The organism is Microbacterium sp. NPDC055442 (genome assembly GCF_053644215.1).
In genome coordinates this window covers 169657-225352 of record NZ_JBSHLF010000002.1, presented here as the reverse complement: position 1 = coordinate 225352, position 55696 = coordinate 169657, and the positions used below count along the sequence as shown (strand labels likewise).

The 55696-nt window shown below is 69.6% G+C and carries 53 protein-coding genes and 1 tRNA gene (2 of these 54 running past the window's edge); 22 read left to right on the top strand and 32 right to left on the bottom strand.

What is annotated here, in order from left to right; genetic code table 11:
- On the bottom strand, nt 1-346 hold the 5' portion of the coding sequence (locus tag ACWIBS_RS05540; protein ID WP_376126051.1) for a hotdog fold thioesterase. The gene continues 92 nt to the left of window position 1, outside the view; only the first 346 of its 438 coding nucleotides appear in the window; it begins with the start codon at nt 344-346; the stop codon falls past the left edge of the window.
- Nucleotides 347-393: 47 nt separating this feature from the next.
- On the opposite strand from ACWIBS_RS05540, the gene polA reads away from it, so the two are divergent.
- Nucleotides 394-3027 (top strand): DNA polymerase I, encoded by a 2634-nt coding sequence (gene polA, locus ACWIBS_RS05535; RefSeq protein ID WP_376126054.1) that lies wholly within the window; start codon nt 394-396, stop codon nt 3025-3027.
- Between the two features lie 1235 nt (nt 3028-4262).
- Nucleotides 4263-5936, top strand: a complete 1674-nt coding sequence (locus ACWIBS_RS05530) for a DUF885 domain-containing protein (protein ID WP_376126057.1) — start codon at nt 4263-4265, stop codon at nt 5934-5936.
- Here the strand turns inward: ACWIBS_RS05530 and ACWIBS_RS05525 are convergent.
- A complete protein-coding gene (locus ACWIBS_RS05525; RefSeq protein ID WP_376126060.1) occupies nt 5926-6564 on the bottom strand; it encodes a phosphoribosyltransferase in 639 nt (212 codons plus the stop codon). The genes ACWIBS_RS05530 and ACWIBS_RS05525 overlap by 11 nt on opposite strands.
- A 74-nt stretch (nt 6565-6638) precedes the next feature.
- Between ACWIBS_RS05525 and ACWIBS_RS05520 the strand changes: the two genes are divergently transcribed.
- The 3 genes from ACWIBS_RS05520 to ACWIBS_RS05510 are packed head-to-tail and all read left to right on the top strand — an operon-like array spanning nt 6639 to nt 9815.
- Entirely contained in the window at nt 6639-7670 is a 1032-nt protein-coding gene (locus ACWIBS_RS05520; protein ID WP_376126063.1) for an LLM class flavin-dependent oxidoreductase, read from the top strand.
- A gap of 29 nt (nt 7671-7699) precedes the next feature.
- Nucleotides 7700-9034, top strand: coding sequence for an MFS transporter (locus ACWIBS_RS05515; protein WP_376126065.1), 1335 nt, complete (start codon nt 7700-7702; stop codon nt 9032-9034).
- 19 nt (nt 9035-9053) lie between these two features.
- Entirely contained in the window at nt 9054-9815 is a 762-nt protein-coding gene (locus ACWIBS_RS05510; RefSeq protein ID WP_376126068.1) for an SGNH/GDSL hydrolase family protein, read from the top strand.
- A gap of 3 nt (nt 9816-9818) precedes the next feature.
- Here the strand turns inward: ACWIBS_RS05510 and ACWIBS_RS05505 are convergent, their stop codons facing one another.
- A complete protein-coding gene (locus ACWIBS_RS05505; RefSeq protein ID WP_376126071.1) occupies nt 9819-10403 on the bottom strand; it encodes a dihydrofolate reductase family protein in 585 nt (194 codons plus the stop codon).
- A 144-nt stretch (nt 10404-10547) separates the two neighbouring features.
- On the opposite strand from ACWIBS_RS05505, the gene ACWIBS_RS05500 reads away from it, so the two are divergent.
- Nucleotides 10548-10805, top strand: a complete 258-nt coding sequence (locus tag ACWIBS_RS05500) for a DUF6458 family protein (protein ID WP_376126073.1) — start codon at nt 10548-10550, stop codon at nt 10803-10805.
- An 8-nt stretch (nt 10806-10813) separates the two neighbouring features.
- Here ACWIBS_RS05500 and ACWIBS_RS05495 read toward each other — a convergent pair whose 3' ends face one another.
- The 3 genes from ACWIBS_RS05495 to ACWIBS_RS05485 form a co-directional block, all read right to left on the bottom strand.
- Nucleotides 10814-11569: a hypothetical protein gene (locus ACWIBS_RS05495; protein ID WP_376126076.1), complete on the bottom strand. Its 756-nt coding sequence runs from the start codon at nt 11567-11569 to the stop codon at nt 10814-10816.
- Nucleotides 11570-11636: 67 nt separating this feature from the next.
- Nucleotides 11637-12074 (bottom strand): alternative ribosome rescue aminoacyl-tRNA hydrolase ArfB, encoded by a 438-nt coding sequence (gene arfB, locus ACWIBS_RS05490; protein WP_376126078.1) that lies wholly within the window; start codon nt 12072-12074, stop codon nt 11637-11639.
- 89 nt (nt 12075-12163) lie between these two features.
- On the bottom strand, nt 12164-14233 hold the full coding sequence (locus tag ACWIBS_RS05485) for a M14 family zinc carboxypeptidase (protein ID WP_376126081.1): 2070 nt from the start codon (nt 14231-14233) through the stop codon (nt 12164-12166).
- A 240-nt stretch (nt 14234-14473) separates the two neighbouring features.
- Between ACWIBS_RS05485 and ACWIBS_RS05480 the strand changes: the two genes are divergently transcribed.
- Nucleotides 14474-15019 (top strand): dihydrofolate reductase family protein, encoded by a 546-nt coding sequence (locus ACWIBS_RS05480; protein WP_376126084.1) that lies wholly within the window; start codon nt 14474-14476, stop codon nt 15017-15019.
- Nucleotides 15020-15082: 63 nt separating this feature from the next.
- Here the strand turns inward: ACWIBS_RS05480 and ACWIBS_RS05475 are convergent, their stop codons facing one another.
- A complete protein-coding gene (locus ACWIBS_RS05475; protein ID WP_376126087.1) occupies nt 15083-15631 on the bottom strand; it encodes an OsmC family protein in 549 nt (182 codons plus the stop codon).
- 216 nt (nt 15632-15847) lie between these two features.
- Nucleotides 15848-16042 carry a type II toxin-antitoxin system VapC family toxin gene (locus tag ACWIBS_RS05470; protein WP_376126089.1) on the bottom strand — a complete coding sequence of 65 codons (195 nt, stop codon included), beginning with the start codon at nt 16040-16042 and terminating at the stop codon, nt 15848-15850.
- A gap of 90 nt (nt 16043-16132) precedes the next feature.
- Here ACWIBS_RS05470 and ACWIBS_RS05465 point away from each other — a divergent pair, with 90 nt between their 5' ends.
- Together ACWIBS_RS05465 and ACWIBS_RS05460 are read left to right on the top strand one after the other, a co-directional pair.
- Nucleotides 16133-17053 (top strand): AEC family transporter, encoded by a 921-nt coding sequence (locus tag ACWIBS_RS05465; protein ID WP_376126091.1) that lies wholly within the window; start codon nt 16133-16135, stop codon nt 17051-17053.
- Between the two features lie 109 nt (nt 17054-17162).
- Entirely contained in the window at nt 17163-17720 is a 558-nt protein-coding gene (locus ACWIBS_RS05460) for an HdeD family acid-resistance protein (protein ID WP_376126094.1), read from the top strand.
- A 51-nt stretch (nt 17721-17771) separates the two neighbouring features.
- On the opposite strand, the gene ACWIBS_RS05455 is transcribed toward ACWIBS_RS05460, so the two are convergent.
- Together ACWIBS_RS05455 and ACWIBS_RS05450 are read right to left on the bottom strand one after the other, a co-directional pair.
- The gene (locus ACWIBS_RS05455) at nt 17772-19751 is read right to left on the bottom strand and encodes a S9 family peptidase (protein WP_376126097.1); all 1980 of its coding nucleotides are present in this window, start codon (nt 19749-19751) and stop codon (nt 17772-17774) included.
- 2 nt (nt 19752-19753) lie between these two features.
- Nucleotides 19754-20518 carry an SDR family oxidoreductase gene (locus ACWIBS_RS05450; protein ID WP_376126100.1) on the bottom strand — a complete coding sequence of 255 codons (765 nt, stop codon included), beginning with the start codon at nt 20516-20518 and terminating at the stop codon, nt 19754-19756.
- Nucleotides 20519-20640: 122 nt separating this feature from the next.
- Here ACWIBS_RS05450 and ACWIBS_RS05445 point away from each other — a divergent pair, with 122 nt between their 5' ends.
- The 4 genes from ACWIBS_RS05445 (at nt 20641) to ACWIBS_RS05430 (ending at nt 23465) form a co-directional block, all read left to right on the top strand.
- Complete coding sequence (locus ACWIBS_RS05445; RefSeq protein WP_376126103.1) at nt 20641-21135, top strand: NfeD family protein; 495 nt, start codon at nt 20641-20643, stop codon at nt 21133-21135.
- Nucleotides 21128-22192, top strand: coding sequence for an SPFH domain-containing protein (locus ACWIBS_RS05440; protein WP_376126106.1), 1065 nt, complete (start codon nt 21128-21130; stop codon nt 22190-22192). The genes ACWIBS_RS05445 and ACWIBS_RS05440 overlap by 8 nt, the downstream gene beginning before the upstream one ends.
- 1 nt (nt 22193) lies before the next feature.
- A complete protein-coding gene (locus tag ACWIBS_RS05435) occupies nt 22194-22976 on the top strand; it encodes a glycerophosphodiester phosphodiesterase family protein (protein WP_376126109.1) in 783 nt (260 codons plus the stop codon).
- 117 nt (nt 22977-23093) lie between these two features.
- The gene (locus tag ACWIBS_RS05430) at nt 23094-23465 is read left to right on the top strand and encodes an RNA polymerase-binding protein RbpA (RefSeq protein WP_376126112.1); all 372 of its coding nucleotides are present in this window, start codon (nt 23094-23096) and stop codon (nt 23463-23465) included.
- A gap of 5 nt (nt 23466-23470) precedes the next feature.
- Here ACWIBS_RS05430 and lnt read toward each other — a convergent pair whose 3' ends face one another.
- The 9 genes from lnt to ACWIBS_RS05385 all read right to left on the bottom strand — a co-directional run bounded on the left by lnt (nt 23471) and on the right by ACWIBS_RS05385 (nt 33319).
- Nucleotides 23471-25045 (bottom strand): apolipoprotein N-acyltransferase, encoded by a 1575-nt coding sequence (gene lnt / locus ACWIBS_RS05425; protein ID WP_454136591.1) that lies wholly within the window; start codon nt 25043-25045, stop codon nt 23471-23473.
- A gap of 8 nt (nt 25046-25053) precedes the next feature.
- Nucleotides 25054-27489 carry a DEAD/DEAH box helicase gene (locus ACWIBS_RS05420; RefSeq protein ID WP_376126512.1) on the bottom strand — a complete coding sequence of 812 codons (2436 nt, stop codon included), beginning with the start codon at nt 27487-27489 and terminating at the stop codon, nt 25054-25056.
- A complete protein-coding gene (tatC, locus tag ACWIBS_RS05415; RefSeq protein ID WP_376126509.1) occupies nt 27486-28247 on the bottom strand; it encodes a twin-arginine translocase subunit TatC in 762 nt (253 codons plus the stop codon). The genes ACWIBS_RS05420 and tatC overlap by 4 nt, the downstream gene beginning before the upstream one ends.
- 66 nt (nt 28248-28313) lie before the next feature.
- Nucleotides 28314-28574, bottom strand: coding sequence for a Sec-independent protein translocase subunit TatA (gene tatA, locus ACWIBS_RS05410; RefSeq protein ID WP_376126507.1), 261 nt, complete (start codon nt 28572-28574; stop codon nt 28314-28316).
- Between the two features lie 88 nt (nt 28575-28662).
- Nucleotides 28663-29625 (bottom strand): helix-turn-helix transcriptional regulator, encoded by a 963-nt coding sequence (locus ACWIBS_RS05405; protein ID WP_376126504.1) that lies wholly within the window; start codon nt 29623-29625, stop codon nt 28663-28665.
- Nucleotides 29622-30617: a helix-turn-helix transcriptional regulator gene (locus ACWIBS_RS05400; RefSeq protein WP_376126501.1), complete on the bottom strand. Its 996-nt coding sequence runs from the start codon at nt 30615-30617 to the stop codon at nt 29622-29624. Before ACWIBS_RS05400 ends, ACWIBS_RS05405 begins: the two co-directional genes overlap by 4 nt.
- Nucleotides 30618-30662: 45 nt before the next feature.
- Nucleotides 30663-31616, bottom strand: coding sequence for an FKBP-type peptidyl-prolyl cis-trans isomerase (locus tag ACWIBS_RS05395; RefSeq protein WP_376126498.1), 954 nt, complete (start codon nt 31614-31616; stop codon nt 30663-30665).
- A gap of 9 nt (nt 31617-31625) precedes the next feature.
- Entirely contained in the window at nt 31626-32639 is a 1014-nt protein-coding gene (locus tag ACWIBS_RS05390) for a tRNA (adenine-N1)-methyltransferase (RefSeq protein ID WP_376126495.1), read from the bottom strand.
- Nucleotides 32636-33319 (bottom strand): HAD family hydrolase, encoded by a 684-nt coding sequence (locus ACWIBS_RS05385; protein WP_376126492.1) that lies wholly within the window; start codon nt 33317-33319, stop codon nt 32636-32638. Before ACWIBS_RS05385 ends, ACWIBS_RS05390 begins: the two co-directional genes overlap by 4 nt.
- Nucleotides 33320-33412: 93 nt before the next feature.
- On the opposite strand from ACWIBS_RS05385, the gene ACWIBS_RS05380 reads away from it, so the two are divergent.
- The gene (locus ACWIBS_RS05380; protein ID WP_376126489.1) at nt 33413-34276 is read left to right on the top strand and encodes a PAC2 family protein; all 864 of its coding nucleotides are present in this window, start codon (nt 33413-33415) and stop codon (nt 34274-34276) included.
- A 10-nt stretch (nt 34277-34286) separates the two neighbouring features.
- Here the strand turns inward: ACWIBS_RS05380 and ACWIBS_RS05375 are convergent, their stop codons facing one another.
- Together ACWIBS_RS05375 and ACWIBS_RS05370 are read right to left on the bottom strand one after the other, a co-directional pair.
- Complete coding sequence (locus ACWIBS_RS05375) at nt 34287-35114, bottom strand: undecaprenyl-diphosphate phosphatase (RefSeq protein WP_376126486.1); 828 nt, start codon at nt 35112-35114, stop codon at nt 34287-34289.
- Nucleotides 35115-35123: 9 nt separating this feature from the next.
- Nucleotides 35124-36425 carry a M20/M25/M40 family metallo-hydrolase gene (locus ACWIBS_RS05370; RefSeq protein ID WP_376126483.1) on the bottom strand — a complete coding sequence of 434 codons (1302 nt, stop codon included), beginning with the start codon at nt 36423-36425 and terminating at the stop codon, nt 35124-35126.
- Between the two features lie 89 nt (nt 36426-36514).
- On the opposite strand from ACWIBS_RS05370, the gene ACWIBS_RS05365 reads away from it, so the two are divergent.
- The 3 genes from ACWIBS_RS05365 to ACWIBS_RS05355 all read left to right on the top strand — a co-directional run bounded on the left by ACWIBS_RS05365 (nt 36515) and on the right by ACWIBS_RS05355 (nt 38603).
- Nucleotides 36515-36599: transfer RNA gene (locus tag ACWIBS_RS05365), tRNA-Leu, on the top strand.
- A 119-nt stretch (nt 36600-36718) separates the two neighbouring features.
- Nucleotides 36719-37750: a helix-turn-helix domain-containing protein gene (locus ACWIBS_RS05360; protein ID WP_376126480.1), complete on the top strand. Its 1032-nt coding sequence runs from the start codon at nt 36719-36721 to the stop codon at nt 37748-37750.
- Between the two features lie 52 nt (nt 37751-37802).
- Nucleotides 37803-38603 (top strand): AraC family transcriptional regulator, encoded by an 801-nt coding sequence (locus ACWIBS_RS05355; protein WP_376126477.1) that lies wholly within the window; start codon nt 37803-37805, stop codon nt 38601-38603.
- On the opposite strand, the gene ACWIBS_RS05350 is transcribed toward ACWIBS_RS05355, so the two are convergent.
- Nucleotides 38590-39669: a VIT1/CCC1 transporter family protein gene (locus ACWIBS_RS05350; RefSeq protein ID WP_376126474.1), complete on the bottom strand. Its 1080-nt coding sequence runs from the start codon at nt 39667-39669 to the stop codon at nt 38590-38592. The genes ACWIBS_RS05355 and ACWIBS_RS05350 overlap by 14 nt on opposite strands.
- Nucleotides 39670-39776: 107 nt before the next feature.
- Complete coding sequence (locus ACWIBS_RS05345; RefSeq protein WP_376126472.1) at nt 39777-41630, bottom strand: DEAD/DEAH box helicase; 1854 nt, start codon at nt 41628-41630, stop codon at nt 39777-39779.
- 127 nt (nt 41631-41757) lie between these two features.
- On the opposite strand from ACWIBS_RS05345, the gene ACWIBS_RS05340 reads away from it, so the two are divergent.
- Entirely contained in the window at nt 41758-42615 is an 858-nt protein-coding gene (locus ACWIBS_RS05340) for an SGNH/GDSL hydrolase family protein (protein ID WP_376126469.1), read from the top strand.
- Here ACWIBS_RS05340 and ACWIBS_RS05335 read toward each other — a convergent pair.
- Nucleotides 42606-43412, bottom strand: coding sequence for a TrmH family RNA methyltransferase (locus tag ACWIBS_RS05335; protein WP_376126527.1), 807 nt, complete (start codon nt 43410-43412; stop codon nt 42606-42608). The genes ACWIBS_RS05340 and ACWIBS_RS05335 overlap by 10 nt on opposite strands.
- A gap of 137 nt (nt 43413-43549) precedes the next feature.
- Here ACWIBS_RS05335 and ACWIBS_RS05330 point away from each other — a divergent pair, with 137 nt between their 5' ends.
- Both ACWIBS_RS05330 and ACWIBS_RS05325 read left to right on the top strand, forming a co-directional pair.
- Nucleotides 43550-44374, top strand: a complete 825-nt coding sequence (locus tag ACWIBS_RS05330; protein ID WP_376126466.1) for a Sir2 family NAD-dependent protein deacetylase — start codon at nt 43550-43552, stop codon at nt 44372-44374.
- Nucleotides 44375-44393: 19 nt separating this feature from the next.
- Complete coding sequence (locus ACWIBS_RS05325; protein ID WP_376126464.1) at nt 44394-44999, top strand: histidine phosphatase family protein; 606 nt, start codon at nt 44394-44396, stop codon at nt 44997-44999.
- A 95-nt stretch (nt 45000-45094) separates the two neighbouring features.
- Here ACWIBS_RS05325 and ACWIBS_RS05320 read toward each other — a convergent pair whose 3' ends face one another.
- The 5 genes from ACWIBS_RS05320 to ACWIBS_RS05300 are packed head-to-tail and all read right to left on the bottom strand — an operon-like array spanning nt 45095 to nt 51192.
- Entirely contained in the window at nt 45095-45910 is an 816-nt protein-coding gene (locus tag ACWIBS_RS05320) for an HpcH/HpaI aldolase/citrate lyase family protein (protein ID WP_376126461.1), read from the bottom strand.
- A complete protein-coding gene (locus tag ACWIBS_RS05315; RefSeq protein ID WP_376126458.1) occupies nt 45907-46383 on the bottom strand; it encodes a MaoC family dehydratase in 477 nt (158 codons plus the stop codon). The genes ACWIBS_RS05320 and ACWIBS_RS05315 overlap by 4 nt, the downstream gene beginning before the upstream one ends.
- A 4-nt stretch (nt 46384-46387) precedes the next feature.
- A complete protein-coding gene (locus tag ACWIBS_RS05310) occupies nt 46388-47539 on the bottom strand; it encodes an acyl-CoA dehydrogenase family protein (protein ID WP_376126455.1) in 1152 nt (383 codons plus the stop codon).
- A gap of 9 nt (nt 47540-47548) precedes the next feature.
- Nucleotides 47549-49585 (bottom strand): acetyl/propionyl/methylcrotonyl-CoA carboxylase subunit alpha, encoded by a 2037-nt coding sequence (locus ACWIBS_RS05305; RefSeq protein WP_376126452.1) that lies wholly within the window; start codon nt 49583-49585, stop codon nt 47549-47551.
- A 2-nt stretch (nt 49586-49587) separates the two neighbouring features.
- Nucleotides 49588-51192, bottom strand: a complete 1605-nt coding sequence (locus ACWIBS_RS05300; RefSeq protein ID WP_376126449.1) for a carboxyl transferase domain-containing protein — start codon at nt 51190-51192, stop codon at nt 49588-49590.
- A gap of 105 nt (nt 51193-51297) precedes the next feature.
- Between ACWIBS_RS05300 and ACWIBS_RS05295 the strand changes: the two genes are divergently transcribed.
- Nucleotides 51298-51894 (top strand): SACE_7040 family transcriptional regulator, encoded by a 597-nt coding sequence (locus ACWIBS_RS05295; protein WP_376126446.1) that lies wholly within the window; start codon nt 51298-51300, stop codon nt 51892-51894.
- Between the two features lie 50 nt (nt 51895-51944).
- Here ACWIBS_RS05295 and ACWIBS_RS05290 read toward each other — a convergent pair whose 3' ends face one another.
- Genes ACWIBS_RS05290 through pdhA form a run of 3 tightly spaced genes read right to left on the bottom strand, consistent with a single transcriptional unit; the run spans nt 51945 to nt 55452 of the window.
- Nucleotides 51945-53318: a dihydrolipoamide acetyltransferase family protein gene (locus ACWIBS_RS05290; protein ID WP_376126443.1), complete on the bottom strand. Its 1374-nt coding sequence runs from the start codon at nt 53316-53318 to the stop codon at nt 51945-51947.
- Nucleotides 53315-54325 (bottom strand): alpha-ketoacid dehydrogenase subunit beta, encoded by a 1011-nt coding sequence (locus tag ACWIBS_RS05285; RefSeq protein WP_376126440.1) that lies wholly within the window; start codon nt 54323-54325, stop codon nt 53315-53317. Before ACWIBS_RS05285 ends, ACWIBS_RS05290 begins: the two co-directional genes overlap by 4 nt.
- Nucleotides 54322-55452 (bottom strand): pyruvate dehydrogenase (acetyl-transferring) E1 component subunit alpha, encoded by a 1131-nt coding sequence (gene pdhA, locus ACWIBS_RS05280; protein WP_376126437.1) that lies wholly within the window; start codon nt 55450-55452, stop codon nt 54322-54324. Before pdhA ends, ACWIBS_RS05285 begins: the two co-directional genes overlap by 4 nt.
- 161 nt (nt 55453-55613) lie before the next feature.
- On the opposite strand from pdhA, the gene ACWIBS_RS05275 reads away from it, so the two are divergent.
- On the top strand, nt 55614-55696 hold the 5' end (the start) of the coding sequence (locus ACWIBS_RS05275) for an Lrp/AsnC family transcriptional regulator (RefSeq protein WP_376126434.1). It continues 391 nt past the right edge of the window; the window shows 83 of its 474 coding nt (coding positions 1-83); its start codon is at nt 55614-55616; the stop codon falls past the right edge of the window.

The window sequence follows — 55696 nt, the reverse complement described above, 5'->3', positions numbered from 1 at the left end:
TCATCGACCGGCCGAGGTGGATCGGCGTGCACACGCCCGTGACGACTCCGCTCGTCGCCGCGCGCGTGTGGGTCGCGTTGACATCGATGCCCAGGGCGAGACGGCCGGGGCCGGCGTGCAGATTCGCCGCCATCGAGCCGAGCGATTCGCCGAGAACGACATAGGCGCCGCCGTGCATGAGCCCGACGGGTTGCGTGTTGCCCTCGACCGGCATCGTGGCCACGCAGCGCTGCACCGAGAACTCGGTGAACTCCATGCCCATCTTCTCGGCGAGGGCGCCGCCCCCGTGTGCGGTGAGCCACTCGTGCGCGTCGACAGCGGCGGGGGAGGAGACGGGCTCTGGCATGGGTCTCGCTTTCGGACGCTGTCGCACCTCGCGTCTACGCTGGGAGGGTGACGGACTCCGCAAAGCCTACTCTTCTCGTCGTCGACGGCCATTCGCTCGCGTACCGGGCGTTCTTCGCTCTTCCGGTCGACAACTTCACGACGAAGGACGGCCAGCACACCAACGGGATCTACGGGTTCCTGGCGATGCTGGTCAACCTCATCAAGGCTGAGAAGCCGACGCACCTCGCGGTCGCGTTCGACACGTCGCGCCAATCGTTCCGCACCCGCGAGTACGCGGAGTACAAGGCGAACCGGTCCGAGAGCCCGGCCGAGTTCAAGGGCCAGATCCCCCTGCTGCAGGACTGCCTCGCGGCGATGCGCATCCCCGTGCTCTTCCAGGAAGACATCGAGGCCGACGACATTCTCGCGACGCTCGCGACGCAGGGCGCTGAAGCGGGCTTCTCGGTGCTCGTGTGCTCGGGCGACCGCGACACGATCCAGCTCGTCACCGACGACGTCACGCTGCTCTATCCCAACGTGCAGGGCGTCTCGCAGCTCAAGCGCTACGACCGTGACGCCGTCATCGAGCGCTACGGCGTGCCTCCCGAGCAGTACCCCGACGTCGCGGCCCTCGTCGGTGAGACGAGCGACAACCTGCCCGGCGTACCCAAGGTGGGCGAGAAGACGGCGGTGAAGTGGCTCACGCAGTTCGGCTCGCTCGATGCGCTGCTCGACGGAGCCGACACGATCAAGGGGGTCGTCGGCGGCAACCTGCGCGACAACATCGACGCCGTGCGCCGCAACCGCGCGCTCAACCGGCTGCTGCGCGACGTCGAGCTCCCCGTCGGCCCCGCTGATCTCGAAGTGCAGCCGATCGACGCCCAGGCCGTGCGTGACATCTTCGCGAGGCTCGAGTTCCGCACGCTCCTGCCGCGCGTCTTCGAGGCAGCAGGTGAGCAGGCCACGGCATCCGCAACGACCCCGGCACCCGAGATGCCGCCCGTGCGCGAGCTGTCCGCTGCAGACCTGGCGGCGTGGCTGGCAGACAAAGAAGGCGCCGTCGGTGTGACCGTCACGACCGAGGGCGGGCTGCCGCATCGCATCGGGCTCGCGCGCGCCGACGAGGTCGTCGAGGTGTCGTGGTCTCCCGACGTCGCCGCGGCGGTCGCGCCGTGGCTGGCCGATGCCGACGACGCCGTCTACGCCGACGCGAAGCCGCAGGTCAAGGCGCTGCGCCGCGCGGGTCTTGCCGTCGGCAATCTCGCCTTCGACGTCATCCTCGCCGGATGGCTGCTGCGCCCCAGCTTTCCCGACAAGAAGCTCGCCGATCTCGTCGACCGCTACCTCGGCGAGAAGCTTCCCGAGGCCGACCCCACCCAGCTCGTCCCCGAGACCGAGGGGGCCACGCCCGGGCAGCTGTCGTGGTTCATCCTGCGTGTCGCCGAGGCGCTGCGGGCCGAGCTTCCCGCGCCGGTCACCCGCGTGCTCGACGAGATCGAATTGCCGACGCTGCTGACCCTCGCCGACATGGAACTCGCCGGCGTCGCCGTGTCGCACGACAACCTCTCCTCGTTCTCCGCCGAACTGGCCGCACGCGCCGACGCGATCGCGCAGGAGGCGTATGCGACGATCGGCCGCGAAGTGAACCTCGGTTCACCCAAGCAGCTGCAGGAGGTGCTCTTCGAAGAGCTGCAGCTGCCGAAGACCCGCAAGACGAAGACCGGCTATTCGACGGATGCCGCTGTGCTGGCCGATCTGCAGGAGAGCAATCCGCACCCCTTCCTCGGTCAACTGCTGCAGCACCGCGAAGCGACGAAGCTGCGACAGATCATCGAATCGCTCGACGCCGCCATCGGCGACGACGGGCGGATCCGCACGACGTATCTGCAGACCGGCAGCCAGACGGGGCGTCTGTCGAGCACCGACCCTAACCTGCAGAACATTCCGATCCGCACCGAAGAGAGCCGGCGCATCCGTTCGGCGTTCCAGGTCGGCACCGGCTACGACACCCTGCTGACGGCGGACTACTCGCAGATCGAGATGCGCATCATGGCGCACCTGTCCGAAGATCCCGGGCTCATCGAGGCGTTCAATTCGGGGGAGGACCTGCACCGCTTCGTCGGCGCACGCGTCTTCTCGGTCGACCCCGCCGACGTGACACCTCAGATGCGCACGAAGGTCAAGGCCATGTCGTACGGACTCGTCTACGGTCTGTCGGCGTTCGGCCTGTCGAAGCAGCTGAGGATCGATCAGTCCGAGGCGAAGCAGCTCATGATGGAGTACTTCGCCCGCTTCGGCGCCGTGCGCGACTATCTGCGCTCGTCGGTCGAGCAGGCGCGCATCGACGGCTACACCGAGACGATCTTCGGCCGCCGTCGACCGTTCCCCGACCTGGCGAGCCCCAACCGGGTGTTGCGCGAGAACGCCGAACGCGCCGCGCTCAATGCACCGATTCAGGGCAGCGCCGCCGACATCATGAAGGTCGCACTGTTCCGCATCCACGAAGAGTTCCATGCCGAGGGTCTGACCTCGCGCGTGCTGCTGCAGATCCACGACGAGCTCGTCGTCGAGGTCGCCCCGGGGGAGTGGGATGCCGCTGAACGCGTCGTCCGCGAGCGTATGGGGGATGCTGCGCAGCTGTCCGTGCCCCTCGATGTGCAGATCGGCCGGGGCGGGGACTGGAACGAGGCCGGCCACTAGCACGACCGCTCGCTCAACGACAGATCTGCCCTTCATTGCGAGCGTCATTGCGGAGGGCATCCACCTCTTGCTCCTCCCCTCGAAACCATCACGAAGGCTGCGCACGGGACGCGCCCATCGTTCACCCTGTTCGCAGCAGTTCCCATTTTGATCTTGCTCGCCAATTGTGGAGGTCGCTAGTCTCAACCGCATCGCCCAGTCAGCTACGCCGAACGGGAATCTGATGCGAAAACTCATTCTCGCGGGGGTTGGCATGGCACTTGGAGGATTCGTCATTGGCACTCTGGCCGTGAGTGCGGTGACCGAGCCCACAGTGGATCACGTGCCAAAGCCCCATAGAACCTCGGCGTCGCAACCGATCGACCGCACATATGACGCTCCCACGCCTGCCGTGAGCGCAATCCCAGGAGCGATCGGCACCAACGAAGGTGGACAATCGTATGGGCAGTGAGGCGAGGCTGAGGGACTCGTTCTTGTTGAAGCGATCGCAACCAACGGACAGATCGGGTACGTCTACACAGCTGACCTCGCTGCACCTCGGATGGACGAGGAACTAACCCCCGAGGAGGCCGCAAAACTGCAGCCAACGACCCGCATGATCCCCGTCTATTTGACAGATGGCGTCACGCAAGTAGGCGAGTTCAAGGTCGGTGGCGCGATCGTGGGCGAGGGAGAATCCGATGAGAAGTGACCGCACCATGAATGATCGTGCCAGACGACGAGTGGGCGTCGGGCTTGGAGTGACTCTGCTTGCCGGACTGATAGTCGGGTTGGGAAGTGGCGCCGCCCACGCCATTACATACTCCAGTTGGCAAACGTTCGGTAGCCCCACTTCGTATCAGGCAAGGGCCTACACCACTAACACAGGAAGCACAGCATACGGGGGAGTGCACGTCAAGCGTACGACGGGCGCATCGTCCCCGACAGGACAACTGGGTGCGGATGCCGGGCTGGTGCGAGGGACAGCGCTGTGCTCCTTCACCAACGCTGTCTACAACGGGTCACCCGTCATTTTGCATATTGTGACGGTTAGTGGGAACTGCGGCGCTGGCAACTACCGCACGTCGGGGACGGGACTCGGCTATCAAGCTTCGGGCTCATACTCGCTCAAGGCTATTCCCTGGACTCCTTACCAGACGGTTCCGTAGAATAGGCGTCCAGCGTGCCGACTGGCGGAGTCGGGCAATACCCTGGCGCCAAAGACCAAGGATTGCGCCCGCACTAGGCTCGATGCCATGACCGACACTGCACGCACCCCCACCCCGATCGACGAGATCGCCGACGCGTGGGTGGACGCCTACGCCGAGCTCGACCCGTCGGTCGCGACCTACATCGGCCGGTTCGAACACAACGGCCGACTCGCCGACTTCTCACCCGCCGGCCACGAGGCCCGTGTCGAGGCGACGCGGGCAACGCTCGCGGAACTGCGCCGCACCGAGCCGTCCGACGAGATCGACGCCGTCACGAAAGAAGACCTCGCGCGCGAGCTCGAACTCGACCTCGAGCTGCACGAGGCGCGGCAGCACCTGCGCGACGTCAACGTCATCGCCTCGCCCGTGCAGGACATCCGCTCGACGTTCGACCTCATGCCGACCGAGACGACCGAGGACTGGGCGACGATCGCGACGCGGCTCGGCGCCGTGCCCGCCGCGATCGACGGGTACATCGAGACGCTGCGCACCGGCATCGCCGAGGGGGTCGTGCCCGCGCGTCGCCAGGTCGTCGAGTGCGTGACCCAGATCGCGCGCTACACGGCCGACAACGGGTTCTTCGCGGAGTTCGCCGCCGAGGCGGCCCCGGCGGACGGGCAGCTTCCCGCGTCGCTCGCGCGCGAGATCGCCGACGGGGCGGGCGCCGCGCGCGTCGCCTACGATGCCCTCGCCCACTTCTTCTCGACCGAGCTCGCGCCGGCCGCGACCGAGAAGGACGCCGTGGGTCGCGAGCTCTACGCCCTCAACTCGCGTCGGTTCCTCGGGGCGACGATCGATCTCGACGAGACCTACGAGTGGGGGATTCAAGAGCTCGCCCGCATGGTGGCCGAGCAGACCGCGATCGCGAACGAGATCGCCCCCGGTGCATCCGTCGAAGAGGCCGTCGCCCTGCTCGAGCAGGACCCGTCGCGCAAGCTCTACGGCACCGAGGCGCTGCAGACCTGGATGCAACAGACGAGCGACCGCGCCGTCGACGAGCTCGGGCGCACGCATTTCGACATCGCCGAGCCGATCCGCCGTCTCGAGTGCATGATCGCACCGACGAAGGAAGGCGGGATCTACTACACGGGTCCGACCGATGACTTCTCGCGCCCCGGCCGCATGTGGTGGTCGGTGCCCGAGGGCGTCACCGAGTTCGACACGTGGCGCGAGCTGACGACGGTCTATCACGAGGGCGTTCCCGGCCACCACCTGCAGATCGCGCAGGCGGTCTACAACCGTGCGCAGCTCAACTCGTGGCGCCGCCTGCTCGCGGGCACGAGCGGCCACGCCGAGGGCTGGGCACTGTACGCCGAGCGCCTCATGCAGGAGCTCGGCTATCTCGACGACCCCGCCGACCGGCTCGGCATGCTCGACGGCCAGCGCATGCGCGCCGCCCGCGTCGTGCTCGACATCGGCGTGCACCTCGAGAAGCCGCGGCTCGACGGGCAGCGCACATGGGACCACGACTACGCGCTCGACTTCATGCGCAGCAACGTCAACATGCCCGACGAGTTCGTGCAGTTCGAGGTCAACCGCTATCTGGGCTGGCCCGGGCAGGCACCGTCGTACAAGGTCGGTCAGCGCATCTGGGAGCAGCTGCGCGACGACGTGCGCACCCGCCAAGGCGACGCGTTCGACATCAAGGCGTTCCACAAGCGCGCCCTCGACGTCGGCGGTGTGGGGCTGGACACGCTGCGTTCGGCGCTCAGTCGCTGACCATGCCGGACGGATCGTCTCGCAGCAGCCGGATGACCTCGTCGTCGCTCGTCTGGGTGAAGTCGTCGTAGAACGGTCCGACAGCCCAGAACTCGCTCTCGCGATGCGGGCAGACGAACTCGTCGGCGGCAGCATCCGGTCGCCACGTGCGCGGCGCCACGGGAACCGCCACGACGACGTGCGCCGCGCCGCGGGCCTTCGCCGACCGGCAGGCGGCGTTCATCGTCGCTCCCGTCGCGACGCCGTCGTCGACGATGAGCACGGTGCGGTCGGTGAGGTCGAGCGGCGCCGCCCCGAACGCCCGGCTCCGTCGATCGAGCTCGATCCGCTCGCGCGCTTCGACGCTCGCGAGCTGCTCGTCAGTCACGTTTCCGTCCCGCAGGACGTCGTCGTGGACGATGCGAACGCCCTCGGCGATCGCGCCGACGGCGTATTCCTCGCGGTCGGGAGCACCGAGCTTGCGCACGACCGCGACATCGAGGGGGAGCTGGAGTCGCCGCGCGACGACAGCGGCCACGACGACGCCGCCACGCGGGATGCCGAGCACGACCGCATCCGTCCGCGCCCACGTGGTGAGCGCGTCGCTCAGCTGCTCGCCGGCATCGACCCGATCCGCGAAGATGGCCACGCGCCCACTCTACGCCGCGGGAATGCGCCGGCAAGGGGATCGGTTTGCATTCATGTGAATGAAGGAGTGCACGCATGACCACGGATATCCAGTTCGGACTCGACACGTTCGGCGACATCACGACGGATGAGACCGGCGCGCCCGTGTCGGACGCGGAGACGATCCGGCAGGTCGTCGCCCAGGCGGTCCGCGCCGACGAGGTCGGGCTGTCGTTCTTCGGCGTGGGGGAGCACCACCGTCCTGAGTTCGCCGTATCGAGTCCCGAGATCGTGCTCGCGGCGGCAGCATCCGTCACGTCCTCGATCCATCTCGGAACCGCGGTGACGGTGCTCTCGAGCGACGATCCCGTGCGCGTGTACGAGCGGTTCGCGACGCTCGACGCCGTCTCGAACGGACGCGCCGAGGTCATCCTCGGTCGCGGATCGTTCATCGAGTCGTTCCCGCTGTTCGGCTACGACCTGAGCGATTACGAGGTGCTCTTCGACGAGAAGCTCGACCTCTTCTCGCAGCTCATGACCGAAAAGCCGGTGACCTGGAACGGCACGACCCGCGCGGCGCTGCAGGACGCAGACGTCTACCCCAAGACCGAGAACGGCCTCAAGGCATGGGTCGGGGTGGGCGGATCACCCGAGTCCGTCGTTCGCACGGCGCGATACGGCTACGGGCTCATGCTCGCCATCATCGGCGGACCGGCGGGACGCTTCCGCCCGTTCGTCGACCTGTACCACCGCTCGCTCGCATCGTTCGGCCGCGAGACGCTGCCGATCGGCGTGCACTCGCCGGGACACGTCGCCGAAACCGACCAGCAGGCGTGGGACGAGGCCTACCCGGGCTTCGAATCCCTCAACAACACCATCGGGCGCGAGCGCGGGTGGCCCGCCTACAACCGACTGCGATTCCAGCACGACGTCGGACCGGAGGGCGCCGTGTACGCCGGCTCACCCGAGACGGTGGCGCGGAAGATCGCCGACACGGTGCGCACGCTCGGCGTGCAGCGCTTCGACATGAAGTTCTCGACGGGAACGCTGTCGCACGAGAAGATGATGCGCTCGATCGAGCTGTACGGATCGAAAGTCGTCCCGCTCGTGCGCGACATGCTGTCGTGAGGCGTGCGCGGCATCCGTAGCATGACGATATGACCGATGCCGCCACGATCCCCGAGCGTCTCGACGCACTGCCGTTCACGAAGCGTCACCTGCGCGTGCTCACCGGGTCGGGGCTCGGCTGGGCGCTGGATGCGATGGACGTCGGCCTCATCTCGTTCGTCATCGCGGCGTTGGCCGCGCAGTGGTCGCTGCAGCCGGGCGAGACGGCGTGGATCGCGTCGGTGGGTTTCATCGGCATGGCGATCGGGGCGAGTGTCGGCGGCCTGCTCGCCGATCGATTCGGGCGCCGCCAGGTCTTCGCCGCGACGCTGCTCGTCTACGGCCTCGCGACGGGGGCGAGCGCGCTCGTCGGGGGTCTGGCCGCGCTGCTCGTGCTGCGATTCCTCGTCGGACTCGGACTCGGCGCGGAGCTGCCCGTCGCATCGACCTACGTGAGCGAGTTCGCCCCGGCGCGCATGCGCGGGCGGCTCATCGTGATCCTCGAGGCGTTCTGGGCCGTGGGGTGGACTGCGGCGGCGCTCATCGGCTTCCTCGTGATCCCCGGCTCGGATGACGGCTGGCGCTGGGCGTTCGCGCTCGGCGCCATCCCCGCGGCCTACGCCATCATCGTGCGGTGGGGGCTCCCTGAGTCGGCGCGGTGGCTCAACCGGCGCGGAAAGCACGCGCGTGCGGAGGAGATCGTGCGCTCCTTCGAGCGCTCCGCCGGCGTCGCCTCACCGACCGTCACCCTCAGCGTCGTGGACGCCCCTGTCGCGACCTCGCTCTCGTCGCGTCTCGGGGCGCTCTGGGCGCGGGAGTTCCGCGTGCGGACCCTCAGCCTGTGGGTCGTGTGGTTCTGCGTGAACTTCTCGTACTACGGCGCCTTCATCTGGATTCCGTCGATCCTCGTCTCGCAGGGCTACGACCTCGTGCGCTCGTTCGGGTTCACCCTCATCATCACGCTCGCGCAGCTGCCCGGCTATGCCGTGGCCGCGTGGCTCATCGAGGTGTGGGGTCGCCGGGCGACCCTGTCGGTGTTCCTCGTGGGCTCGGCCACCGCGGCGGTCTTCTTCGGCACGGCGACGACCGAGGGTGCCGTGATCGCGGCGGGCATGGCGCTGTCGTTCTTCAACCTCGGCGCGTGGGGAGCGCTCTACGCCGTGACACCCGAGATGTACCCGACGTCGCTGCGCGCGACCGGATCGGGATGGGCCGCCGGCGTCGGGCGAATCGCGTCGATCATCGCGCCGCTGAGCGTGCCGCCGCTGCTCCTCGCGGGCGGGGCGCCGCTGCTCTTCGTGCTGTTCGCGGTGTTCTTCATCGTGGCGGCCGCCGCCGCGTGGGGTCTCGTCGATCGGCGCGGACGCGCACTCGATGACCGGTGAGCGGCCGTACGCTGGTGCGGTGACCTCCGTTCGCTACGTCGCCATCGGCGACTCGTTCACCGAAGGCGTGGGCGACGACCTTCCCGACGGTCGTGTTCGGGGCTGGGCCGACCTCGCAGCTCAAGGGTGGGCGGATGCCGCGGGCCGGCCGATCTCCTACGCCAATCTCGCGATCCGGGGCAAGCTCGTGTGGCCCATCGTCGACGAGCAGCTCGAACCCGCACTCGCCCTGAAGCCGACGCACCTGTCGTTCAACGGCGGAGGCAACGACATGCTGCGCCCGCGCACGAGCATGGCGCACGTGCTGTCGGCCTTCGACAGGGTCATCCGCCGGTGCGACGAGGAGGGCGTGCGGCTGATCCTGCTGTCGGGCGCGAACCCGTCCGGACAGCTGCCGCTGCGGCGGGTCATCCAGCGGCGCGGTGATGTGCTGTCGGCCGCTGTCGTCGCGCACATCGCCGATCGACGCGACATCGTCCGGGCCCTCAACTGGCCCGACCTCGAGCTGTCCACGGCGCCGTACTGGTCGGAGGACCGGCTGCACATGAATTCGCGCGGGCACCACCGGGTCGCCGCGCGCGTGCTCACGGCGCTCGGCTTCGAGCCGCCCCAGGAGTGGTGGTCGCTGCCCACCGCCGCGGCGACGGGGGCACGCGGCGCGGCCTATTATCGCGAGCACGTCGGCCCGTGGCTGCGGCGCCGCCTCTCGGGCACCTCGTCGGGCGACGGCCGCGAGCCGAAGTTCGGCGCCTGGACCGAGGTCGCCCCGTCGCCGGGCTGAGGGTCATCGAGGTTCCTCCGTGGGGCGCACCCGCCGCACGGAGTAGGTGAGTTCGGCGAACGCACCGGCCTGACGGACGGCGACGAGCTCGAGCACGTCGGCGCCCAGGGCACGCGGCAGCAGCGGCTTGCCCGACCGCAGCGTCGCAGGAGCGACCGAGAGCCGGACCTCATCGAGCAACCCGGCGTCGGCGAACTGCCCCGCGAGGTCGCCGCCCCCGACGATCCAGACGTCGCGGTCGCCCGCCGACTCGACGATCGCCGGCCAGGATTCCCGCACATCGCCGGACGCGAAGCGCACATCAGCCCCGGGAATCGACGGCAGATCGCGAGTCGTGAACACCCAAGTCGGTCTCGTGCCGTAATATGCGGGCCACTTCTCGGGGTGCGCGACCAGATCTTCGTGCTGCACGACCCACTCGTAGGTCGATGACCCCTGCACGAGCACGCCGATGCCGTCGAGGAACCACTGGAAATCGGCATCGCCGCCCTCGCCGCCGGGCGCCGCGAAGAGCCAGTCGAGCGAGTCGTCGTCGGTGGCGATGAAGCCGTTGAGCGTGGTCGCGGTGGAGAAGATGGCGCGTGTCATGGCGGACACGTTAGCGCCCGCCGCCGACACGAGACCGCGCCCTAATCGACCGGCGGACGGCCTGTCAAGCGGTTGGCGTGAGGTGCGGCATCCCGGACGATCGGTCGAGAACGGAACACGTCACGCGTTCCGGGAGGGAGAATCATGAGCATCGGTGCCGGAGTACTGCTGTTCGTCGTCGGCGCGATCCTCGCGTTCGCCGTCAACGTCGAGGTGGAGTGGGTGAATCTCGACCTCATCGGCTACATCCTGATGGGAGCGGGCGCGCTCGTGTTCATCATCGGGCTGATTCTGCTGGCCCGTCGCCGGCAGACCGACTCCGTGACCCGCACCTCGGTCGATCCCACCGTGGGCGAGCAGGTCACGCGTCGGACGACGCGGGCCGACGACGACGTGATCTGACCCGCCGTTCATCCGGCGTCGGAGAAGACGACGACACGGTCGCCGTCGAGGACGAACTGCAGGGCGCTGCCCTCGGGAAACCGCTCCCGCAGTTCGTCGGGCAGGCCCGCATCTACCGGGAACTGCAGCGTCGCGGGAAAGGCGCCCGTGCCGCAGCCCGAGAACATGCCGCCCTGCGGGTACTCGGCGCCCGTCTCGATGTCCTCGGTGAACACCACGAGCAGGCATTCCTGCTCGACGCCGCCGGCGAAGTACCCGCCCCTGGGGCGCAGCGGGGTGAGGCCGTAGAAGTCGTCGTAGCCGGCTGAGCCCGTACCGGCGACCCCGACGAACTCGGGCCAGTCGAAATCGTCGATCGCGTGCAGCGTCGCGACCTGCCGCACGCTGCCGCCGCCGAGGGCCGAGATGCCGGAGACCCCGACCGTCGCCGCGACGCCCACCAGCAGCGCGACGACGACGGAGGCGATCCACAGCGCGAGCGTGCGCCGGGGGAGTGACGGCCGGGGAGGGATGTCGTCACCGGGTGCGGACGGCAGGGAGCTCTCCGCAGCAGCCGGTACGACCTCGACGACCGGCGCGTCTTCTCGCGAGGGATCCGTCGTGTCGACGTGCTCGTCCGTATCGGTCCGCCGCTGCGTCGGTCGCGCGAGGCGCTCGAGCTCTTCGAGCCGGTGCTGCGCCGAGGGGTCGACATCGATGTCGGCCTCACGCCCGTAGGCGCGGGCACGCAGCATCCGCAGCTCTTCTCGGGTCGTCTCGTCCATCGCAAGCATCGTCGCACACTGTCGCAGTGCCGCCGCCGCCAGGCACGGTGCCGCTCTCCACCGACGGTCAGTCCGTGGGCGGACGGCGCAGCTTCTTGACGTCGGTGCGGCGCTTCTTCTGCGCCAGGCGCCGCTCCTTCGAGCCTCGCGTCGGCTTCGTCGTCCGTCGCGCACGCGCGGGCGGGCGAACCGCGTCGGCCACGAGCTCTGCCAGCCTCGTGCGCGCGGCATCCCGATTGCGCAGCTGCGCGCGATACTCGGATGCGACGACCGTGACCACGCCGTTGACGAGCCGCCCGCTCAGCCGGTCGAGCACCCGCTCGCGCTGGAGCGGCGAGAGAACGGCTGAGCCGGCGACGTCCCAGACGAGTTCGACCCGGGAGTCGGCGGTGTTGACACCCTGCCCGCCGGGACCGGACGATCGGGAGAAGCGCCACGACAGCTCGGACTCGGGAATCGTGATCCTCGAGTCGACCCGAAGACCGGGGCGGTGAGCGGCGGGCATGGATCCATCATCCCCCTGCCGCGTGGGCACGGTGCCAACGACAGAGGAGAGGGGCGCGCGGGTGCGCACCCCTCCCTTCGGTGTCGGCGTCAGCGCGTGCTGTACGCCGGGTGCCAGGTCGAATCGGTCTCGGTGACGGCGCGGCCGTTGACCACGCCCGAGACAGAGACGTCGGTCGAGTGAGCCGGCACCTGCACGAGGCGCGTGTTCACCGAGACAGCCGCCGTGTTGCCCGGTGCGACCTTCGCGAACGACTTGCCGCCGAAGGCTGTCGTCACGACGACGTCGACCGGAACGTCCGCGTCGTTGGTCACGGCGATGGACACATAGCCCTTGCCGGCGAGAGTGCGCGGGGTGACCTCGACCGTCACGGGGAGCTGCGCCGGTGCGACGGCTGCGCGCCACGGACCCCACTGACCGCTGCCGTTCTTGGCCCTGACGAACACGGACCGGTCGTCGGCGTTGTCGGCGGTCAGGGGGATGCTGCCGGCGAAGCCCACCGTGTGCCCCGTGCCGTCGAGCGTGAGCGGCGCGGTCTCACCGATCGACGCACGGTCGGCGGCGAGCGCCGCCTCGACGGCGACGATGTCGGTGACGGCCGGGCGGCGCTCGGCCGACCGCGGCTCGGCGCCGTAACGGTCATCGCTGGCGACGCCGGTGATCGTGATATCGCCGTTCTCGGCGCGATCAGCCGCGACGTGGTCGATCACCCCGCCCAGGCCCGCGGTGTAGGGCTGGTAGGCGGCTTCGGCCGCATAGCGGATGCCGGGAGCGACCTTGTTCCAGAACTCGTCGACGCGGGTGTAGGACGGGAAGAATCCGCCCGTGCGCGACGTGCCGATCTCGTAGGTGTACGCGGGCACACCGAGCTGCGAGTAGATCCAGTCGATGTCGTTGCCCGAGTTGTTGTAGAGGATCTCACCCGCCTTGCCCGTGGCGAACCCGTTGGCGTACGACTGGCGGAACGCGTTCGCCTTGATCGGTTCGAGGTTCGGAACGGCATCGGTGGCCGAGTAGGCATACGGGTAGATGACGTAGTCGGAGTACGAATGCAGGTTGACGTACGTGCCGGTGCGCGTATCCGGCGCCGCCTGCGTGTTCTCGGCCGTGAACGAGCCGAACAGGTCGGTGAGCAGGCCCGAGAGTGCTTGGATCTCGGGTTCGGAGTGCGGTGCCACACCCGTATAGGTGCCCGCGTTGGGGTTCGAGCTCGTCGAGGCCTCGGCCCAGTGGAAGGCCCAGTTGCGGTTCAGGTCGACACCCGGCTGCTGGCTGCTCCAGCTGTCGCTGGTCGGCGCGAACAGCGTGTCGTTGACGTTCTTGCGCTGCCACGCCTTCGACGTGTTCGGGGGAGTGGCGTCACCGTTGGCATTAACCGGAGAGGTCGCGAGCGCCGTTTCGACGAGCTCGGCACCGTCGGGGTTGTTCTGGAAGTTGATCCAGACCTCGGTGCTGTCCAGCAGTGCCGTGACCTGCGGGTCGGAGCCGTAGCCGTCGAGCAGCTCGGTCGCGTAGCGCCACGCGAGCTCACTCGTGATGACCTCGCGCGCGTGCGCCTGGGCGACGAGCACGAAGCGCGGACGACCTTCCTGCCCGTCCGTCGGCGCGGGCTGGTCGGCGACGTCGGCCGTGAGGCGCACGGCGAGCAGGTCGTTGCCGCCGCGGTCCTGGGTCTTCAGCCACGAGTCTCCGAAGTCGACGAGTTCGGCCACCTCGGGGTAGGCCTCGACGATGTCGTGCGCGAACTCGGTGTACGCATCGACCGTGCGGTATCCGCCGAAGTACGTTTCGTACTCCGTGCCGGAGAGACGCTCGGGAACCGGGTAGTTCGTCGCGGCGACAGCGGAGCGGGCCGCGCGGAAGACGGCTGCAGTGTCGCCGCCGATCGTTGCGGCGTACGGCGCTACGGCGACCGGCGTGACGCCGCGGTCCGCGAGCAGTGCCTCGGTGCTCGCGTCGCCGAGCACGATGAGGCCGTGCGCGTCGGATCCGATGACGTCCAGGTCACCCGCAGCCGCGCTGTCGTCGCCGTCGAGCGTGAAGAGTCGGACGTCGTCGTCCTCGGCGGAGAATGCCGCGCCGGGCGCGATCAGAATGCCGCCGACGGCGAGTGCGGCCGTGGCCGCGAGCGCGGTGACACGGGTGGAGTGGCGTGACATGGGGGAGTCCTTTTCTCGAGTCGCTGCTCAGGGGGAGGAGCGCCCTCGTCACGCTAGGGAGCGCGGCGAAGCCGGCTCAAGGCGCTCGTAACACGGCGATACGCGACGTCTCCGAACGTCATCTTTCGTACGCGGGCGGAGCGGCTGTGCAATTCGGCGAGCAGCGGCAGAGGCCTCGCCGTGATCGGATGCTGCGCACGCGGCCTTTATCGCGCAGCATCCGCATCGTAGTCTCCTCGCATGCGCACGCTCAGGTACTCCATAAACGTCACGCTCGACGGCTGCGTCGACCATCGGGAGGGGGTTCCCGATCCGGAAAGCCACCGCTACGCGACGGACATCATCGCACGTGCCGACGCCCTGATCCTCGGTCGCGTGACCTATCAGATGATGGAGGGTGCCTGGCGGGCCCCGATATCGGACGACATGCCTGAATGGACCCACCCGTTCGCGGAGACGATCGGTGCCGCAGAGAAGTTCGTCGTGTCCTCGTCTCTGACCTCAGTCGACTGGAATGCGCAGCTTCTTCGCGGCGATCTGCGACGGGAAGTACAGCGGCTGAAGGAGATGCCCGGCGAGAGCCTCTACACGGGTGGAGTGACGCTTCCGACGGCATTGGCGGGGTGGGGCCTCATCGACGAGTACGAGTTCATCGTGCTGCCGCGGATCGCGGGACACGGTCCGCGATTGTTCGACGGGCTGCCCGCACCGCTGGATCTCGCGCTCGTGGGTCGCGTGGAGTTCGACTCGGGAGCCGTCGCGCTCACCTACGTCCCGAATCGATGAACGAAAATGACGACCGACGTCATGCGACCATGATGATCGTCCACACGGGGGAGAGGCGGCCGATCAGCCCTTCGCGACGGTGATGCTGGTCGGCGTCGGGTTCGCGAAGAGGTCGAGCACGGGGCAGTGCGCGTCGACGACGTTCTTCAGTTCGTCGTAGCGCTCCTGCGTCTCGGGACCGTCGATGCGGATGTTCAGGCGCACATCGCTGAACCCGGCGCGCACGGTCTCGTCGATGCCGAACAGCCGACGCGCATCGAGGTCGCCCTCGGCGTCGACGCGGATGTCATCGACCTGGATGCCGAGCGCCTGCGCATAGAGGCGGTAGACGACGATCTGGCACGAGATCAGCGCACCGAGGGCGTACTCGACGGGGCTGGCCGCGACGTCGTCGCCAGCCAGCGCTGCGGGCTCGTCGACGACGAACTCATGCTTGCCCGCGCGGATGACGCTCGCAACCGAGCCGGATCCTTCTCCGCTGACACGGTAAGTGAGGCGGGCACTGTTGGCGTCGGCAGCGATGCGTTCGTTCCAGGAGTCAGCGGCGGCGGTGAGCCGTGCGGCACGGTCATCGGCGGTGGTCTGAGCGACGGAGGTGTCGAGAAGAGTCATATCGGTCACGTTAGGTCCGACCAGCGTGAGGAAGCGCGCGATCGGTAACACGAGGTCACAACCGCAGGTTACTGGTGACCCGACGTAATCATGACCGGCCACAGTCAGTACTCGCGGACGGACCATTGGACGATGAGAACCCGCAGCGCGAGTTGCGCGGGAGAGCGCACGCAACGGAAGACGTCATCCGCGTACTGACATAATGTGCATTATCGGCTACATCGCGGAAGCGACATCGGTGCGCGAGAAGTCCTGACTCTTGTAGAGCAGAGGGACGCCCAGATGCCGTGACAACGCGTACGAGAAGCAGTCGCCGAAGGTGAGGCCGGCTTCGTGTCGCCCTTTACCGAAACGACGCCACGCGGCTGATGCCAGCGCAGCCTGAGTGTCGTCGACGGCGATGATAGCCACCAGGCCAGGAAGAAATCCTCGCCCGCGTCGACGCGTCACCGAGTGGGACGCGATTGCAGCCCCGGCTCCTGGCACCCCTACCCTCGAATCATGCTCGACTCGCTGACGGGATTCGTCGTGGTCGGCGTCGCGATCCTGGTCGGCTGGATCCTGGGACGCATAGATCTGCTCGGCGAGCACGCGCGGCCGGTGCTGGCGCGCCTGACGTTCTTCGTCCTGTCGCCGTTCCTGCTGTTCGTCGTGCTCGCACAGGCCGACGTCGCGATGCTCTTCTCCGCCCTGCTGCCCGTCTCGGCCATCGCCGCCCTCGCGGTCATGGCGGTCTACGTCGTGATCGCGCGCCTGACCTGGCGCCGCTCCGTCGGCGAAACCCTCATCGGAGCGCTGAGCGCGGGCCAGGTGAACTCGAACAACATCGGCATCCCGCTCTCGCTGTACCTGCTGGGCAGCGCCGCGTTCCCCGCGCCGGTCATCCTGCTGCAGCTGCTCATCTTCACGCCGATCTCGCTCACGATCCTCGACGCCGTCAGTTCGGGGCGCGCGTCGCTGTGGCGCACGCTCGGGCGCACGGCCGTCAATCCCATCGTGCTGGGCTCGGTGCTGGGCACGCTCGTCTCGGTGAGCGGACTCGAGCTGCCTCCGATCGTGATGGAGCCCGCGATCCTCGTCGCCAACGCCTGCGTGCCGGTGCTGCTCATCAGCTACGGCATCTCGCTGTACGGCCAGCGCGTGCTCGGCGCGTCGGGTCGACGCCGCGACATCGTGCTCGCGACGGCCCTCAAGCTCGTCGTCATGCCCGTCGTCGCCTGGGCGGTGGGCAAGTTCGTCTTCGGCATGCCGGACTTCGACGTGCTCGTCGTCGTCGTTCTGGCCGCTCTTCCGACCGCCCAGAACGTCTTCAACTACTCGCAGCGCTACAACGTCGGCGAGACCATCTCACGCGACACGATCTTCCTCACAACGGTCGGATGCGTGCCCGTCATCCTCCTCGCGACATTCCTCCTCGCGTGACGCGAACGGATGCCACGACACGCCCTGCGTCGCACCGCATCAAACCTTGAAGTCAGGGTCTAGACTTCAGGCGCCCCTATTCCAGGAATCTCCCAGGAAGGACACTCCCATGTCCACGGAAACCCCTGTCGCGAAGTCGGCCGTCAACGGTATTCGCACCGCGCTCGGCCTCGGTGGCCTCCTCGCCGTGATCGCCGGCGTCCTCATCCTCGTCTGGCCCGGTTGGACGGCGTTCGTCGTCGTCGCGATCATCGCCATCTACGCGATCGCCGCGGGCCTCGTCTACGCGGGTCTCGGCATCTTCTCCAAGACGAAGGGCGGATGGTCGCGGGTCGGCCACATCCTGCTCGGCGTGCTGTACATCATCGCCGGCATCGTGGCGCTGCTGAATCTCGCGACCGCCACGGCCTGGTTCGCGTTGTTCCTCGGCCTGTTCGTCGGTATCGCCTGGATCATCGAGGGCATCATCTCGCTCACGACCCTCGCCGACGCCGCATCGAAGGCGTGGACGATCTTCTTCGCGATCCTCAGCATCATCGCGGGCATCGTCCTGCTGTTCTCGCCGCTGTGGGGCTCGATGGTGCTCTGGCTGCTGCTGGGCATCTCGTTCGTGGTGCTGGGAATCGTGCAGGTCATCCGCGCCTTCACCTTCAAGAGCATCGCCTGACACGGCTTCTCGTGTGAACGGTCCTCGGCGCACGCCGGGGACCGTTCGCATTCACCGAGCCGGCAGCATCCGCTCCCACCAGCCGAGCACGGCGCCGAACCGCTCGACCCGATGCCGCGGACGACCCGAACGCGTCAGGTCGTGGTTCTCCCCCGGGAAGATGAGCATTTCGGCCGGTGTCCCCTGACGCTTGAGCGCGGAGTAGTACCGCGTCGCCTGCTCGAGAGGGCACCGGTAGTCAAGTTCGGCGTGCATGACGAGCGTCGGCGTGCGCACGTCGCCCACGACGGCGAGCGGACTCTGCCGGGCGATGTCCGCGGGATCGACGCCGACGTACTCGTCTCCGAAGAACGACCCGATGTCGCTGGTCCCCTGGAATGACGTCGGGTCCAGGAAGCCCCGCTCGACGATGGCGCCCGCGAACCGGTGGTCGTGCGCGATGATCCAGGCGGTCAGATAGCCGCCGTACGATCCGCCCATGATGCCGACGCGCGACGCGTCGAGCCGCGAATCGGCCGCCAGTGCGCCCTCGAAGAAGTCGATGACGTCCTGGTGGTCGACAGTGCCCATCGCGCCCCGGATGCTGCGCCCGTGCGCCCGCCCGTATCCCGCCGAGCCGCGCGGGTTGCTGTACACGACGGCGTAGCCCGCGTCGACGAGCACCTGGGTCTCGTCGAACAGATGCATGCCGTACGCGGCATATGGCCCACCGTGGATCTGCAGGATGACGGGGAACGGCCCCTCCCCCTCGGGCGTCGCGACCCATCCGTGCACGGGCGTGCCGTCGCGACCCTCGACCGTGAGCTCATGCGGCAGCACGATCCCGGATGCCGCGACCGCGGCGCCGAACGCCGTCAGAGGGCGCGCTGGACCATCACCGAGCACGAAGAGCTCGCCGAACGATTGGGGCGTCGCGACAGCCGCGACGATCCGCCCCGCGCCGGCCGCGTGGCCCGCGACGGCGACGTCGCCGCCGAGCATCTCGGATACGTCGCCCGATCGCGTCACGCGAAGCAGCCGCACGCGTCCACGCCTGCGATCCTGCACGAGCAGATCATCGCCGTCGAAGCCGATGTGGCTGCCGACTTCACCGAGGTCGATCGTCTCGGGATCGGTGAGTCGCCGCGGTTCGCGCGCACCGAGCATCCACAGTGCGACCCCCGGAGCGACGAAGTCGACGCCCGACTCCCCCGCGTCCGACGCCAGCACGAACACGGTGCCGTCGGGAGCCACGGCGAGATCGTTGACCGACAGGCCCGTGTCGGGCCTGAGCACATCGCGCGTCGCTTCGCCGGGCGTGAGCGCGACGATGCGCGAGCGCAGATCGCGGCGATCATGCTCGATCTCGTCGACGACCGCGAGGACGCTCTCTCCGCGGAAGACGATCCCGCTGTGAGAGGCCGCGCCCTCGGTCAGCTGCGCGGGCTCCCCGGGGATCATCCGGCGGACCGCAGGCTCTGCGCCGTCGGGCAGCACCGTGGGCGCCGGCTCGTAGAACGGCTCGCTGTCGACCAGGGGCGCCGCGACGATGAAGACGTGCGCCGGCCGATCGGCGAGATAGCCGAGGCCGTTCGCGTGCCAGCGCACGCCCGTGATCCGCCGCGGACTCTCGGCCGCGGCATCCAGCCCCTCGACGGTGCCGTAGCGACCCGGTTCCGGCACGCGCGCCGTGAAGGCCAGTCGCGCGCCGTCGGGCGACCACGCGAACTCCGAGACGCCGAGCGGTGCGTCCGTCGCCTGCACCGGTTCTCCGCCACCTGCCGCGACGACGAAGATCTGCGGCCGGTCATTCTCGTCACCGCGCAGGAACGCGATCCGGGTGTCGTCGGGCGCGAGCGCGGGCGCCGTGTCGGCGACGCCGCGCGTGAGGCGGCGCGGGGTGCCCTGCGGCAGGTCGACCCGCCACAGCTGACCGACGTCGCGATTCGCCTCGATGTCAGGGCGCGAGGTCGCGAAGACCGCGAACGACCCGTCGCGGGCGATGTCGGGCCGACCGACCGCGATGAGCTTGTCGATGTCGGTGGCCCGCATGCTCACTCCTTCGCGAACGAGTCGGTGTCGCCGATGAGCCGCGTGTGGTCATCGGGAAGAGGATCGACCGCCGCCCGGGCGATCTCGGCGGCGAACTCGGACACGTTGTAGAGACGCCCGGCCGACTCGCGACGTGACGAGATCGCGCCCGGGTTGGCCCGCTCGAGCAGCGTCGCGGTGATCGTGCCCTCGATCATGTCGCCCGACACGACGACGAATCCGATGCCCTTCGCCTCGAGTTCGGGGATCCGCGCGCGCAGGGCGTCCTCGCCCGCGCGCTTGGACAGCGCGACCGGCTCGTACTCGGGCATCGTCGGCGTCGTGCGGATGAAGTGCGCCTGGTGGCTCGTGACGAAGACGACGCGCGAGCCTTCGCCGAGCAGCGGCAGCGCGGCATCCAGCACTCGCACCTGCGCGTCACGATTGAGCTGCAGTGCGTAGTCCTCTGCCATGCCCGCCTCCATGCCGCCCGAGGCGTTGAGCACGAGGATGTCGAGGCCTCCGAAGGTGCGCTGCACGGCGGCGAACATCTCGTTCACCGAATCCGTGTCGGTCAGATCCGCACCGACGACGAGAACCTCGACGCCGAGCTCGCGCAGCTGCGTCGCGAGCTTCTCGGCGCGCGGAGCCTTGTTGCGGAAGTTGATGACGACGTTCGCGCCCGCCTCGGCGAGATAGCGCACGGTGTCGGCGCCGATGCCGCGGGAAGAACCCGTCACGAGCGCGGTCTTGCCGCTCAAGGAGCCGGCTTCGAGGATCTGGGACATGGTGCTGCTCCTGGACGGGATGGGGCTGTGGGCGTCGCTCGAAAGGACGTGTCGACCCTATCAACCGGCCCTCGCGCGGCCTCGGGTTGATAGTGTTCCCTCATGCGACCGAGGGGGTGGCGATGCTGCCGGATCTGACGCAGTACCTGTGGATCGCCTGGCTCGTGCTCGCGCTGCTGTTCGTGGTCATCGAGGTGCTCACGCTCGAGTTCACGTTCCTCATGCTCGCGGCCGGAACCCTCATCGGGGGGCTCGGCGTCAACCTGCTCGGCGGGCCCTGGTGGCTGCAGATCGCCCTCGCGGCGGCGCTGTCCGCGCTGCTGCTCTTCACGATCAGGCCGCTGCTGCTCAGACTCCTCCATCGCGGCGCCGATCCGGCGCGCACGAACGTCGACGCCCTGTACGGAATGGGCGCACGCGTCGTCGCACCCTTCGTCGACGGCTTCGGCTCGGTACGACTGGACAACGGCGAGACCTGGACCGCGAAGCTCCCCGACGACGCGTCGGCCCCCCTGGACGTCGGCTCGCGGGCGGTCGTGCTCGCCGTCCTCGGCGCGACCGTCGAGGTCGGTCCTGCGGCATCCCCCTCCCCTATCGAAAGGAACCCCGATGGTTGACCCCGGAGCGTTCATCGGGCAGATCTTCGTGATCGTCCTGCTCGTCGTCCTGGTGATCTTCGTGATCGTGGTGGTCTTCCGCTCGATCCGCATCGTGCCGCAGGCCTACGCGGGCGTCGTCGAACGCCTCGGTCGGTATCAGCGCACCCTGCAGCCGGGCCTCAACCTGCTCGTCCCGTTCGTGGATCGGCTCCGCCCGCTCGTCGACATGCGCGAGCAGGTCGTGTCGTTCCCGCCGCAGCCGGTCATCACCGAGGACAACCTCGTCGTCTCGATCGACACCGTCGTGTACTTCCAGGTGAACGATGCGCGCGCGGCGACCTATGAGATCGCCAACTACCTGAGCGCCGTCGAACAGCTCACGACGACCACGCTGCGCAACGTCGTCGGCGGGTTGAACCTCGAAGAGGCCCTCACGAGCCGCGACAACATCAACGGGCAGCTGCGCGTCGTCCTCGACGAGGCGACCGGCAAATGGGGCCTGCGCGTCAACCGCGTCGAGCTCAAGGCGATCGACCCGCCGCACTCGATCCAGGACTCGATGGAGAAGCAGATGCGCGCCGAGCGCGAGCGTCGCGCCACGATCCTCACGGCCGAAGGATCGAAGCAGTCGCAGATCCTCGAGGCCGAAGGCCGGCGTCAGGCCGAGATCCTCAGCGCCGAGGGCGACAAGCAGGCCGCTGTCCTGCGCGCCCAGGGTGAGGCCGAAGCCATCGAGATGGTCTTCGACGCGATCCACGCCGGCGCGCCCGACGAGAAGCTCCTGGCCTACCAGTACCTCCAGACGCTGCCCAAGATCGCCGAGAGCTCGTCGAGCAAGCTCTGGATCATCCCCAGCGAGCTCACCGAGGCGCTCAAGGGCATCGGCAACGCGTTCGGCGGACGAGCGGATGCTGCGACACCGCGGCCGCGCACGACCCGGTCGACGACGTCGAGCGCGAGCGATGCGGCATCGGCCGCCGTCGCCGCCGCACGCGAGGCCGCCTCGGCGGCCGACGACATCGCCTCGGAAGCCCGATCCCCCGAGATGCCCACCCGCCGGCCGGCGGACGAGTGACGTGACGGCGAGCCGGCACCCGTTCCTCGCCGGCGTGCGGCCCCGCGTGCTGGCGCATCGCGGGCTCGTGACGCCCGAGAGCGCCGCCCTGGGTGTCGCCGAGAACTCCTTCGCTGCCGTCGCCGCCGCCCATGCGGCCGGCGTCGACATCGTCGAATCGGACTGCCACGTCACTCGCGACGGCGTCGTCGTGCTGTTCCACGACGACGACCTGCTTCGGGTGACGGGCGACCCGCGCAAGATCGCGGACGTCACATCGATCGAGCTCGAGACGATCATGTCCGAGCGCGGCGGACTCGTCACGCTCGCGCAGGCGCTGGACGCCTTCCCCACCGTCAGGTTCAACCTCGATGTCAAGGCCGAAGCCGCCGCCGAACCGATGGGCGCGGCGATAGCGCCGCATGCCGACCGTGTGCTCGTGGCGAGCTTCTCAGACGCCCGTCGCCGGCGCGTGCTCGCCGCGATCGCCGCTGCCGGAGGCGACACCATGCCGGCGACCTCTGCCGGCCGCGAGACGATCACACGGGTCGTGGCAGGGGTGCGCCTGCGCGCGCGCGCCGTCGTCTCGCGCAGCCTGCGCGGCATCGACGCCCTGCAGGTGCCGGAGCAGCACGGGCGCGTGCGCATCGTGACGCCCCGCTTCATCGAGGCCGCGCACCGGCTCGGTGTGGAGGTGCACGTGTGGACCGTGAACGACCCCGACGCGATGATCCGCCTGGTCGATCTGGGCGTCGACGGCATCGTCACCGACCGCGCCGACATCGCTCTGGACGTCCTCGCCTGAGCGTCTCTGAGGCACCCGCTGAGCATCCACTGTGAAAGGCTCCCCGAAGGCCTCCGTTCGGATGATCCACCCAGGTCAGGACGTTAGACCTGATATCCGTCGAGAGGACCACACACCATGGCAGATCGCAGCCTGCGCGGCATTCGCCTCGGCGCCCAGAGCCTACAGAGCGAAGAGGGCGTCGTCTTTCATGAGCGCGCACAGCACGCCTACGCGTGCTCGTCGTGCGAGCGTGACACCGTCATGACCTTCGCGGTCGACGCCGAAGTGCCGGATGCCTGGGAATGCCGCCACTGCGGCGCCGAGGCTCTCCGTCGAATCGGCGACACGACCGCCACGGTCGACCGTTCGGGAGAGAAGGTTCCCCGTTCGCACTGGGACATGCTCCTCGAACGACGCACCATCCCCGAACTCGAGGAGCTCCTCGAAGAGCGTCTCGCCTTCATCCGCGCCCGTCGTGGTGCGAGTGAGACGAAGCTCAGCGCCTGAGCTGACTACGACTCGACGACGCCGGCCCCTCCTCGGGCCGGCGTCGTCTTCGTTGTGCGACGAGACACCAGGGCCAGCACACCGACGGCGATCAGGGCGACCAGCCCGCCCCAGCCGACGACCAGCTGCACCCAGCCGCCCACGACGACGGCGGGCGTGAAGCCCGTCCGCAGCGGCACGTCGGTCACCATGTGCCCCGCCTCGCCCGCCGGCAGGCCGTCGATCGTCGAGCCGTCCGGCGCGATGACCTGACTCGTTCCGACCGTGGAGAGGTTCACCACGGCGCGCCCCGTCTCGATCGCCCGCATACGCGCGAACGCGAGCTGCTGCAGGTTCTCGTCGGTGTCGCGGAAGTCCGCGTTGTTCGTCTGGAACATGTACACCTCGGCGCCCTCGCGCGCGCCCCGCCAGATGACGTCGTCGTAGATGACGTCGAAGCAGATCGCCAGCCCGACGCCGATCCCATCGAGATCGAAGAAGGGTGCGTTCGAGCCCGGCGTGTACTCGCGCTGGATCAGCCCGATGAGATCGGGCGCGATGGCCTCGAAGAACCACCGGTCGGGAACGTACTCCCCCATCGGCACCGGGTTGGCCTTGTCGTGCAGCTGAACGGCGCCCTCGCCCCGTACCCACAGCATCGACGTGTTGAACGTGTCGTCACCGCGTTGCGTCGCGGCGTTCACGATGAGCGGCGCGTCGACCTGCGCGGCAAGGCGGTCGAGCACCGAGGCGGTCGTCGTGTTCGCGAGCGGATCCGAGTCGATCCCGCCCTCGGGCCACAGCAGCACGTCGATGTCCTCCCCGAAGAGCGGAGCGGATGCCGCGAGCTGAGCGTTCAGCACCGCATTGCGGGGGCGCTCGTCGAAGTATCCCGACGGGCCGTTGCCCTGCACGGCGCCGACCCTCAGGTCGCCCGCAGCCGCCGTGGGAAAAGCGGGGACGGCGACGAGCAGCACGGCCAGGGCCGCGGACGGGATCGCCGTGCGCACGTCGCGGAAGCGCCGCAGCCGGACCCACTCGATCACGGCCGCCGTGAAGAAGACCATGAGGAACGTGAGGCCGGCCACGCCGACCCACGACGTGATGTGCGCGAGCGGGCTCTCGGATTGGCTCATCCCGATGCGCCCCCACGGGAATCCCGTGTACGGCCAGGAGCCCATGAACAGTTCGCGCCCCGTCCACAGGGCGCCGACGAGCGCGGGAAGCCCGATGAGGCGCCACCAGCGCCCGGGAAGGGCCCGCGGCATCCATCGGTAGGCCAGGGCGATCGGGATCGATCCGACCCCCATGAAGAGCGTCTCGATGCCCGAGAGGGCGAACCACGGGACGACGCCCAGGTAGCGCGTGATCCACATGATGTGGATCAGATAGAACGACGCGCCGAACACGAGACCGACCAGCAGCGCACTCCAGGCGCCGCGGCCGATGAGCGCGACGAGCGACAGACCCACGCCGACGAACGCGAGCGGCCACCAGCCGACCGACGGGAAGGCGAGATCGAGGATGGCGCCACCCGCGGCGGACACGATGATCGCGGCCCACAGGGGCAGCAGCGGGCGGGTGCGGGGCGTCGGCGGCATTCGAACGCTCACACCGACGAGTACGCCACGATGCCGCGCCGTACGCCGTCGAGGGCTTTGCGCGCCGTGCGGGCGAGCTTCGCGTCGGCCACGAGCGAGAGCTGGTCGAGCAGGTCGATCGTCTGCTTGGCCCAGCGCACGAAGTCTCCCGCCGCCATGTCCGCCTGATCGAGGACACGCTCCAGCGGCAGCCCGTTCGCCCACGAAGCCATCGCGCGGGCAAGGCTCGCAGCGATCGGCTCGGATCCCGGCAACTCGTGCGCGCGCTCGAGATCGTCCAGACGCTGCCACAGCGTCAGCGTGTCGGCGAAAGCCTGGCGGAAGGGACCGCGGGGCAGGTCGTGCTCCCCCGCCATCGCATCGTCGCGGCGCGGCTCGTACACGATCGAGCACGCGAGCGCCGCCAGCGCGGCGGCATCCAATTCTTCCCAGATGCCCTGGCGCAGCGACTCGGCCACGAGCAGGTCGCGCTCGCCGTAGATGCGCCGCATGGTACGGCCCGCGCCCGTGAGCGTCGTCGAGCCGTCGTCCTCGATCCGCACGTAGTCGAGCTCGCTGAGCACGTCGACGACGCGGTCGAAGACACGGGCGACGGCCCCCGTGCGCGTCTCGATCTGGCGACGCAGTTTGCCGACGGTGCGCTTGAGCTTCCAATACCGCTCCGCCCAGCGCGCATGGTCCTCTCGCTCGGGACACGAGTGGCACGCGTGCCGCTGCATGCGTGTGCGCAGGGTCGAGATCTGGCGCTGGCGCTTGTCGCGCGTCGCCCGCGAGGCCGTGGCGTCCTTGCGGTTGAGCTTCTCGAGGTCGCTCAGCTCGCGACGGATGCCGGAATATTCGGCGAAGTCGCCGCGATCGCACGTCATCGACTTCTCGTAGCCGGCGAGCGACTGCTCCTGCTCGCGCACCTGGCGGGCGAGCCCCACGACGGCGCGGTCGGCCTGGAACTGCGCGAAGGACGACTCGAGGATCTGCCGTGCGCGGGCGCGCCCGAACTGATCGATCAGGTTGACGGCCATGTTGTAGGTGGGGCGGAAGCTCGAGTTGAGCGGATACGTCCGTCGCGAGGCGAGGGCGGCGACGGCCTGCGGATCCAGACCCTCGGTCCACTGCACGACGGCGTGCCCCTCGACGTCGATTCCGCGACGCCCCGCGCGACCGGTCAGCTGCGTGTACTCGCCCGACGTGATGGCGACGCGTGCTTCGCCGTTGAACTTCTCGAGCTTCTCGAGCACGACGGTGCGGGCGGGCATGTTGATCCCGAGCGCGAGCGTCTCGGTCGCGAAGACGACCTTGACGAGCTTGCGCTGGAACAGCTCCTCGACGACTTCCTTGAACGCCGGGAGCAGACCGGCATGGTGGGATGCCACGCCTCGCTCGAGATTGTCGAGCCACTGCCAGTACCCCAGCACCTCGAGGTCCTCGTCGAGGAGCGTGCGCGTGCGTTCTTCGACGATCGCACGGATCTCGAGACGCTCCTCGTGCGAGGTCAGCCGCACGCCGCCGCGACGCACCTGCTGCACGGCGGCGTCGCAGCCCGCCCTGCTGAAGATGAAGAAGATCGCGGGCAGAAGATTCGCCCGGCCCAGCAGCTCGACCGCCTCGGGGCGGTCGATCCGCTCGACGCGCTGCGCGTCCCGCGGGCGTGGCTGACGCCGCTGGCCTCGGCGACGGTCGGTGAACGCCGGGCCCTTCGCAGACCGGATGCGCAGCAGCTCCTGGTTGACCTGCGCCGTCGCGATCCCGGCCCGATCGTCGAAGAGGGGCAGCAGGTCACCGCGCACGAGAACGTGCTGCTCGAGCGGCACGGGGCGCGTCTCGGAGACGATGACCTCGGTGTCCCCGCGCACCGTGTCGAGCCAGTCGCCGAACTCCTCGGCGTTGGACACGGTCGCCGACAGCGACACGAGCCGCACGGCGGGCGGCAGGTGGATGATGACTTCTTCCCACACCGCCCCGCGGAAGCGATCGGCGAGGTAGTGCACTTCGTCCATCACGACGAAGCGCAGGCCCCGCAGAGCGGGCGAGTCGGCATACAGCATGTTGCGCAGCACTTCGGTCGTCATGACGACGACGCGCGCATTGCCGTTGATGTTGGTGTCGCCCGTGAGCAACCCCACCTCGTCGGCGCCGTAGACCTCTTGCAGTTCCCGGAACTTCTGGTTCGACAGGGCCTTCATGGGCGTCGTATAGAACGCCTTGTCGCCCGGCTCGCGCATCGCCAGGTGCACGGCGAACTCGCCGACGATCGTCTTGCCCGCCCCCGTGGGTGCGGCGACGAGAACGCTGCGCCCGGCCTCGAGTGCCTCGCATCCCGCGATCTGGAACGGATCCAGCTCGAAGCGCTGCGCCTGCGCGAACGCCGCCGTCACGGGACTGTGACGCTCGCGTGAAGACCGTTCGCGCGCCCGCGCATAGCGCTCGGCGGGACCGACGTCGCTCATGGTTGTGCCTCCGGATCGAGCAGCGTGGCGTTGCGCTTGGCATTGCGCCGATCGAACAGCATGGACAGCCCCGCAGCGGCGAAGAAGAGCAGGATCAGGATGCCGGCGAGCAAGAGCGTCGTGACGACGTCGGCGGGCGGCGTGGCGATGGCGGCGAAGGTGACCGCGATGAGCACCGCGACCCGCCATCCCTTCAGGATCGCCCTGCCCGACATGACCCCGGCGACGTTCAGCGCGACGAGGAAGATCGGCAGGACGAAGGCCACACCGACGAACACGAGCAGCTTGAAGACGAAGTCGTAGTAGTAGATGGCGTCGTAGAAGGCCGCAGCCCCCTCGGGCACGAACTCGGCCATCAGCTTCACGATGTTGGGCATGACATACAGGCCCGTCGCGCATCCGGCGAAGAAGAGCGGCACGGCCGCGCACACGAAGCACACCGTGTAGATGATCTCCTTGCGGCGAAGCCCCGGCATGATGAAGGCCCAGATCTGCCAGAGCCAGATCGGTGCGGACAGCAGGATGCCGATCGCGAAGGCCATCCGGAGCTTGAGGTCGAATCCCGAAGTGACGGTGCTGTACATCAGCTCGACGCGCGACGCGTCACCGCGCGACTCCGCGACGATGCGGATGGGTTCGGTGATGACGTGAAGCACCGGATCGGTGATCAGGAACGCGACCACCATCGCGACCACGAGCGCCGCGGCGCAGATGATGAGGCGGTTCTTCAGTTCGACGAGATGGCCGCCCAGGGACATCCGCCGGTCACGGCGCGAAGGTCTGCGTCCGCGTGCGTGCGGTTGCTCAGCCGTCACCACGGACGACTACTGCTTGGGGTTGGATGCCCCACCCGAATTCGAGGAGTTCTCGGTCGGTGATGCAGGTACAGAGTGGGACGGATCGGCGACGGAGCTGGTCGTCGCGGAGTCCGTCGCCTTGTCGTCCTCTTTCATGGCCTTCATCTCGCCCTTGAACACGCGAGCCGACTGGCCCATGCTCTTGGCGAGCGCCGGGAGCTTGGCCGCGCCGAAGAGCAGAAGGATCACGGCCAGGATGAGGAGCCACTGCCAGCCTTGGATTCCCATGAGTGTCCTTCTTCCAGGATGTCGTCGCCCCAGTGTAACCCCGCCGACTTTATGCGACGCCCGTGACGGGCGAGTTGCGCGGGTGGTGTCACCGGTAGAGCGCGAGTGCGGCCGCGGCCCAATCCGCCGCCGCACGGCGGGCCGCTTCGGGCTCGACGACCTCGACGGCGCCGCCGCGACGTGTGACGAGCCGGCGCACGCTCACCTCGTCGGCGACACGCATCGTCGCCAGCGTCACGCCGTCGGTCGTCTTCAGCGTCGCACGGGCGAGGTAGTCGCCCACGAGGGGGGCGACGTCCTGCGCGAAGCGCAGGGTCACGACATCACGGCCTTCGCCCTCTTCGAACCAGTCCGGCACCCGGTCCTCGCCGTGGGTCGTGGCGATGTCGGTGAGTTCGGGGTCGCTGACGCGGTCGAGGTGGAACGTGCGCATGCCCTCGCGCAGGTGACACCAGCCCTGCAGGTACCACTGTCCGTCCGCGATGACGACCTTGACAGGATCGACCGTACGGGTCGTGGGCGCGGCATCCGGAGCCTTGTACGTGAACGACACCGCGACGCGCCGCTGCAGCGCCGCCGCGACGACGTCGCGCACGGCATCGACGGGGCCCGGGGCGACGATGACGTCGGCGGGCGTCGCCGACGCGCCGCGGGCGAGCTTGGCGAGCAGGGCCGAGAACAGCTCGGTGTCGCCGACGCCGGGGATCGTGCGCGCCAGCTGCAGCCCGGCCAGCAGCGCGGCCGCCTCACGGGCGGTGAGCCGGGGCGCGCGCTCGAGACCGACGGCGTTCGTGATCGAGATGACGCCGTGCCGGTCGAGCAGATCCCAGTCGATGTCGAACAGATCGTTCGCCATCTGCCAATATCCGCCGTCGCCGGGCAGCCCGATGACGGTGAGCTTCTCGACCATGCCACGCATCTGCTCGGGGTCGACGTCGAACTCCTCGGCGGCCTCGGCGACGGAGACCTCGCCCTTGCCGACGAGATACGGCACGAGCTGCAGCAGGAGGGCGGCGCGGTCGGTCGCGACGAGCGGCTTACGGTGCGTCATCGGTCGGCTCCGTGCAGGGCGGCGGCGGCCTCGAGCCGCGCGATGACGTGCTCGCGCAGATCGTGCGGCTCGACGACACGCACTTCGGGGCCGTACGAGGCCAGTTCGTCGGCGAAGAAGTGGACGTCGACGAACGACACGCGGATGCCCTGTTCGGCCGGCGTCGCGCGCCGACCCAGCCGCAGGGCCGCTTCGGTTCCCGGAGTGACCTCGAGCAGCGCGACGTTGCGCGCCGCGACGTCGTTGAGGCCGGTCAGTGCGCGCTCGCCGGCCCGCTCACGCGATGTCGCATCGAAGGACTCCCTTGTCAGCTCGACATCGCCCACGATGCGCGAGAGCAGGAACGTGCGCTCGGCCGCGGCATCCGTGTCGATGCCGTACACATGCCAGCGCGCCTCGTACTCGACGAGCGCGAGCGGCTGCATGCGACGTCGGCGCGCGGTCTTCTCGCCCGGCTTGAGATAGGAGAAGCGCACGACGCGCGCCTGCTCGATCGCCCGCTGCAGGGCGGTGAAGCTCGGCTCGCGCACGCTGATGCGCGGAGAGAACCCGATGATCGGCTCGTCCACGGGGATCCCGAGTGCCCGGATCTTGCGCAGACCGCTGCGCGCATCGGCCGACAGCGAGCTCTCGCTCCACACACCGCCCGCGAGGGTCAGGAGCGCGACTTCGGCGGGTGTGAAGACGATGTCCTCCGGAAGTTCGTATTCCGCCGTGGGCACGCGATACCGGGCTTCGCGCAGGTCATCGGGATCCGCCCAGTCGCCGATCGTCTCGATCGGGATGCCGAGACCGCGCAGGTTCTCCTTGTCGCGCTCGAACATCTTCTCGAGCGCGTCCTTGGAGGCACCGGCATCCGCCTGCTCCCGGTACCCCGCGACGGAGCGCAGGATCGTGTCCTTCGTCAGCCCCTGCTCGGTCGCCATCAGCGCCACGACGAGATTGACCAGCCGCTCTTCGGGCGGACTCTTGGCAGGGGCGTTCGCGGGCACCTCCTCATCTTAGGGTCGGTGCCGCGGTCGGGGCCGGAGCCGTGGCTACTGCGTCGGTGCGTCGTCGAGCCCGAGGATGTCGACGACGAACACGAGCGTCGAGTTCGCCGGGACGGCGCCCTGCGCCTCGTTTCCGAAGCCCTCCGACGGCGGAACGACGACGAGCACCTGGGAGCCGACCGTCTCGCCCTCGAGCGCCTCATCGAGCGCCGGCAGGAACGAGCCGAGCGTGATGGACGGCGGTTCGCTCTCCCACGTCGACTGGAATTCCTCGCGGGTCTCCCAGACGGTGCCCGTGAGATGGATGCGCACGGGCTGCTCCCCCGTCACGACGGGACCGGTGCCGCGCTTGATCGTCTGCACCACGACCTCGGTCGGGGGCGCCGCGTCCGGGATCGTGACACCGGGACGCCCGTTGGTCGCACGCACGACGCTCGGAAGACCGAAGCCGGACTGGAAGACATCGGCGCCGTCGGCCTTGGCGCGGTACACGGTGCGTACGTCGATGACGGCGACGGCGGAGTCGTCAGGGCCGATGCCGATCGAGGTGGCGGAACCCTCTTCGATGTCACCGGGTGCGAGTGCGACGACGGTGCGGGTGCCTTCGGTCGCGCAGTGCAGGATCTCGGGCAGAGCGGGGATCGCACCCTGCAGCACCGTGAGCGGAATCGGGTTGTAGGCCTGCTCGAGAGCGGGCTCGCCCGTGCGGCCGTTCACGATCGTGAGGTTGAGCCCGACGAGCTGACCGTCGTTCTCGACCGCCATGCCCTCGCCCGTCACGACGTCGCGCACGGCGATGTCGGTCGCACGGAACTGCGGGTACACCGAGATCTCGGCGGCGGTGTCGATGTCGGTCGAGACCGTCACCGCGTCGAGGACGGCACGGTCCAGGTCAGGACGCTCGCATGCCGCGCTCGAGGGCGCTGTGCACCCGACGAGGCCGACGGCGGCGAGGCCGAGAACCGAGACGGCCGCGGGGATCAGTGGGAATCTGCGCACCTGGACATCCTAAGTGGAAGACGTGGTCTCGCCGGGCGCGCGTCCCTCGGCGGCGATGCGCGCGCCGTCGGCGGCCTTCTGCGCCTCGCGCACGCGCTTGCGCAGATTCTTGTCGGAGATCTGGCGGTCCCCCACCGCTCCGGGAGTCCACAGCTCGACGTCCTCGTCGCCGTAGCTCGACTTCGACGCACGACGTTTGACCTCGGGCAGGACTGCTCCGGGGGCCAGTCGTCGCGCCCAGATCAGGAAGCCGGTGTGCGCGACCATGCGATGATCGGGCCGCACAGCCAGTCCCTCGACGTGCCAGCCGCGCACCATCGTCTCGTTCGCGTCGGGCTCGGTGAACAGTCCCGTGCCGCGGATGTACTCCGCGACGCGACTCAACTGGGTCGCCGTCGCGACATAGCAGAGCACGACGCCGCCGGGGGTCAGCGCCTCGGCGACGACGTCGATGCACTCCCACGGGGCGAGCATGTCGAGCACGACGCGATCGACGGAGCCCTGGGCGACCGCGGCGGGCAAGGACGCCACCAGGTCGCCCACGACGACCTGCCAGTTCTCGGGCGTTCCGCCGAGGAATGTGCTGACGTTGGCCGTGGCGACCTCGGCGAACTCCTCGCGGCGCTCGAACGACACGACGCGCCCCGTCGCGCCGACCGCACGCAGCAGCGACAGCGACAGCGCACCCGACCCGACACCCGCTTCGACGACGACGGATCCGGGGAAGACGTCGGCCTGCGTGACGATCTGCGCGGCATCCTTCGGGTAGACGATCGCGGCGCCGCGCGGCATCGACATGACGAAGTCGCGCAGCAGAGGACGCAGGGCGAGGTATTCGTGCCCGGCGCTGTTGGCCACGACCGAACCGTCCGGCAGCCCGACGAGCGCGCTGTGCGGCAGCACTCCGTGGTGGGTGTGCAGCTCGCCGTCCTCGCGCAGCGTGATCGTGTGCAGACGCCCCTTGGGACCGGTCAGCTGAACGCGGTCGCCGAGCCGGAAGGGCCCGCGGGGTTGCTCGGTCACGGGGCGTCTCCGCTCGTGCGACGCGACATGTGGACGGCCGAGACGTCGGCGGTCGTGCGCCCCTCGAGCGTCGGCCAGATCGCGTGGGCGCCGACCCCCTCGAGAGACACCATGAGCGGCACGCCGATCGACGTGGCGCCCGACGCGACAGCCGAGCGCATCCCGTTCGGGGAGTCTTCGATCGCGGCGGTCTGCTCGGGGGCGGCCCCGAGCGCCTCGCATGCCTGCAGGTAGGGGTCGGGGAAGGGCTTCGGTCGTGTGGCGTCGTCTCCGGCGACGACGACGTCGAACATGTCGTCGCCGATGAGGTCGGCGATCGCGCTCGCCATGCGGCGCATCGACATCGTGACGAGCCCGGTCTTGATTCCGGCGGCGCGCAGATCGCGCAGCAGCTCGCGTGCGCCGGGCCGGAACGGCACGCCCTCGGCGGCGATGGTGCTCATGACCGTGTCGGTCAGGTGGTCGACGATGTCCTCGACGCTCATGCGTACGCCGGCGTCCTGCAGGATGCGCGCAGCATCGGCGAGCCCCAGTCCCACCAGGCTCAGCGCCTGCTCCGGCGTCCACTCACCGCTGAAGCGGCCCACGAGCGCGGCCTCGGCCGCCATCCAGTGCGACTCGGTGTCGACGAGGGTTCCGTCCATGTCCCACAGGACGGCGGCAAGAGGTGCAGAGGTCATCGTTCCATCGTATCCAGCGGCGTACCGGCTGCCGGGCGGCCGGGGCTGGCGCCTATCCTGGTAAAAGCCCGCGCCGCGGGCGGAGGAGGCCGTGTGTCCGGACTGGGTCGGAGAGTCGTCGTCGCTGCGTTCGACGGATGGAACGACGCCGGGGAGGCTGCCTCGTCGGCCATCGCCCATCTGCGTGCGGCGGGCGAGTACGAACCCGTCTTCTCCGTCGACCCCGAACTGTACTTCGACTACCAGTACACGCGGCCGCACATCGAGGCCGACGGCGAGGGCCGGCGGTCGCTGCGCTGGCCCGAGACGACGCTCCTGCGGCCAACGCATGCGACGGGATCCACCGAGCTGTGGCTGCTCACGGGCGTCGAGCCCGCGCGGGCATGGCAGGCCTACGCCGGCGAACTCATCGATGTCGCTTTGCGAGAAGACGTCTCGGGGCTCGTCTGCCTCGGCTCGATGATGTCCGACGTGCCGCACACACGACCGATCTCGATCTTCGCGGGCAGCGAGAACGAGAGCCTGCGTGCGGCGCTCAAGCTCGAACGCAGCACGTACGAGGGCCCCGTCGGCATCATGAGCGTGCTCACCGACGCCGCCGACACCGCCGGCATCCCCTCTGCCGGCCTCTGGGCGAGCGTGCCGCACTACGTCGCGGGCCACACGCCCTCTCCCAAAGCGACTCTCGCGCTCCTCGAGCGGCTCGGCGAGCTCACGTCGGCCGAGATCTCGCCCGGTGAGCTGCCCGCGCAGGCTGCCGCGTGGGAGGCCTCGATCGATGCCGCCGCCGCGGACGACGACGAGATGACCGAGTACATCCGCCAACTCGAGCACACGCGCGACACATGGGACTCACCCGAGGCCTCGGGCGACGCGATCGCGCAGGAGTTCGAGAAGTACCTGCGCCGGGGGTCCGAGGGCCCCGGAAAGCCCGGGCGCGACGACCCGCGCCGTTAGCGGCGGACGATCACTGCGCCTGCAGCACCCCCGTGCTCAGCAGCACGAGGACGAGTGAGCCGAGCGCGACGCGGTAGATCACGAACGGCAGGAAGCTGCGCTTGGAGATCCAGCTCATGAAGAACGCGATGACGCCGAGCGCGACGACGAACGCGACACCGGTCGCGATGGCCGTCTCACCGAGCGTGAACACCGCCGGCTCGCCCCAGCTCTTGAACAGCTGATAGAAGCCGCTGCCGAAGACGGCCGGAATGGCCAGCAGGAAGGCGTAGCGTGCGGCCGCCGCGCGCTCATATCCCATGAACAGCCCCGCGGTGATCGTGCCCCCCGAGCGTGACACACCCGGGATGAGCGCGAGCGACTGCGCGAACCCGTAGACGACGCCGTCTCCCACCGTCAGCTGGCGGAGCTTGCGCTTCTTCGCCCCGACATGGTCGGCGATGCCCAGCAGCACACCGAAGAGGATCAGCATCGCCGCGACGAGCCACAGCGACCGGAACGTCGTCTCGATCTGGTCCTGGAACAGCAGCCCCAGCACGACGATCGGGATGCTGCCGATGATGATCAGCCAGCCCATCCGGGCGTCCGGATCGCTGTGCGGGATGCGCCCTGCCAGCGCCCTGCACCAATTGCCGATGATCCGCACGATGTCGTGCCAGAAGAACACGACGACCGCCGCCTCGGTGCCGATCTGCGTGATCGCCGTGAAGGCCGCGCCCGGGTCTTCCGCAGACGGCAGGAGCTCGCCGAGGATCCGCAGGTGGGCGCTGGACGAGATCGGGAGGAACTCGGTCAGTCCCTGGACGAGTCCGAGGATGATCGCCTCGAAAAGGTGCATTCGGGTCCTTCAGTAGGTGCGGAGCAGGTCGGTCAGCACGCGCTGCCCGAAGACGAGCGCGTCCAGCGGAACACGTTCGTCGACACCGTGGAACATGCCGGTGAAATCCAGATCGGCGGGCAGCCGCAGCGGCGCGAAGCCGTAGCCGGCGATGCCGAGCTTCGCGAGCGCCTTGTTGTCGGTTCCGGCGCCCAGCAGGTACGGGATCACCGGGACGCCCGGATCGTGGCGGCCGAGGGCGGCGACCATCGCGTCGACGAGCCCGCCCTCGAAGGATGCCTCGAGGCCGACGTCGCGCACGACGGTCTCGACGTCGATGTCGGCTCCGACGATGCGCTGGATCTCACTGAGGACGGCGTCCTCCTGCCCGGGAAGCGTGCGCACGTCGATGAGCGCTTCGGCCGTGTCGGGGATGACGTTGTGCTTGTATCCGGCAGTGAGTCCGGTCGGGTTCGCCGTCGTGCGGAACGTCGAGCGCAGAAAAGCGGATGCCGCGCCATACCGCTCGGCGACGGCATCGGGATCGGCGGGGTCGGCATCGGCGAGCATCGCCAGGTCGTCGACCATGCGGCGCGTCGTCGGCGTCATCGCGAGCGGCCATGACGTGCGCCCGAGGGCGGCGACCGCTTCGGCGAGCCGCGTCACGGCGTTGTCCGGGTGCACTCGACTGCCGTGCCCGGCACGCCCGTGAGCGCGGAGTCGGATCCAGCACAGCGCCTTCTCCCCCGTCTGCAGCAGGTAGGCGCGCTTGTCGCCTGTCGCGATGGAGTACCCGCCGACCTCGCTGATGGCCTCGGTCGCGCCCGCGAACCATTCCGGTCGGTCGCGCACGACGAGCGCGGATCCTTCCGCGCCCCCGGCTTCTTCGTCTGCGAAGAACGTCACGATGATGTCGCGCGCGGGCTGCTCCCCCGCGCGCAGGATGTCGCCGATCGAGGTGAGGATCATGGCGTCCATGTCCTTCATGTCGACCGCGCCGCGGCCCCACAGCATGCCGTCGCGGATCTCGCCGGCGAACGGATCGACGCTCCAGTCCTCGGCGATGGCCGGTACGACATCGAGGTGACCGTGCAGCACGAGTGCGGGACGAGACCGATCCCGCCCGGGCACGCGCGCGCACACGTTGGTCCGGCGCGGAACGGGCTCGAAGTACTGCGTCGTGAGACCGAGCCCCTCGAGGTATGACCCGGCGTATTCAGCCGCTTCACGCTCGCCCCGGGCGTTGCCTTCGCCGTGGTTGGTCGTGTCGATGCGGATGAGATCGCGTGCGACCGCGACGACCTCCGGCAGCGTCGTGTCGGGTGTGGGCATGCGGACTAACCTACCTGCCCGCTCGATTCGGTTTCGTCCGCCGGAACGTGCTAATGTCGACCCTCGGTTGCGAAACCGAAAACCACCTCGCGCGGGTGGCGGAATTGGTAGACGCGCTAGCTTGAGGTGCTAGTGCCCGTATAGGGCGTGGGGGTTCAAGTCCCCCCTCGCGCACAAAATGAAAAGGCCCCCGAAAGGGGGCCTTTTTGTTTTGTCCCCGCGGGTCGGTCGCGAACCCTCGTGAGGGACAGGTCGCGCACACCGGGTTGCGGCCGGTCGGGAGGACCGCGATCATGGCAGCGAGCCGAGAAGTGATGCGCGCCGTGAGTGTGACCCGTCTTGCCGAGATCGTCGATACCCGAGGAATCACGCTCGTGGAAGACGTGCACGATGCCGATGAGTTCGCCGAGATCGCGACGCGCGTCACCCGCCCGCACACGATCCTGCCCCGCTCGCCCGACGCCCGTCTCGATGCGCGGCTGACCGCACTGCCCCTCGGGGACATCGCCGTCAGCCGAGTGACCTACGGCGCCGATGTCTCGGTCATCCCGGGCGACGACGAGCCCGACAGCTTCCTGTTCCCGCTCTCGATGGCGGGCACGGCGCGACTTCGCTACGGCAACGAGAGCGTACCGATCGCGTCGAGCGATACGACGGTCATCGCGCCGTACCGCGAGTTCCGCTCGGACATCGACGCCGATTACGAGCAGGTCCTCGTCGCGGTATCGCGCTCACGGATCGAGCGGGTCGCGGCATCCCTCCTGCTCGGTGACGTCGGCGACGTCCTCGATATGCCGCTGACGACCTTCGACCTACCCGACGCCGTGCTGCGCATGTTGGAAGCACTCGCTCTCCTCGTCGACGAGACCGGACCGCTCGGCGATCCCGACCTGCGGAATCGACTGCAAGACGTCGCACTGGAGAGTCTGCTGCTGAGCGTCCCGTCCTTCCGCGAACGGCTGCCCGCCCGCGGCGACGTCCGTTCCGCGCGTGTCCGCGCCGCGATGGAGTACATGCTCGACCGCGTGAGCGAGCCCGTCTCGTTCGCCGCCGTCGCTGCGGCGGTCGGTGTGAGTCCGCGCGGACTGCAGCTCGCGTTCCGCAAGGCGGTCGGCACGACACCGTCGGCGTGGCTGCGCACGAAGCGCCTCGAACGGGCCCACCGAATGCTCACGGCGGCAGACCCGGCATCGACGACGGTGACCTCGATCGCGAATGCGTGCGGGTTCTTCCACCCCGGCGAGTTCGCCGGGCACTTCCGGGCGGCATACGGGATCGCCCCCTCGGCGCTGCTGGGACGCCCTGCTTCGTGTATCCGCTCCTGACACATCGGTTCTCCGATGGCGGTCACCGCGCGTCCGCGCTGTAATGACGACGATGAGCATCCCCAAGGCCACCTTCTTCGTCGGTTCGTCCGCGTGCGCCCTCCTGGCGGGAACGGCGGCGAGCGTGGTGCGCGCCGCTCGGGACCTGACACTGCCGCAGATCGCGCTGGTGCACACGCGTCAGCGACAGCACGTGCGAGATCCGAGCCGGCCCATCGTGTCGACGTTCCTCTTCTCGCAGACGGACCTGCCCCTCCCCGTGCCCGGCGACGATCCCGCCGTCGCGCTCGCCGTGCCGCGGGAACGTGTGGGACTGCACGTTCTTCCGACCCTGGTGCATCTGCCGATGACCCCGCTCGTGCGGGCTTCACGCTCGATGCTGCGCAGCCTGCAGCGCGACCTGGCAGCGCAGCGCGACCATCTCGAGCACGTGGAAGACGTGGCTCTGAGCCTCATCCGTGCCGTCGTGCTGCAGCACGCGAGCCGAAGCGACGAGGTCGACGACTCGTCGCTGACCGCCCAGCTCGAGGCGTTCATCGACGCCCACCACCGCGACCCGCTGCTGGATGTGGACGGCATCGCACAGAGACTGCACTTCAGCCGTCGCCAGCTCTACCGCTTCGCGCGCGGAGACGGCGTCGCCGCCATGCTCGCCGAGCGCCGCCTCGCCACGGCGTGCGACCTGCTGCGCGAACAGTCCGACCTGTCGATCACCGAGGTCGCGCTCATGTCCGGCTTCACGAGCGCATCCCGTCTGCGCGTGCACGTCATGCGCCGCTTCGGGGTGACACCGACGGAGTACCGCGACGGAGCAGAGTGCGCGGCACGAGACAGCGACCTCAGCCGAGCGTGACGCCGAAGGCCAGACCGAGCGCGTAGGTGACAGCGGCCGCACCGAACCCGATCGCCAGCTGGCGCAGAGCACGCCGCCACGGCGGCGCGCCGGACAGCAGCCCCACCGTGGCGCCCGTGCACAGCAGCGCCGCACCGACGAGCACGAGCGCGGTGACCACGGCCGCGAGCCCGGACAGCCCGAAGAGCCACGGCAGCACGGGGATGATCGCTCCCGACGCGAAGAACAGGAAGCTCGACAGCGCGGCGCTCCACGCGTTTCCGACGACGTCGTGCGCGCGGGCCCGCTCGGGTCGAACGGGCGCCTCGTCGCCGGCCTGGGCTGCGGCCACGGCGCGCCGAGCACGGTCGAGGGCCTCGATCTCGGGCATCCCCCGCGTGCGGTACACCAGCGCGAGTTCGTTCGCGTCGAGGTCGAGGTCCAGCAGCGCGGCGGCCGTATATTCGCTGGGTTCGGTGGCGTCCAGCAGCTCACGCTGCGAGCGCACCGACACGAACTCGCCCGCCGCCATCGACAGGGCACCCGCGAGGAGGCCGGCGATGCCGGAGAACAGCACGAACCGCGAATCCACTCCCGTCGCGCCGATGCCGAGCACCAGGGCGAGGTTCGAGACGAGTCCGTCGTTCGCGCCGAACACCGCTGCGCGGAACGTGCCGGACAGACGGCGGCGCCCGCGCGCGGCGAGCCCCCGCACGACCTCGTGGTGGATGCGCTCATCCGCCGCCATGCGAGGTGTCGCGAACGGCTCGTCGTCGTACGGCGAGCGCGCTTCGGCGTTCTGGGCGAGGGCGAGCACGAAGATCCACCCGAACCGCTTCGCCATCCAGCCCAGCACGAGCGTGCGCGTCTCGGGCCGGGGCGCATGGACGGGCTCGCCCCCGAGCAGGTGCAGCCAGTGCGCCTCGTGCCGCCCTTCGGCCTCGGCGAGCGCCAGCAGGATGTCGCGCTCTTCACCATCGCGGCGCGTCGCGAGCTGACGGTAGACCTGGGCCTCGGCGCGCTCGTTCACGAGATACCGTGCCCACCGTCGTCGGTCGCGGGCGGTCGGTTCAGCGGGCGCGGTCAATCGAGGCCTCCGGGCAGGGTGACGGATGCCTCCACGCTAGCGACGCCGTGACGGCGACGAGGGCGCGAGAGCGCGGATTACCAGCATTTCGGACCCCCGAACGCCGCTCACGACCGCACGCGGGCGCGCAGCAGGTCGATGCGGGCCTGCAGTTGCGCAACGGTCGCCTGTGCGACGCTCGGGCCTCCGCACACGCGGCGCAGCTCGGCGTGCACGGCACCGTGCGGCTCGCCGGATTGCCGCGCATACAGTCCCACGAGGCTGTTCAGCAGCTGGCGCTGCTCCTTCAGCGTGCGGTGCAGGGCCGCCGGCGGGACATCCGGCGCGGGATCGTCGGGCGCCGGCTGCTGCGATTCGCGAACCCGACGGTGGCGGCTCTGACGTGCCTGACGCTGCACGAGCAGCTCGTGCACGTGCTCGGGCTCGAGCAGGCCGGGCAGCCCCAGGAACTCCTCTTCTTCGGGAGTGCCGGGCACAGCGAGCTGGCCGAACTCCTTGCCGTCGTAGAGCACGCGGTCGAAGTGGGCGAGGGATCCGAGCGCCTGGTAGGTGAACTCGTACGTCAGGGCATCCGAAGCGCTGTCGCCCTGCTCGGCGGCGTCGAGCAGGTCGTCATCGAGCGCCCACTCGTCATCCTCGCTCTCGCGGTCGAGGGCGTGATCGCGTTCGACCTCCATGGCGTTGGCGAGGGCGAGCAGCTGCGGAACGTTCGGCAGGAAGACGCTCGCCGTCTCGCCGCGGCGCCGCGCGCGGACGAAGCGACCGATCGCCTGCGCGAAGAACAGCGGCGTCGAGGCGCTGGTGGCATACACGCCGACCGCCAGTCGCGGCACGTCGACACCCTCCGACACCATGCGGACGGCGACCATCCAACGCCGGGTGTTGTTCGCGAACTGCTCGATGCGTGCCGACGCGCCCTCCTCGTCGGACAGCACGACGGTCGTCGGCTCGCCCGTGAGCCGGTCGAGGATCTCGGCATAGGCCCGTGCGGCGGTCTGATCCGTCGCGATCACGAGGCCACCGGCATCCGGAACCTGCTCGCGCACTTCGCTCAGGCGCCGGTCGGCCGAGCGCAGTACGGCGGGAATCCACTCCCCCTCGGGATCGAGCGCCGTGCGCCACGCCTGCGCCGTGACGTCCTTCGTGTTGTCCTGCCCGAGCTGCGCCTCCATCTCGTCGCCCGTCTTGGTGCGCCAGCGCATCTGGCCGGCGTAGACGAGGAAGAGCACGGGCCGCACGACGCCGTCTTCGAGCGCACGACGGTACCCGTAGTTGTAATCGGTGCGCGAGACGCGGATGCCTTTGTCGTCGGGGTGGTATTCGACGAACGGGATCGGTGCGGTGTCGCTGCGAAACGGGGTCCCCGACAGCAGCAGCCGCCGCGTCGCGCGGCCGTACGCCTCGCGCAGCGCGTCGCCCCAGCTGAGCGCGTCACCGCCGTGGTGGACCTCGTCGAGGATCACCAGCGTGCGCCGGTCATGGATGAGCCGTTCGTGCACCGACGATTTGACGGCGACCTGCGCGTAGGTGACCGCGACGCCGTGGAACTGCCGCGACGGCAGACCGTGGCGGTTGCTGAAGTGCGGATCGAGGCGGATCGAGACGCGAGCCGCGGCATCCGCCCACTGGGTCTTGAGGTGCTCGGTCGGCGCGACGACGACGATGCGCTCCACGATGCCACGGCGCAGCAGCTCGCTCGCGAGCCGCAGGGCGAAGGTCGTCTTGCCGGCGCCGGGGGTCGCGGCGGCGAGGAAGTCCCGCGGACCGCCGCCGGGACCGTCAGGTCCGTCGAGACCGAAGTACAGGTCGAGCGCCTCTGCCTGCCAGGCCCGAAGTCGCTGAGCCGTACCCCACGGGGCACGCTGCGGATACGCGGGCGACAGCTGCTCGGCGGCGAAGCTGCCGAAGTGCTCGGGCACGTCGGTCGTCACCGGTTCGGCAGCGGCGATCGCGTCGTCCACTGGCTCCCCTTTCCGCGACGGCCGTCCCACAGCCGCGGACAGCACGATTGACCACCCTAATCCGTGCCGCCGACATGATCGGCGCGCGCGCTACGCTCGAAAGCGGCCGCGACCTGAGGAGGAGCGCATGTCGATCACCGATGCACACCGCAGCCCCTACGTCGCCAATGTCGAAAAGCACCCGTGGCGACGCTACGTCGCGATCGGCGACTCGTTCACCGAGGGGATCGGCGACCCGATCCCCGGCACCGATCAGCACCGCGGCTGGGCCGATCGCGTCGCCGAGGTCCTCGGCTCGCAGGTCGAAGATCTGGCGTATGCGAACCTCGCCGTGCGAGGAAAGCTGATCCGGCAGATCGTCGATGACCAGATCGAACCGGCGATCGCCCTCAAGCCCGACCTCGTCACGTTCTCCGCGGGCGGGAACGACGTCATCCGTCCCGGCTCGGATCCGGACGCGGTCGCCGAGATGTTCGAGGACGCCGTCGTGCGGCTGTCGAGCGGCGGCGCGACCCTGGTCGTGTTCACCGGGATCGACACGAACTTCACGCCCGTGTTCCGTGGCATCCGTGGCAAGGTCGCGATCTACAACGAGAACATCCGCGCGATCGCCGACCGGCACGACTGCATCGTCGCCGACCAGTGGGCGTTGAAGGAAGTGCAGGACATGCGCTTCTTCGACGACGACCGACTGCACTACAACCCGCTCGGACACCACGAAGTCGCCCGCATGGTGCTGCGGTCGCTCAACGTGCCGAACGATCTGCAGCCGATGCAGCCCGATCCCCTGCCGGGGCGCACGTGGCGCGCCGCACGCGCACACGACCTCGTGTGGGCTCGGGAGTATCTCGTGCCCTGGGTGCTGCGGCGTCTGCGGCATCAGTCATCCGGCGATCACGTCACGGCCAAGCGCCCCGAACCGCTGCCGGTCGTCACGCTCGCGCCGGAGGCGGATGCCGCCGAACCGCGCGGCGATCAGGTCTGAGTCCGCAGTTCCCACAGCGCGACGGCACTGGCCGCCGCGACGTTGAGCGAATCGACCCCACCGGCCATCGGGATCATCACGCGGGAGTCGGATGCCGCGAGGGCACGGCGCGAGAGCCCGTCGCCCTCGGAGCCGAGCATCAGCGCGACGCGGTCATGGCCCGCGGCGGCGAACGCATCCAACGGCACGGCGTCGTCGTCGAGCGCGAGCGCCGCGAGGTGGAAGCCGCGGTCGTGCAGCTCACGCTGCGCGTCGGACCACTCCGGCAGGCGCGTCCACGGCACCTGGAAGACCGTGCCCATGCTCACCCGCACGCTGCGCCGATACAGCGGGTCGGCGCACCGCGGGCTGACGAGGACGGCGTCGGCGCCCAGCCCGGCCGCCGCGCGGAAGATGGCACCGACGTTCGTGTGGTCGACGATGTCCTCGAGCACGACGACCAGCCGCGCGCCGTCGACGACCTCGCCGAGCGGTGGGAGGGGCGGTCGGTGCATGGCCGCGAGGGCGCCGCGATGCACGGCGTAGCCGGTGAGGCTCTCGGCGACCTCGGACGTGACGATGTAGAGCGGCACGCCCGGATGTTCGGCGAGCAGTGCCCGCGCAGCATCCGCCCACTTGTCCTGCACCAGGACGGACCGCGGCACGTGGCCGGCGGCGAGGGCGCGGGCGATGACCTTGGCCGACTCGGCGATGTAGAGCCCGCCCTCGGGCTCGAGCACGCGCCGCAGCGCGATGTCGGTCAGATCCCGGTAGTCCGCCAGCCGCGGGTCGTCCGCCGTCTCGATCTCGATCCCCACCCCTCCACTATCCCAGCCCCACTGACCGCGAGACTGCAACGGCAGGGCGAGACCGTGGGTGAACCCCGCAGTCTCGGCGCCCCGTTGCAGTCTCGCGGTCAAGCGAGCGACCTAGACTGCGAGGGCGGGAGGTGCGGATGACGGAGCCGGATGACATCGCGCGGGCGGTCGAGGTCCTCGCGGGGCGCCGGATCGCGGTGCTCACGGGCGCCGGCGTCTCGACCGACTCGGGCATCCCCGACTACCGCGGATCGGGCGCCCCCGTGCGCACGCCGATGACGGTCGATCGCTTCCTCGGCGACGAGGCCGACCGCCGGCGGTACTGGGTCGGCAGCCACCTGGGCTGGCGCGCCTTCGCCGCGGTGCCGCCGAACCCCGGGCACCGCGCCATCAGCCGCCTCGAGGAGCGCGCCCTGGCCACCGGCGTCGTGACGCAGAACGTCGACGGGCTGCACGTGCGCGCCGGCAGCCGCCGTGTCGTCGAGCTGCACGGCACGATGCGCCGCGTGCTGTGCACGCACTGCGGCCAGATCTTCGACCGCCGCGACCTCGCCGCCCGCGTCGAGGCCGACAACCCCTGGATCGCCCTGCCCGACGCCGTCGCCCTCGGACCCGACGGAGACGTGCTCCCCGAGAGCACCGAGGGCTTCCGGGTGCCGGCGTGCAGCGCGTGCGGCGGCATGCTCAAGCCCGACGTCGTCTTCTTCGGCGAGTTCGTCCCGCGCGAGAAGTTCCGCCACGCCGAGCAGCTCGTGCGCACGAGCGACGCCCTGCTCGTGGCCGGCTCCTCGCTCACCGTGAACAGCGGCATCCGCCTCATCGAACGCGCCCGCCGCCAGCACCTGCCGATCGTCATCGTCAACCGCGGCGAGACGCGGGCCGACCCACGCGCGACCGTCAAGATCGACGGCAGCGCGAGCAGCGTGCTCGAGGCCCTCGCCGCCGGGCTCCCCGACCGTTGAGCGCGGTTAGGCTCGAAGGGTGACGACCCTCATCCTGATGCGCCACGGCGAGACCGACTGGAATCGCGCGCGACGCATCCAGGGCAGCACCGACATCCCGCTCAACGACACCGGACGCCAGCAGGCTCGGGATGCCGCGCAGTCGGTGCGCGAGCAGCTCGACGGCTCCCCCGTCGTGGTCGTCTCGAGCGACCTCTCCCGCGCGCGGGAGACCGCCGAGATCGTGGCCGAGGGGCTCGGGGTCGAGCTGTCGCACGCGTACCCCGAGCTGCGCGAGCGCGCCTACGGCGAGGCCGAGGGCCTCGAGACGACCGAGTTCTTCGCGCGGTGGGGAGACTGGTACACCGCCGAGGTCCCGGGCGCCGAATCGCGCGAGGATCTGCGCCTGCGTGCCGTGCTCGGTCTGCGCAGAGCCGTGCGGCGGGCGCGCCGCGAGACGGCTCCCGCCTCGCCCGCCCTCGTCGTCGTCGCGCACGGCGCGCTCATCCGCGAGGTCATCATGCACGCGACGGCCGGCGAGATGCCGCCCGCGGGCGAACGCCTCGCGAACGGCGCGAGCTTCTCGTTCCTGCTCGAGCGCGAGCGGCTGAGCCTGCGCTCGTACGCCGGCTCACCGCTCGTCTGACGCGCCGACGCCTCCTGCAGGACCGACGGCGCGAACCGCGCCGCACGGGCACTCCCGTCACACCTGCTCCTGCATACGGCGCGGGAAAGCCGACCTCAGGCTCCGTCGACGCGGCGCAGCACGGCGCGCGCATGCCGCAGCACGGGCTCGTCGACCATGCGCCCCTCGAACGCGAAGACCCCGCGCTCCCCGTCCGCCGCAGCGAGCACCGCCCGCGCCCACGTCACCGAAGCGTCGTCGGCCCGGTAGGCGTCGCGGATGACGGCGACCTGGCTCGGGTGGATGCACGCCGTGGCGGTGAATCCGGATGCCGCGGCATCCGTCGCCTCGTCGGCAAGGCCGGCCACGTCGGCGATGTCGAGGTGCACGGCGTCGATCGCGCCCTTGCCCCGCGATCCCGCCGCGAGCAGTGTCCGGGCGCGCGCGTGACGGGCGATGTCGCGATAGCGGCCGTCCGCGCCGCGGCTCGAGGTTCCTCCGAGGGATGCCACGAGGTCTTCGGCACCCCACATGAGCGCGACGACGTTGTCCAGCGCCGCGATCCGGTCGGCCTGCGCGATGCCCTTCGCCGTCTCGCACAGCGCGATGATCTCGAACCGCTCGTCGAGGCGCTTGAGCCGCTTGGGCGACTCGGCCTTGGCGATCATGACGCGGCGGTAGTCGGTCTGCGACAGGGTCGCGAGGTCGGCGGCGAACTCGTCGGTCTCGGGCGGATTGACGCGCACGATGACGCGGGCAGGATCCAGCTCGGACTCGATCAGCGCACCGCGCGCCGCGGCCTTCGCCGATGGCGAGACGGCGTCCTCGAGATCGAGGATGACCGCGTCGGCCCGGTCGAAGGCCTTCGCGTAGCGCTCCGGGCGATCGGCGGGGCAGAACAGCAGCGCGGGCCCGAGATCGAACCCGGTCATGCGTGCGACTCCGCGTTCAGCCACATGAGCGCCGTGCGCGTCGCCGTGGCGACGACGACGCCGTCCTGATTGCGACCCGTGTGCGCCATCGTCACGATCCCCTGACCGGGACGCGAGCTCGACGGGCGCTTGTCGAGGATCTCGGTCTCGCTATAGAGGGTGTCCCCGTGGAAGACCGGCGCGGGGAACGTGATGTCGCCGAGCCCGAGTTGGGCCACGAGCGTGCCCTGCGTGATCTGCCCGACCGACGCGCCGACCAGGGTCGACAGCGTCCACATCGAGTTCATGAGGCGCTGCCCGAACGGCTGCGTCTCGGCGAACGCGGCATCCAGGTGCAGCGCCTGGCCGTTCATCGTGAGCGTCGTGAAGAGGATGTTGTCGGCTTCGGATGCCGTCCGTCCCGGTCGGTGCGCATATCGCGCACCGACTTCGAGCTCGTCGACGTACAGTCCGCGTTGAACGATCTCGGTCACAGCCTCACGCTACCCCGAGCGAACGGGCGATGACGAGCAGCTGCACCTCGTTCGTGCCCTCGCCGATCTCGAGGATCTTCGAATCGCGGTAGTGCCGCGCGACGGGGTACTCGTTCATGAACCCGTTGCCGCCGAAGATCTGCGTCGCATCGCGCGCGTTGTCCATCGCGGCGTCGCTCGAGGTGAGCTTCGCGATGGCCGCCTCGGTCTTGAACGGCTTGCCGGCATCGCGCAGTCGCGCCGCGTGGTGCCACGCCAGACGCGCGTTGTGCACGCGCAGCTGCATGCGCGCGATCATGAACTGGATGCTCTGACGCGTCGAGAGCACTTCGCCGAAGACCGTGCGCTTGCCGGCATAGTCGATCGCCGCTTCGAGGCATCCTTCGGCCGCACCCGTCGCGAGAGCCGCGATCGCGATGCGCCCTTCGTCGAGGATGTGCAGGAAGTTCGCGAACCCGCGGCCGCGCTCGCCGATGAGGTTCTCTTCGGGCACACGGGCGTCCTGGAAGGTCAGCGGGTGCGTGTCGGAGGCGTGCCAGCCGACCTTGTCGTACGCCGGCTCGACCGTGAAGCCCTCGGTGCCGTGCGGCACCATGATCGTCGAGATCTCCTTGCGGCCGTTCTGCTCGCCCGTGACCGCCGTGACGGTGACGAAGCGTGTGATCGGCGTGCCGGAGTTCGTGATGAACTGCTTGGCCCCGTTGATGACCCACTCGCCGCCCTCGAGCCGCGCCGTCGTGCGCGTCGCGCCGGCGTCCGACCCCGCTTCGGGCTCGGTCAGGCCGAAGCCCGCGAGCGCCGTGCCGGCGAGCAGGTCGGGCAGGAGCGTCTGCTTCTGCTCGTCGGTGCCGAAGCGGTAGATCGGCATCGCACCGAGGCTCACCCCTGCTTCGAGGGTGATCGCGATCGACTGGTCGACGCGCGCGAGCGCCTCGATCGCGAGACCGAGCGCGAAGTAGTCGCCGCCCTGTCCGCCGACCTCTTCGGAGAAGGGCAGACCGAACAGGCCCATCTCGCCCATCTGACGCACGACGTCCATCGAGAGCGTCTTCGTGCGGTCGGCCTCGTAGGCCTGCGGCGCGACGACCTCGTCGGCGAACTCGCGCACGAGGCCGGCGAGCTCGCGCTCGTCATCGGTGAGGTTGTGGTGGTCCATGGTCACTCCTTAGTCGATCTCTGAGCTCGTCGAGGGGTCGGCCGCCACGTGCGCGATGACCTGGTCACGGCGCACCTGGTCGCCCGCGGCGACATCGAGGCGCAGGATGCCGCCGTGCGGCGCCGTGACGGGATGCTCCATCTTCATCGCCTCGATCGTGACGATGCGCTGGCCCGTCTCGACGCGGTCGCCGTCGGCGGCGTGCACCGCCACGACGGCACCGGGCATGGGCGCGCGCAGCTCGGGTGCCGCGGCCGCGGCACCGCGTGCCGACGCCGCGAGACGTCGTTCGAGGGCTTCGCGGCGCGTCAGCGGCTTGAGGCGGTGCGTGACGCCGTCGGCGTGCACCCACGACCACCCTTCGCGGTCGGTCCGCAGCTGTGCGCCGGCGGGCAGCGCCCGCCCGAGCGACACGGCGCGCCATCCCCCCGCTCCCGCCGAGACGAGCGGGCCGGGATCCGGCACGGCAGCCGTGCGCACCTCGCCGTCCTCGCCCAGCACGGCGACCGTGCGCGCGGGCGCGCCATCGCCGATCCGCCAGCCGGAGCCCGTGCGCCACAGCGCTGAGGCGCGTCCCTGCTGAAGTCCCGCGAGGTGCCGGCCCTCGTCGACGGCGGCGACGGCGCTCAGCGCGGCAGCGGACGGGTCCGGCGCGGCGAAGGGCGGCAGCCGGTCGATGAGCCCGGTGTCGAGGTCGCCTGCCTGCACGGCCGGGTCGGCGAGCAGAGCGCGCAGGAACGCGATGTTGGTGTCGACGCCGAGCAGGACGGTGTCGGCCAGCGCCGCGTCGAGCCGGGCGAGCGCGTCGGCGCGGTCGACGCCGCGCACGATGACCTTCGCGATCATGGGGTCGTAGTCCGAACCCACGATCGAACCGCTCTCGACGGCGGAATCCGTGCGCACGTCGGCCGGGTCGGCAGCATCCCACAGCAGCACGTCACCCGTCGCGGGCAGGAATCCGCGCTCGGGACTCTCGGCGTACACGCGCGCTTCGATCGCGTGCCCTTCGAGGATGATGTCGTCCTGCGCGATGCCGAGCGGCAGTCCCGCCGCGATCCGCAGCTGCTGCTCGACGAGGTCGATCCCCGTCACGAGCTCGGTCACGGGGTGCTCGACCTGCAGGCGCGTGTTCATCTCGATGAAGAAGAACTCGTCGGGGCGGTCCCCCGCGACGAGGAACTCGACCGTCCCCGCACCGCGATAGTCCACGGATGCCGCGGCGGCACAGGCAGCCGCTCCCAGTCGCTCTCGGGTTCGGGCGTCGACGATCGGCGACGGCGCCTCTTCGACGACCTTCTGGTGACGACGCTGCAACGTGCACTCGCGCTCGCCCACGTGGATGACCGCACCGTGGGAATCCGCCAGCACCTGCACCTCGATGTGGCGCGGCCGCTCGATGAGCCTCTCGAGCAGCAGCGTGTCGTCGCCGAATGCCGCCAGCGCGACGCGACGGGCCGTCGCGAGGGCGTCGGCGAGCTCGTCGGCGGCGCGCACGATCTGCATCCCCTTGCCGCCGCCGCCCGCCGAGGGCTTGATCAGCAGCGGGAAGCCGGTCTCTTCGGCGGCGGCCGAGATCGCGGCATCCGTCATACCTGCCGCGCTGAATCCCGGCACCGTCGGCACGCCGTGACCGATGACGTGCTCTTTCGAGCGGATCTTGTCGCCCATGACGTCCAGGGCGCGCTCGCCGGGACCGATGAAGACGATGCCCGCGGCAGCGCAGGCGCGCGCGAAGGCGACGTTCTCGGAGAGGAACCCGTACCCCGGATGCACCGCCTGCGCGCCCGTCTCGACGGCGGCGCGGACGACCGCGTCGATGTCGAGATACGACGCGGATGCGGCGGCGGGTCCGATGCGTACGGCCTCGTCGGCCTCGCGCACGTGCGGAGCATCGGCGTCGGCGTCGCTGTAGACCGCGACCGACCGGATGCCCAGACGGCGCAGCGTGCGGATGACCCGGCGCGCGATCTCGCCGCGATTCGCGACGAGCACGACGTCGAGCCGTTCGACGAGCTCGGGGACAGCGTTCACTTCGGTGTTCATCATGATCACATCCGGAAGACGCCGAAGCGCGGTTCGGGGAGCGGCGTGCGCGACACGACGTCGAGCGCGAGCCCCAGCAGGTCACGGGTATCGGCAGGATCGACGATGCCGTCGTCCCACAGCCGGGCCGTCGCGTAATACGGACTGCCCTGGCGCTCGTACTGCTCGCGGATGGGCCCCTCGAAGTCGCTCTGCGCCTCGGCGGACCACTCCTCGCCCCGCGCCTCGATCTGATCGCGCTTGACCGTCGAGAGGACGGATGCCGCCTGGGGACCGCCCATCACCGAGATGCGGCTCGCGGGCCAGGTCCACAGGAACCTCGGCGAGTACGCCCGCCCGCACATCGAGTAGTTCCCGGCGCCGAACGATCCGCCGATCACGACCGTGAGCTTGGGCACGCGCGTCGTCGCGACGGCGGTGACCATCTTCGCGCCGTCCTTCGCGATCCCGCCGGCCTCGGCGTCACGCCCGACCATGAAGCCCGAGATGTTCTGCAGGAACAGCAGCGGGATGCCGCGCTGGTCGCACAGCTCGATGAAGTGGGCCCCCTTCTGAGCGGACTCGCTGAACAGCACGCCGTTGTTCGCGACGATGCCGACGGGGTGGCCGTGCAGGCGGGCGAACCCCGTCACGAGCGTCTCGCCGTATTCGCGCTTGAACTCGTGGAACTCGCTGCGGTCGACCATGCGCGCGATCACCTCGCGCACGTCGTACGGCTGATTGACGTCGACGGGCACGACGCCGTACAGGTCGGACGCGTCGACGGTGGGGTCTGCCGCGGGTCGCACCTCCCAGGCGGGCTCAGCGGGCGGGGGCAGCGTCGCGACGATGTCGCGCACGATCTGCAGGGCGTGCTCGTCGTCTTCGGCGAGGTGGTCGACGACGCCGGAGCGCTTCGCGTGCAGTTCGCCGCCACCGAGCTCCTCGGCCGTGACGATCTCGCCGATCGCGGCCTTCACGAGGGGCGGACCACCGAGGAAGATCGTGCCCTGGTCGCGCACGATGACCGTCTCATCGCTCATCGCCGGCACGTAGGCGCCTCCGGCGGTGCACGATCCCATGACGGCGGCGATCTGGGGAACGCCCGCGGCGGACATGCGCGCCTGGTTGAAGAAGATGCGTCCGAAGTGGTCGCGGTCGGGGAAGACTTCGTCCTGCATCGGCAGGAAGGCACCGCCGGAGTCCACGAGGTAGACGCACGGCAAGCGGTTTTCGAGGGCGATCTCCTGTGCGCGCAGGTGCTTCTTGACCGTGAGGGGATAGTAGGTGCCGCCCTTGACGGTCGCGTCGTTGCAGACCACCATGACGTGTCGTCCGTGCACGAGGCCGATGCCCGCGATGACGCCCGCCGCGGGAGCATCTCCGCCGTAGACCCCGTCTGCGGCCAGTGCGCTCACTTCGAGGAAGGGGCTGCCTTCGTCGAGCAGCCGTGCGACCCGCTCACGGGGAAGCAGCTTGCCGCGCGCGACATGGCGCTCCCGCGAGGCTTGCGGTCCCCCGAGCGCCGCGGCTGCGAGCTTGTCGCGCAGTTCCTGCGCGAGGTCCGCCTGGGCCTCGCGTGTTCGGGTGAACGCCTCGTCGGCGACGATCTCGGTCCCGAGTGTGGTCATGTCATCTCCGTCGACGTCACGATCGGATCACGCTTCGAGCGGTGGAGGATCCGAACTGGTTAGTGTTCACTAACCGAGGTACCAGGTTAGCGAGGGTTAACTGAAATGACAAGCGGTGTCACGGAGCGCGAGCGCGCGAAGGCAGACCGTCAGGCCGCGCTCCTCCACGAGGCGGCGCGGCTGTTCGCCGAGCGCGGATACAGCGGCGTGAGCCTGGAGGATCTGGGCGCCGCCGTCGGGGTCAGCGGACCCGCCGTCTATCGGCACTTCGTCAACAAGCAGGCCCTGCTCGCGGCGATCCTCGTGCGGGTCAGCGAGCGACTCCTCGCGGGCGGACGCGCCGTGCTCGCCGAGCACCGCACAGCGCGGGATCGTCTGACAGGGCTCGTGCGCTTCCACGTCGACTTCGCCCTCGCCGACGCCGACGTCATCCGCGTGCAGGACCGCGATCTCGCGAGTCTCGCCGATGACGATCGACACACCGTGCGCCGTCTGCAGCGCGAATACGTCGAGCTGTGGATCGCCGTGCTGACCGATCTGCATCCCGACCGGGACGCGAGCGACCTGCGCGTACGCGCGCACGCGTGCTTCGGTCTCATCAACTCGACGCCGCACAGCGTGCACGGCCTGCGCTCGGCGCCGGACGCGCCCGACATCCGCGGCATCCTGGAATCGATGGCGATCGCGGCGCTCAGCGCCTGACGCCGAAGGACGACGGGCCCGCCCGGTCGTCGCGGGCGGGCCCGTCGTCGTCAGCGCAGAAGCAACGCGCGTCCGGGTTCGCGCAGCACGCCCGCGACGTCGGCGAGGAACTTCGAGCCCTGCTCCCCGTCGACGAGTCGGTGATCGAACGACAGCGCGAGCGTCATGACGTCGCGCAGGGCGATCTCGCCGCGGTGCTCCCACGGCTGACGGCGCACCGCGCCGATCGCGAGGATGCCCGCCTCGCCGGGGTTGAGGATGGGGGTTCCCGCATCCACGCCGAAGACGCCGACGTTCGTGATCGAGAACGTTCCGCCCATCATCTCGGCGGGCGAGGTCTTGCCGGCACGCGCCGTCTCGGCCAGCGCCCGGATGGCGTCCGCCATCTCGGTGAGCGACAGCTCCTGGGCGTCGCGGATGTTCGGCACGACCAGGCCGCGGCCCGTCGCGGCGGCGATCCCGAGGTTGACGTAATGGTGCTGGACGATCTCGCCCGCTGCCTCATCCCACTTGGAGTTCAGTTCGGGGTGCGTGCCCAGCGCGAGGCACACGGCCTTCGCCGCGACCGTGAGCACGCCGATGCGGTGATCCTGCAGGCGACGGTCGGCCTTGAGCGAGGCGATCAGCTCGCTCGTGGCCGTGACGTCGACCGTGAGGAACGTCGTGACGTGCGGTGCCGTGAAGGCGCTCTGCACCATCGCGGCCGCCGTGTGCTTGCGTACACCGCGGATCGGGGTGCGGGTCGTGCGCTCGCCGGTCTCGCGGACCGGCGCCGGCTGCGCAGGCGCAGCGGGGGCGGCCGGGGCGGCCCCGACGCGGGCGGCGTACGCCTCCACGTCGTCGCGCGTGATGATGCCCGTCGCGCCGCCCGCCTCGACGAGAGCGAGGTCGATGCCGAGCTTCTTGGCGAGCATGCGCACCGGCGGCGTCGAGCGGGGGCGCTCGAGCGGGCGCTCGATGACCTCTTGCGAGTGCACCGCGTCGTGCGGGGCCGCTTCGAGCACGGCGGTGTCGGCCGGCTCCTTCCGGCCCCCGGCAGCGCGGGCACGCCGCTGCGGGCGACCCGACGAGCGGGGCGCCGCGCCGTAGCCGACGAGGTTCGGCTGCGCCTTCTCACCGGCATCCTCCGCTTCGGCGGGAGCGGATGCCGCCGCCTCGGGCGCCGCCTCGGGTGCGGCGTGCTCCCCCTCGAGCTGGAACGAGATGAGCACCGAGCCGACCTCGACGACATCGCCCGCGGCGGCGTGGAGGTTCTGCACGATGCCCGCGTGGGGGCTGGGGAGCTCGACGACGGCCTTCGCGGTCTCGACCTCGGCGATCGTCTGGTTGAGGGCGACCGTGTCGCCCTCGGCGACGAGCCACTGGACGAGCTCGGCCTCCGGCAGACCTTCGCCGAGGTCGGGCAGGCGGAAGTCCTGGATCACAGCTCCACTCCTGTCAGGCTGTTCGGGCGGTCGAGCACGCGGTCGACCGCGTCGAGGATCCGGTCGAGATCGGGCACGTGCTGCTTCTCGAGCTTGGCCGGCGGGTACGGGATGTCGTGGCCCGTGACGCGCGCAGGCGCGGCTTCGAGGTGGTTGAAGCAGCGCTCGGTGACGCTCGCGATGAGCTCGGCGCCGACGCCCGCTTCGCGCGCCGCTTCGTGGGTCACGACGACGCGACCGGTCTTGCGGACGGATGCCGTCACGGTGCGGTAGTCGACGGGCGAGAGCGAGCGCAGGTCGATGACCTCGATCGAGAGACCGTCGTCTTCGGCGGCCATCGCCGCGTCGAGGGCGACCGGCACCTGGGCGCCGTAGGTCAGGATCGTCACGTCGCTGCCTTCGCGCGCGACCCGGGCGAGACCCATCGGCGGCGCGTCGGCCAGGTCGGTGTCGAAATCGACCTCGCCCTTCGTGTGATAGAGCCGCTTCGGCTCGAAGTAGACGACCGGGTCGTCGCTCGCGATCGCCTGACGCAGCATGACGTGCGCGTCCTGCGGGTTCGACACCGCGACGACGCGCAGGCCCGACGTGTGCACGAAGTACGCCTCGGGCGACTCCGAGTGGTGCTCGGCGGCGCCCACGCCCCCGGCCCACGGGATGCGGATCGTGATCGGCATCTTGACGTTGCCGCGCGTGCGGTAGTGCAGCTTCGCGACCTGGCAGACGATCTGGTCGAAGGCCGGGTAGACGAACCCGTCGAACTGGATCTCGACGACGGGGCGGTAGCCGCGGAACGCCAGCCCCACGGCGGCGCCCATGATGCCGGACTCCGCGAGCGGGGTGTCGATGACGCGCTGCGCGCCGAACTCGTCGATCAGGCCGTCGGTGATGCGGAACACACCGCCGAGCTTGCCGATGTCCTCGCCCATGAGCAGGACCTTCGGGTCGTCGGCCATGGCGCGACGCAGACCTTCGTTGATCGCCTTCACCATCGTGAGCTGTGTCATCGTGCCGTCTCCTCCGTGTCGAAGCCGCCGAGGTACGCGCCGTACCATTCGCGCTGCTCTGCGAGCCCCGTGTGCGGCTCGGCGTAGACGTCGTCGAGCACCTCGATCGCGGGGCGGGTCACGGCGCCGAGCGTGGCGGCGCGCACCTCGGCTCCGAGCTGGTCCGCGTCGGCGGCGACCTCGGCCGCGAACGCGTCGTCGAACGCGCCCTCGGCGCGCAGGAGTGCTTCGATGCGCGCGATCGGGTCGCGCTGACGCCAGCGCTCGACCTCGTCCTTGTCGCGGTACCGGGTCGGGTCATCCGACGTCGTGTGCGGGCCGATCCGGTAGGTGACGGCCTCGATGAAGGCGGGACCGTTGCCCTTGCGGGCATTGTCGATCGCCCAGCGCATCGCGGCCAGGCACGCCAGCACGTCGTTGCCGTCGACCCGCATGCTGGGGATGCCGAAGCCCGGTGCACGCCCGGCGATCGGGAACTTCGCCTGCACCGTGACGGGCTCCGAGATCGCCCACTGGTTGTTCGTGCACACGAAGACGACGGGCGAGCGGAAGGATGAGGCGAAGACCATCGCCTCGTTCACGTCACCCTGGCTGGTCGCTCCGTCGCCGAAGTACGCCGCCGAGACCTGGTCGGTGCCGTCGCGCTGGATGCCCATGGCGTAGCCCACGGCGTGCAGGGCCTGCGCGCCGATGATGATCTGCGGCGTGGCGGTGTTTATGTCGTAGGGGTTGTAGGTCGAGTGCGACTCACCGCGCCACGCGAGCACGAAGTCGGCCGGCTTCGCGCCGCGCACGAGGTTGACCCCGATCTCCCGGTAGCTGGGGAAGACGAAGTCGTCGGCCCGGAATGCGCGAGCGGTGCCGACCTGCGTCGCCTCTTGACCCTGGCAGGGAGCCCACAGGCCCAGCTGCCCCTGGCGCTGCAGCGCGACGCCCTCGGTGTCCACGCGACGCACGAGCACCATGTCGCGGTAGAGCTCACGCAGCGCCGTCGCGTCGACGTCGGCGACCCAGCGCTCCAGGTCGGGATCGGAGACCCGCTCCCCGTCGGGGTTCACGAGCCGCGCGACGTCGTCGACGTCGGTCGCTCGCTCGGCGGTCGGTGTCAGGGTGTGCGTCATCGTCATCCCTCCTCGGGAGCCATCCTCGTGGGGGCTCGTCGTGGTCGTCAGCTGCTTCGCCGACAAGCCAGACCTTACGTCGACATTGCACCTAGCTCAAGCTAACGAAGAGTACTTGAGCATGTTGCGCATTCATTTGAAAATACGGCGTGCTAACGTTGCGCACTATGAGCACCCTGGACCAGGTAGACCTCGACCTGCTCGCGGCCCTGTCGACCGACCCGCGCGCGACCGTGGTCGCCTTGGCCGA

Excerpts from the sequence above, each read along its gene's own strand:
- ACWIBS_RS05530 (WP_376126057.1), top strand. The coding sequence starts at position 4,263 with ATGACCGACACTGCACGCACCCCCACCCCGATCGACGAGATCGCCGAC.
- ACWIBS_RS05520 (WP_376126063.1), top strand. The coding sequence starts at position 6,639 with ATGACCACGGATATCCAGTTCGGACTCGACACGTTCGGCGACATCACG.
- ACWIBS_RS05515 (WP_376126065.1), top strand. The coding sequence starts at position 7,700 with ATGACCGATGCCGCCACGATCCCCGAGCGTCTCGACGCACTGCCGTTC.
- ACWIBS_RS05505 (WP_376126071.1), bottom strand. The coding sequence starts at position 10,403 with ATGACACGCGCCATCTTCTCCACCGCGACCACGCTCAACGGCTTCATC.
- ACWIBS_RS05500 (WP_376126073.1), top strand. The coding sequence starts at position 10,548 with ATGAGCATCGGTGCCGGAGTACTGCTGTTCGTCGTCGGCGCGATCCTC.
- ACWIBS_RS05495 (WP_376126076.1), bottom strand. The coding sequence starts at position 11,569 with ATGGACGAGACGACCCGAGAAGAGCTGCGGATGCTGCGTGCCCGCGCC.
- arfB (WP_376126078.1), bottom strand. The coding sequence starts at position 12,074 with ATGCCCGCCGCTCACCGCCCCGGTCTTCGGGTCGACTCGAGGATCACG.
- ACWIBS_RS05485 (WP_376126081.1), bottom strand. The coding sequence starts at position 14,233 with ATGTCACGCCACTCCACCCGTGTCACCGCGCTCGCGGCCACGGCCGCA.
- ACWIBS_RS05480 (WP_376126084.1), top strand. The coding sequence starts at position 14,474 with ATGCGCACGCTCAGGTACTCCATAAACGTCACGCTCGACGGCTGCGTC.
- ACWIBS_RS05475 (WP_376126087.1), bottom strand. The coding sequence starts at position 15,631 with ATGACTCTTCTCGACACCTCCGTCGCTCAGACCACCGCCGATGACCGT.
- ACWIBS_RS05465 (WP_376126091.1), top strand. The coding sequence starts at position 16,133 with ATGCTCGACTCGCTGACGGGATTCGTCGTGGTCGGCGTCGCGATCCTG.
- ACWIBS_RS05460 (WP_376126094.1), top strand. The coding sequence starts at position 17,163 with ATGTCCACGGAAACCCCTGTCGCGAAGTCGGCCGTCAACGGTATTCGC.
- ACWIBS_RS05455 (WP_376126097.1), bottom strand. The coding sequence starts at position 19,751 with ATGCGGGCCACCGACATCGACAAGCTCATCGCGGTCGGTCGGCCCGAC.
- ACWIBS_RS05450 (WP_376126100.1), bottom strand. The coding sequence starts at position 20,518 with ATGTCCCAGATCCTCGAAGCCGGCTCCTTGAGCGGCAAGACCGCGCTC.
- ACWIBS_RS05445 (WP_376126103.1), top strand. The coding sequence starts at position 20,641 with ATGCTGCCGGATCTGACGCAGTACCTGTGGATCGCCTGGCTCGTGCTC.
- ACWIBS_RS05440 (WP_376126106.1), top strand. The coding sequence starts at position 21,128 with ATGGTTGACCCCGGAGCGTTCATCGGGCAGATCTTCGTGATCGTCCTG.
- ACWIBS_RS05430 (WP_376126112.1), top strand. The coding sequence starts at position 23,094 with ATGGCAGATCGCAGCCTGCGCGGCATTCGCCTCGGCGCCCAGAGCCTA.
- lnt (WP_454136591.1), bottom strand. The coding sequence starts at position 25,045 with ATGCCGCCGACGCCCCGCACCCGCCCGCTGCTGCCCCTGTGGGCCGCG.
- ACWIBS_RS05420 (WP_376126512.1), bottom strand. The coding sequence starts at position 27,489 with ATGAGCGACGTCGGTCCCGCCGAGCGCTATGCGCGGGCGCGCGAACGG.
- tatC (WP_376126509.1), bottom strand. The coding sequence starts at position 28,247 with ATGTCCCTGGGCGGCCATCTCGTCGAACTGAAGAACCGCCTCATCATC.
- tatA (WP_376126507.1), bottom strand. The coding sequence starts at position 28,574 with ATGGGAATCCAAGGCTGGCAGTGGCTCCTCATCCTGGCCGTGATCCTT.
- ACWIBS_RS05405 (WP_376126504.1), bottom strand. The coding sequence starts at position 29,625 with ATGACGCACCGTAAGCCGCTCGTCGCGACCGACCGCGCCGCCCTCCTG.
- ACWIBS_RS05385 (WP_376126492.1), bottom strand. The coding sequence starts at position 33,319 with ATGACCTCTGCACCTCTTGCCGCCGTCCTGTGGGACATGGACGGAACC.
- ACWIBS_RS05375 (WP_376126486.1), bottom strand. The coding sequence starts at position 35,114 with ATGCACCTTTTCGAGGCGATCATCCTCGGACTCGTCCAGGGACTGACC.
- ACWIBS_RS05370 (WP_376126483.1), bottom strand. The coding sequence starts at position 36,425 with ATGCCCACACCCGACACGACGCTGCCGGAGGTCGTCGCGGTCGCACGC.
- ACWIBS_RS05360 (WP_376126480.1), top strand. The coding sequence starts at position 36,719 with ATGGCAGCGAGCCGAGAAGTGATGCGCGCCGTGAGTGTGACCCGTCTT.
- ACWIBS_RS05355 (WP_376126477.1), top strand. The coding sequence starts at position 37,803 with ATGAGCATCCCCAAGGCCACCTTCTTCGTCGGTTCGTCCGCGTGCGCC.
- ACWIBS_RS05340 (WP_376126469.1), top strand. The coding sequence starts at position 41,758 with ATGTCGATCACCGATGCACACCGCAGCCCCTACGTCGCCAATGTCGAA.
- ACWIBS_RS05330 (WP_376126466.1), top strand. The coding sequence starts at position 43,550 with ATGACGGAGCCGGATGACATCGCGCGGGCGGTCGAGGTCCTCGCGGGG.
- ACWIBS_RS05320 (WP_376126461.1), bottom strand. The coding sequence starts at position 45,910 with ATGACCGGGTTCGATCTCGGGCCCGCGCTGCTGTTCTGCCCCGCCGAT.
- ACWIBS_RS05310 (WP_376126455.1), bottom strand. The coding sequence starts at position 47,539 with ATGGACCACCACAACCTCACCGATGACGAGCGCGAGCTCGCCGGCCTC.
- ACWIBS_RS05305 (WP_376126452.1), bottom strand. The coding sequence starts at position 49,585 with ATGATGAACACCGAAGTGAACGCTGTCCCCGAGCTCGTCGAACGGCTC.
- ACWIBS_RS05300 (WP_376126449.1), bottom strand. The coding sequence starts at position 51,192 with ATGACCACACTCGGGACCGAGATCGTCGCCGACGAGGCGTTCACCCGA.
- ACWIBS_RS05295 (WP_376126446.1), top strand. The coding sequence starts at position 51,298 with ATGACAAGCGGTGTCACGGAGCGCGAGCGCGCGAAGGCAGACCGTCAG.
- ACWIBS_RS05285 (WP_376126440.1), bottom strand. The coding sequence starts at position 54,325 with ATGACACAGCTCACGATGGTGAAGGCGATCAACGAAGGTCTGCGTCGC.
- pdhA (WP_376126437.1), bottom strand. The coding sequence starts at position 55,452 with ATGACGATGACGCACACCCTGACACCGACCGCCGAGCGAGCGACCGAC.